The organism is Pseudomonas sp. NFX5 (genome assembly GCF_049132125.1).
In the GTDB taxonomy this organism is placed as follows: Bacteria; Pseudomonadota; Gammaproteobacteria; order Pseudomonadales; family Pseudomonadaceae; genus Aquipseudomonas; species Aquipseudomonas marginalis.
Map to the genome: position 1 here is coordinate 451,188 of NZ_JAFMZG010000044.1, position 57,671 is coordinate 508,858.

Annotated in this window: 46 protein-coding genes (2 of these 46 cut by a window edge); 18 read left to right on the forward strand and 28 right to left on the reverse strand. The window is 59.9% G+C overall.

The features are described from left to right. Positions 1 to 1,009 carry the 5' portion of an NAD(P)-dependent alcohol dehydrogenase gene (locus J1N02_RS30135; protein ID WP_027605801.1) on the reverse strand. Its footprint begins 65 nt before the window's first position, so 1,009 of the gene's 1,074 nt are visible here — the first part of the coding sequence; its start codon is at positions 1,007 to 1,009; its stop codon lies beyond the left edge, outside the window. A 220-nt stretch (positions 1,010 to 1,229) separates the two neighbouring features. On the opposite strand from J1N02_RS30135, the gene J1N02_RS30140 reads away from it, so the two are divergent. The 4 genes from J1N02_RS30140 to J1N02_RS30155 all read left to right on the forward strand — a co-directional run bounded on the left by J1N02_RS30140 (position 1,230) and on the right by J1N02_RS30155 (position 4,968). Further along, on the forward strand, positions 1,230 to 1,793 hold the full coding sequence (locus tag J1N02_RS30140; RefSeq protein WP_092358059.1) for a GNAT family N-acetyltransferase: 564 nt from the start codon (positions 1,230 to 1,232) through the stop codon (positions 1,791 to 1,793). 203 nt (positions 1,794 to 1,996) lie between these two features. After that, entirely contained in the window at positions 1,997 to 3,346 is a 1,350-nt protein-coding gene (locus tag J1N02_RS30145) for a sensor histidine kinase (RefSeq protein ID WP_421148293.1), read from the forward strand. Next, a complete protein-coding gene (locus J1N02_RS30150) occupies positions 3,331 to 3,717 on the forward strand; it encodes a response regulator (RefSeq protein ID WP_092358061.1) in 387 nt (128 codons plus the stop codon). The genes J1N02_RS30145 and J1N02_RS30150 overlap by 16 nt, the downstream gene beginning before the upstream one ends. 9 nt (positions 3,718 to 3,726) lie before the next feature. Beyond that, a complete protein-coding gene (locus J1N02_RS30155) occupies positions 3,727 to 4,968 on the forward strand; it encodes an EAL domain-containing response regulator (protein ID WP_027605797.1) in 1,242 nt (413 codons plus the stop codon). Positions 4,969 to 4,986: 18 nt separating this feature from the next. Here the strand turns inward: J1N02_RS30155 and J1N02_RS30160 are convergent, their stop codons facing one another. From J1N02_RS30160 to J1N02_RS30175, 4 genes are all read right to left on the reverse strand, one after another. Next, positions 4,987 to 6,288: a dermonecrotic toxin domain-containing protein gene (locus J1N02_RS30160; RefSeq protein WP_421148188.1), complete on the reverse strand. Its 1,302-nt coding sequence runs from the start codon at positions 6,286 to 6,288 to the stop codon at positions 4,987 to 4,989. Between the two features lie 195 nt (positions 6,289 to 6,483). Next, positions 6,484 to 6,618 carry a hypothetical protein gene (locus tag J1N02_RS30165; protein ID WP_256221203.1) on the reverse strand — a complete coding sequence of 45 codons (135 nt, stop codon included), beginning with the start codon at positions 6,616 to 6,618 and terminating at the stop codon, positions 6,484 to 6,486. An 11-nt stretch (positions 6,619 to 6,629) separates the two neighbouring features. After that, positions 6,630 to 6,842: a hypothetical protein gene (locus J1N02_RS30170; protein WP_027605796.1), complete on the reverse strand. Its 213-nt coding sequence runs from the start codon at positions 6,840 to 6,842 to the stop codon at positions 6,630 to 6,632. 72 nt (positions 6,843 to 6,914) lie between these two features. Beyond that, positions 6,915 to 7,460 carry a hypothetical protein gene (locus J1N02_RS30175; RefSeq protein WP_027605795.1) on the reverse strand — a complete coding sequence of 182 codons (546 nt, stop codon included), beginning with the start codon at positions 7,458 to 7,460 and terminating at the stop codon, positions 6,915 to 6,917. Between the two features lie 394 nt (positions 7,461 to 7,854). Between J1N02_RS30175 and J1N02_RS30180 the strand changes: the two genes are divergently transcribed. Together J1N02_RS30180 and J1N02_RS30185 are read left to right on the forward strand one after the other, a co-directional pair. Further along, positions 7,855 to 9,264 (forward strand): circularly permuted type 2 ATP-grasp protein, encoded by a 1,410-nt coding sequence (locus tag J1N02_RS30180; RefSeq protein WP_027605794.1) that lies wholly within the window; start codon positions 7,855 to 7,857, stop codon positions 9,262 to 9,264. Between the two features lie 2 nt (positions 9,265 to 9,266). After that, positions 9,267 to 10,217 carry an alpha-E domain-containing protein gene (locus J1N02_RS30185; RefSeq protein WP_027605793.1) on the forward strand — a complete coding sequence of 317 codons (951 nt, stop codon included), beginning with the start codon at positions 9,267 to 9,269 and terminating at the stop codon, positions 10,215 to 10,217. A 102-nt stretch (positions 10,218 to 10,319) separates the two neighbouring features. On the opposite strand, the gene J1N02_RS30190 is transcribed toward J1N02_RS30185, so the two are convergent. Both J1N02_RS30190 and J1N02_RS30195 read right to left on the reverse strand, forming a co-directional pair. Beyond that, positions 10,320 to 11,996: a hypothetical protein gene (locus J1N02_RS30190; RefSeq protein ID WP_421148189.1), complete on the reverse strand. Its 1,677-nt coding sequence runs from the start codon at positions 11,994 to 11,996 to the stop codon at positions 10,320 to 10,322. A gap of 252 nt (positions 11,997 to 12,248) precedes the next feature. After that, positions 12,249 to 13,058 (reverse strand): hypothetical protein, encoded by an 810-nt coding sequence (locus J1N02_RS30195; protein WP_421148190.1) that lies wholly within the window; start codon positions 13,056 to 13,058, stop codon positions 12,249 to 12,251. A 264-nt stretch (positions 13,059 to 13,322) separates the two neighbouring features. Here J1N02_RS30195 and J1N02_RS30200 point away from each other — a divergent pair, with 264 nt between their 5' ends. From J1N02_RS30200 to J1N02_RS30220, 5 genes are all read left to right on the forward strand, one after another. Then, positions 13,323 to 14,780: a hypothetical protein gene (locus tag J1N02_RS30200; RefSeq protein WP_027605791.1), complete on the forward strand. Its 1,458-nt coding sequence runs from the start codon at positions 13,323 to 13,325 to the stop codon at positions 14,778 to 14,780. Between the two features lie 138 nt (positions 14,781 to 14,918). Further along, positions 14,919 to 16,406: a hypothetical protein gene (locus tag J1N02_RS30205; protein ID WP_027605790.1), complete on the forward strand. Its 1,488-nt coding sequence runs from the start codon at positions 14,919 to 14,921 to the stop codon at positions 16,404 to 16,406. 49 nt (positions 16,407 to 16,455) lie between these two features. Beyond that, the gene (locus tag J1N02_RS30210; RefSeq protein ID WP_421148191.1) at positions 16,456 to 18,675 is read left to right on the forward strand and encodes a hypothetical protein; all 2,220 of its coding nucleotides are present in this window, start codon (positions 16,456 to 16,458) and stop codon (positions 18,673 to 18,675) included. A gap of 55 nt (positions 18,676 to 18,730) precedes the next feature. Continuing rightward, positions 18,731 to 20,533 carry a hypothetical protein gene (locus tag J1N02_RS30215; RefSeq protein WP_092358074.1) on the forward strand — a complete coding sequence of 601 codons (1,803 nt, stop codon included), beginning with the start codon at positions 18,731 to 18,733 and terminating at the stop codon, positions 20,531 to 20,533. Between the two features lie 59 nt (positions 20,534 to 20,592). Next, positions 20,593 to 22,386, forward strand: a complete 1,794-nt coding sequence (locus tag J1N02_RS30220; RefSeq protein ID WP_421148192.1) for a hypothetical protein — start codon at positions 20,593 to 20,595, stop codon at positions 22,384 to 22,386. On the opposite strand, the gene J1N02_RS30225 is transcribed toward J1N02_RS30220, so the two are convergent. The 3 genes from J1N02_RS30225 to J1N02_RS30235 all read right to left on the reverse strand — a co-directional run bounded on the left by J1N02_RS30225 (position 22,360) and on the right by J1N02_RS30235 (position 27,294). Beyond that, entirely contained in the window at positions 22,360 to 23,313 is a 954-nt protein-coding gene (locus J1N02_RS30225) for an alpha/beta fold hydrolase (protein ID WP_027605787.1), read from the reverse strand. The genes J1N02_RS30220 and J1N02_RS30225 overlap by 27 nt on opposite strands. 82 nt (positions 23,314 to 23,395) lie before the next feature. After that, a complete protein-coding gene (locus tag J1N02_RS30230) occupies positions 23,396 to 25,648 on the reverse strand; it encodes an ATP-dependent DNA helicase (RefSeq protein WP_421148193.1) in 2,253 nt (750 codons plus the stop codon). Continuing rightward, positions 25,645 to 27,294 carry a VRR-NUC domain-containing protein gene (locus J1N02_RS30235; protein WP_146476412.1) on the reverse strand — a complete coding sequence of 550 codons (1,650 nt, stop codon included), beginning with the start codon at positions 27,292 to 27,294 and terminating at the stop codon, positions 25,645 to 25,647. Before J1N02_RS30235 ends, J1N02_RS30230 begins: the two co-directional genes overlap by 4 nt. Positions 27,295 to 27,479: 185 nt before the next feature. Between J1N02_RS30235 and J1N02_RS30240 the strand changes: the two genes are divergently transcribed. Continuing rightward, positions 27,480 to 27,704 carry a YgdI/YgdR family lipoprotein gene (locus J1N02_RS30240; protein WP_027605784.1) on the forward strand — a complete coding sequence of 75 codons (225 nt, stop codon included), beginning with the start codon at positions 27,480 to 27,482 and terminating at the stop codon, positions 27,702 to 27,704. Between the two features lie 57 nt (positions 27,705 to 27,761). Here the strand turns inward: J1N02_RS30240 and J1N02_RS30245 are convergent, their stop codons facing one another. The 8 genes from J1N02_RS30245 to J1N02_RS30280 all read right to left on the reverse strand — a co-directional run bounded on the left by J1N02_RS30245 (position 27,762) and on the right by J1N02_RS30280 (position 38,428). Beyond that, complete coding sequence (locus J1N02_RS30245) at positions 27,762 to 29,186, reverse strand: lipase (protein WP_421148194.1); 1,425 nt, start codon at positions 29,184 to 29,186, stop codon at positions 27,762 to 27,764. A 40-nt stretch (positions 29,187 to 29,226) separates the two neighbouring features. Continuing rightward, positions 29,227 to 30,564 carry a TolC family outer membrane protein gene (locus tag J1N02_RS30250; protein ID WP_421148195.1) on the reverse strand — a complete coding sequence of 446 codons (1,338 nt, stop codon included), beginning with the start codon at positions 30,562 to 30,564 and terminating at the stop codon, positions 29,227 to 29,229. Between the two features lie 2 nt (positions 30,565 to 30,566). Continuing rightward, positions 30,567 to 31,880 carry an HlyD family type I secretion periplasmic adaptor subunit gene (locus J1N02_RS30255; protein WP_027605781.1) on the reverse strand — a complete coding sequence of 438 codons (1,314 nt, stop codon included), beginning with the start codon at positions 31,878 to 31,880 and terminating at the stop codon, positions 30,567 to 30,569. Then, positions 31,877 to 33,628, reverse strand: a complete 1,752-nt coding sequence (locus tag J1N02_RS30260; protein ID WP_421148196.1) for a type I secretion system permease/ATPase — start codon at positions 33,626 to 33,628, stop codon at positions 31,877 to 31,879. The genes J1N02_RS30255 and J1N02_RS30260 overlap by 4 nt, the downstream gene beginning before the upstream one ends. Before the next feature lie 103 nt (positions 33,629 to 33,731). Next, positions 33,732 to 34,100 carry an AprI/Inh family metalloprotease inhibitor gene (locus tag J1N02_RS30265; protein WP_027605779.1) on the reverse strand — a complete coding sequence of 123 codons (369 nt, stop codon included), beginning with the start codon at positions 34,098 to 34,100 and terminating at the stop codon, positions 33,732 to 33,734. A 49-nt stretch (positions 34,101 to 34,149) separates the two neighbouring features. Further along, positions 34,150 to 35,583, reverse strand: coding sequence for a serralysin family metalloprotease (locus J1N02_RS30270; RefSeq protein WP_027605778.1), 1,434 nt, complete (start codon positions 35,581 to 35,583; stop codon positions 34,150 to 34,152). Between the two features lie 367 nt (positions 35,584 to 35,950). Then, positions 35,951 to 37,054 carry a P1 family peptidase gene (locus J1N02_RS30275; RefSeq protein ID WP_092358080.1) on the reverse strand — a complete coding sequence of 368 codons (1,104 nt, stop codon included), beginning with the start codon at positions 37,052 to 37,054 and terminating at the stop codon, positions 35,951 to 35,953. Positions 37,055 to 37,063: 9 nt separating this feature from the next. Further along, on the reverse strand, positions 37,064 to 38,428 hold the full coding sequence (locus tag J1N02_RS30280; RefSeq protein ID WP_092358082.1) for an APC family permease: 1,365 nt from the start codon (positions 38,426 to 38,428) through the stop codon (positions 37,064 to 37,066). A gap of 199 nt (positions 38,429 to 38,627) precedes the next feature. Between J1N02_RS30280 and J1N02_RS30285 the strand changes: the two genes are divergently transcribed. Beyond that, on the forward strand, positions 38,628 to 39,413 hold the full coding sequence (locus tag J1N02_RS30285; RefSeq protein ID WP_027605775.1) for a helix-turn-helix transcriptional regulator: 786 nt from the start codon (positions 38,628 to 38,630) through the stop codon (positions 39,411 to 39,413). 294 nt (positions 39,414 to 39,707) lie between these two features. Here J1N02_RS30285 and J1N02_RS30290 read toward each other — a convergent pair whose 3' ends face one another. Genes J1N02_RS30290 through J1N02_RS30305 form a run of 4 tightly spaced genes read right to left on the reverse strand, consistent with a single transcriptional unit; the run spans position 39,708 to position 43,481 of the window. Further along, positions 39,708 to 40,787, reverse strand: coding sequence for a polyamine ABC transporter substrate-binding protein (locus J1N02_RS30290; RefSeq protein WP_027605774.1), 1,080 nt, complete (start codon positions 40,785 to 40,787; stop codon positions 39,708 to 39,710). Positions 40,788 to 40,847: 60 nt separating this feature from the next. Then, positions 40,848 to 41,189 carry a cupin domain-containing protein gene (locus tag J1N02_RS30295; RefSeq protein WP_092484117.1) on the reverse strand — a complete coding sequence of 114 codons (342 nt, stop codon included), beginning with the start codon at positions 41,187 to 41,189 and terminating at the stop codon, positions 40,848 to 40,850. 27 nt (positions 41,190 to 41,216) lie between these two features. Next, complete coding sequence (locus J1N02_RS30300) at positions 41,217 to 42,623, reverse strand: NAD(P)/FAD-dependent oxidoreductase (RefSeq protein WP_421148197.1); 1,407 nt, start codon at positions 42,621 to 42,623, stop codon at positions 41,217 to 41,219. A 48-nt stretch (positions 42,624 to 42,671) separates the two neighbouring features. Beyond that, positions 42,672 to 43,481: a helix-turn-helix transcriptional regulator gene (locus J1N02_RS30305; protein ID WP_027605771.1), complete on the reverse strand. Its 810-nt coding sequence runs from the start codon at positions 43,479 to 43,481 to the stop codon at positions 42,672 to 42,674. A gap of 257 nt (positions 43,482 to 43,738) precedes the next feature. Here J1N02_RS30305 and J1N02_RS30310 point away from each other — a divergent pair, with 257 nt between their 5' ends. Further along, entirely contained in the window at positions 43,739 to 44,011 is a 273-nt protein-coding gene (locus J1N02_RS30310) for a DUF1652 domain-containing protein (RefSeq protein WP_027605770.1), read from the forward strand. Positions 44,012 to 44,092: 81 nt separating this feature from the next. Here J1N02_RS30310 and J1N02_RS30315 read toward each other — a convergent pair whose 3' ends face one another. Continuing rightward, entirely contained in the window at positions 44,093 to 46,540 is a 2,448-nt protein-coding gene (locus J1N02_RS30315; RefSeq protein ID WP_421148198.1) for a UvrD-helicase domain-containing protein, read from the reverse strand. 219 nt (positions 46,541 to 46,759) lie between these two features. Here J1N02_RS30315 and J1N02_RS30320 point away from each other — a divergent pair, with 219 nt between their 5' ends. Beyond that, positions 46,760 to 47,455 carry a pirin family protein gene (locus J1N02_RS30320; protein ID WP_027605768.1) on the forward strand — a complete coding sequence of 232 codons (696 nt, stop codon included), beginning with the start codon at positions 46,760 to 46,762 and terminating at the stop codon, positions 47,453 to 47,455. Between the two features lie 50 nt (positions 47,456 to 47,505). Here the strand turns inward: J1N02_RS30320 and pgm are convergent, their stop codons facing one another. From pgm to J1N02_RS30340, 4 genes are all read right to left on the reverse strand, one after another. Continuing rightward, positions 47,506 to 49,149 carry a phosphoglucomutase (alpha-D-glucose-1,6-bisphosphate-dependent) gene (gene pgm, locus J1N02_RS30325; RefSeq protein ID WP_421148199.1) on the reverse strand — a complete coding sequence of 548 codons (1,644 nt, stop codon included), beginning with the start codon at positions 49,147 to 49,149 and terminating at the stop codon, positions 47,506 to 47,508. 97 nt (positions 49,150 to 49,246) lie between these two features. Continuing rightward, on the reverse strand, positions 49,247 to 50,653 hold the full coding sequence (locus tag J1N02_RS30330) for a PLP-dependent aminotransferase family protein (protein WP_421148294.1): 1,407 nt from the start codon (positions 50,651 to 50,653) through the stop codon (positions 49,247 to 49,249). Then, on the reverse strand, positions 50,650 to 52,068 hold the full coding sequence (locus J1N02_RS30335) for a hypothetical protein (protein ID WP_421148200.1): 1,419 nt from the start codon (positions 52,066 to 52,068) through the stop codon (positions 50,650 to 50,652). Before J1N02_RS30335 ends, J1N02_RS30330 begins: the two co-directional genes overlap by 4 nt. Before the next feature lie 704 nt (positions 52,069 to 52,772). After that, the gene (locus J1N02_RS30340) at positions 52,773 to 53,795 is read right to left on the reverse strand and encodes a zinc-dependent alcohol dehydrogenase family protein (RefSeq protein WP_027605764.1); all 1,023 of its coding nucleotides are present in this window, start codon (positions 53,793 to 53,795) and stop codon (positions 52,773 to 52,775) included. A 268-nt stretch (positions 53,796 to 54,063) separates the two neighbouring features. Here J1N02_RS30340 and J1N02_RS30345 point away from each other — a divergent pair, with 268 nt between their 5' ends. Beyond that, on the forward strand, positions 54,064 to 54,978 hold the full coding sequence (locus tag J1N02_RS30345) for a LysR substrate-binding domain-containing protein (protein WP_421148201.1): 915 nt from the start codon (positions 54,064 to 54,066) through the stop codon (positions 54,976 to 54,978). Positions 54,979 to 55,175: 197 nt separating this feature from the next. Here J1N02_RS30345 and J1N02_RS30350 read toward each other — a convergent pair whose 3' ends face one another. Further along, the gene (locus J1N02_RS30350; protein ID WP_098479587.1) at positions 55,176 to 55,433 is read right to left on the reverse strand and encodes a hypothetical protein; all 258 of its coding nucleotides are present in this window, start codon (positions 55,431 to 55,433) and stop codon (positions 55,176 to 55,178) included. A gap of 117 nt (positions 55,434 to 55,550) precedes the next feature. Here J1N02_RS30350 and J1N02_RS30355 point away from each other — a divergent pair, with 117 nt between their 5' ends. Then, complete coding sequence (locus J1N02_RS30355) at positions 55,551 to 56,423, forward strand: helix-turn-helix transcriptional regulator (RefSeq protein ID WP_027605750.1); 873 nt, start codon at positions 55,551 to 55,553, stop codon at positions 56,421 to 56,423. Positions 56,424 to 57,042: 619 nt separating this feature from the next. Beyond that, positions 57,043 to 57,671, forward strand: the 5' end (the start) of a protein-coding gene (locus J1N02_RS30360) for a hypothetical protein (protein ID WP_027605749.1). It continues 1,048 nt past the right edge of the window; the window shows 629 of its 1,677 coding nt (coding positions 1-629); its start codon is at positions 57,043 to 57,045; its stop codon lies beyond the right edge, outside the window.

Here is a 57,671-nt window from a genome sequence, read left to right on the forward strand (position 1 = left end):
CGATGTCGTCGAGCTTGAAGCGGTGGGTCACCAGCGGCGACAGGTCCACCCCGCCGCTGGCGACCACCGCCATCAAGCGACGCATGCGTTCCTTGCCGCCGGGGCACAGGGTCGAGACGATGCTGTAATCCCCCAGGCCTGCGCCAAACGCGTCATAGGGGATGCGCAGGTCGCTGGAGTACACCCCAAGGCTGGACAAGCGGCCACCGGGACGCAACACGCGCAAGGCCGATTCGAAGGTGCCTTGGGTGCCCAACGCCTCGATGGCCACATCCACGCCACGCCCGTCGGTCAGGGCCATGATCTGCTCGACCACGTTGCCTTGCTTGAAGTCGACAATATGGGTCGCGCCCAGGCCACGGGCGACGCCCATGCGTTCGCTGACGCCGTCGACCCCAATGATCATCGACGCACCTTTGAGCCGTGCCCCCGCCACCGCGCACAAGCCGATCGGCCCGAGGGCAAACACCGCCACCGTGTCGCCAATGTTGACCTCACCACGCTCGGCACCGGAAAAGCCGGTGGACATGATGTCCGGGCACATCAGCACCTGCTCGTCACTCAGGCCATCGGGGATCGGGCACAGGTTGGCCAGCGCATCGGGCACCAGCACGTATTCGGCCTGGCAGCCGTCGAGGGTGTTGCCGAATTTCCAGCCGCCGGCGGCACGGAAACCATGGCGGGTGTCGGGGCCGTCCTGGGCACCGCAGCCGCACAGGCACGCATAGCTCTGCCCGCTGGGCGTGATTGCGCCGGCGATCACCCGTTGCCCTTCGACGAAACCGCGCACCTGGGAGCCCAGCCGCTCGATGATGCCCACCGGCTCATGGCCCACCGTCAGCCCTTTGGCCACCGGGTACTCACCGCGCAGGATATGCACGTCGGTGCCGCAGATGGTCGTGGTGGTGATCCGCACCAGGGCGTCGAGCGGGCCGACCTCGGGGATCGGTTTATCCTCGAGGACGATGCGGTTTTTCTCAACGAAGACAGCGGCTCTCATGGTTGCCATGGTGTGACCTCCTGCTGGGCATGTGGGGTGGGACCAGACTGCGCCGCGACGGCGCGCCGAACGTTGATCATGGTCAACCCTTTGCCGATGCGCATGACCGAACGTCGCCTGCCCTGCCCGGCGGCCAGGCGTCTTGATGCAGATCAATGGCGCCCCAGCCCCCGGGGGCATGATCGAGCAAGGCACTGTTGCCCGATGCTGACCGCCAGGAGCCCACACCATGCCTACCCTCGAAGCACGTAACCAGCAGGCCGCCCCCGCCTACGCAGCACTGCCGAAACCGCACTGGATCGATCAGCTCGACGATGGCCGCCATGTACTGGTGCGCCCCCTCGGCGCCGACGACCGTGAACGGGAATACAACTTCATCAAGGGCCTGTCCCGTGAATCGCGGCACGCGCGCTTCCTGGGGGAAATCAACGAGCCCGGCAAGACCCTGATGGACCAATTGATGGATGTCGATAACCAGCAACGCATGGCCTTTATCGCCTTGGTGCACGACAACGGCCAACTGATCGAGATCGGCGTGGCCCGCTATGCCGCAGCCAACGCGGATGAATGCGAATGCGCGGTCACCGTGGCCGATGCCTGGCAACACCTGGGCCTGGGGCGCCTTTTGATGCTGCACCTGATGACGGCGGCACGCGCCAATGGCTTTAAACGCATGTACACGGTCGACGCGGCAACCAATGCGCCGTTGCGCGAGTTGAACCAGGCCTTGGGATTCCACAGCGTCATCAACCCGGATGACAGCACCCAGGTCATCAGCAGCGTGATGCTCTAAACCGCGCCGCACGGTAACAGGGCGGCCCGCCGCCCTGTGTCGGCGTACACCCGTTTGAGGGTATCCATACCGTAGTGCGGGCGGTATCTGCTATTGTCCGGGGATCTCATCTCCTCCTCATCGCGTCCACGCGATTTTCTGTGAGCATGCTCTGCGGCCCTGTCATCGACACGGCCGGGCCGATCTGCCTGGAAAACACCGCCATGGACAAACCCGTCACTGGACCACCGCTTGAAGCCCAATCGCGGGCCGAAAAAATCGTCGAATTCAAACGCCAGAAGACCCTGCTGAAGACCGGTGCCCTGCAAGACGCAATCTTCAACAGCGCCTACTTCTCCAGCATCGCCACCGATGAAAAGGGCGTGATCCAGATCTTCAATGTCGGCGCCGAACGCATGCTCGGGTATGCCGCCGAGGATGTCCTCAACCGCATCACCCCCGCCGATATCTCCGACCCCGCCGAACTGATCACCCGCGCCGCCGCCCTCAGCCTGGAGCTGGACACGCCGATCACGCCGGGTTTCGAAGCCCTGGTGTTCAAGGCCTCCCGTGGCATCGAGGATATTTACGAGCTGACCTATATCCGCAAGGACGGCAGCCGCCTGTCGGCCATGGTCTCGGTGACGGCGCTGCGTAACCGTCATGACACCATCATCGGTTACCTGTTGATCGGTACCGACAACACCGCACGCAAACACGAAGAAGCCGAGCGCAAAGGCTTTGAGCGCGCGCTGGAGGAAAAGAACCTGGAGCTGGAACATGCCAGCCATATGAAATCCGAATTCCTCGCCACCATGTCCCACGAATTGCGCACACCGCTGAATGCGGTGATCGGTTTTTCCGAGGCGTTGAAGGACGGGCTGGTGGGCGACATGAGTGAGACCCAGCGCGAATACATCGGCGACATCTTTACCAGCGGCCAGCACTTGTTGTCGCTGATCAACGACATTCTCGACCTGTCCAAGGTCGAAGCCGGGATGATGGACCTGGAGCTGGAGTCCGTGGAACTGGCGGGGTTGCTCGCCAACAGCCTGTTGATCGTGCGCGAAAAAGCCGCCCTGCAACGCATCCAGTTGAAGCTCGAAAGCCAGGGCGACTTCGGCACACTGGCCCTGGACCTGCGCAAGACCAAGCAGATCATCTACAACCTGCTGGCCAATGCGGTGAAGTTCAGCGAGCACGGCAGTTCCGTGACCCTGGCGGTGCGCCAGGTGGCCCGCGAACAGGTCGGGCGAGTGCCCGGCGATTGGCCGATGCACGGGTTTGCCCTGCAACCCAGCGCCCACCAGCAGTTCCTCGAATTGAGCGTCAGCGACACCGGCATCGGTATTGCCGAGGACGACATGGGCAAGCTGTTCAAGGCCTTCAGCCAGATCGACAGCAGCCTGGCGCGCAAATTCGAAGGCACCGGCCTGGGCTTGGCGATGGTCAAGCAACTGGTCGACCTGCACGGTGGCAGCGTTGCGGTGGCCAGCCGTGAAGGCCTGGGCGCTCGTTTTGTGGTGTGGCTGCCACTCCACCGGGGCACGGAGGCTGAATGGCCCATATCCTGATCGTCGAAGACAACGAGGCCAATATGCGCCTGGCCCGGCTGCTGCTGGTCAACGCCGGCCACACGGTGGTGTGGGCCGCCGACGCCGAGAGCGGCCTGACCCTGGCCCGCGAAGCCCAACCGGCGTTGATCCTGATGGACATCCAGCTGCCTGGCATGGATGGCCTGGCCGCTACCGCACTGCTCAAGCAGGACCCGCACACCGCCCATATCCCGGTGATTGCCCTCACCGCCATGGCCATGAAGGAAGACCGTGAAAAGACCCGGCTGGCCGGTTGCGATGCCTACATCAGCAAGCCGCTGCGCTACAAAGAGCTGTACCAGGTGATCGACACGCTGTTGCAACACACAACCCTCGCCCCCCTCAGATGAGTCCTCTCCATGGCCAGCCAACCCGCAACGCTGTTGATCGTTGATGACGAACCCCAGGTTCGCAAGCTGCTGGAAACCCTGTTGCAACACGAGGGCTACCGGACCCTGAGTGCAGGCAGCGGCGAGGAAGCCTTGCAACTGGTGGCCAAGCAACCACCAGACCTGATCCTGCTGGACATCATGATGCCAGGCATGGACGGCTACGAAGTGGCCAGCCAGCTCAAGGGCGACGCAGCCACGGCGAGCATTCCGATCATCATGCTGTCGGCCCTCAGCGAGTCGAGTGCGCGGGTCAGTGGCCTGGAAACCGGTGCTGAAGAGTTCATCAGCAAGCCGGTGGAACGGGTCGAGCTGTGGCTGCGGGTGCGCAACCTGCTGCGGCTCAAGAGCCACGGCGATCAACTCAAGCGCCATAGCCAGTTGCTTGAGCAGCAACTGCGCCAACATGCCGGTGACAGCACGCGCATGAACGTGCACGACCTGGCCCGCCAGGAACTGGAAAACGCCCTGCGCCAGGCCGTGGAGCACGATGAGTTCACCCTGCACTACCAGCCAAAAGTCGCGTTGGCCGACGGGCAGATCTGCGCCCTGGAGGCACTGCTGCGTTGGGAGCGCCCAGGCTACGGCGCGGTATCGCCGGCGGTGTTCGTGCCCGTCCTGGAAAGCCTGGGTTTGATCGTGGAGGTGGGAAGCTGGGTGATCCGCAGCGTATGCCAGCAGATTGCGACGTGGCAGCGCAGCGCGATTGGCGCCGTCGAGGTGTCGGTGAACGTCTCCGGCCATCAGTTGATCGAGGGCGACCTGATTGCCGATATCGCGCGCATTCTCACTGAGACCGGCGTCGAACCCCATTGGCTGGAAGTGGAACTGACCGAAGGCTCGCTGATGGAGAATACCCAGCACACCATCGCCAGCCTGCAACGCCTGCGCGCCATGGGCGTGAAGATCTCCATCGACGACTTCGGCACCGGTTATTCCAGCCTGGCCTACCTGCGACGCTTTCCCATCGACACGCTGAAGATCGATATTGCGTTTATCCGCGAGGTCACCAGTAACCCCCAGGACGCCGCGATCACCCGCACCATTATCGAGCTGGCCCACAGCCTGAGCCTGCGGGTGGTGGCCGAGGGCGTGGAAACCCAGGCGCAACTGGCGTTTTTGAAAGAGGCCGGTTGTGATCAGATCCAGGGCTATCTGTTCAGTCGGCCATTACCCGCGACAGCACTGGAGCGCTTGTTATTGGAGCGGTGAGATCCAGCGGGGGGCAGATTAATGGGCGTTCATTTGCACCGGCATGGCGACGGAGGGCTTGCCAGGCGTCTGCGCTGCAGGCAGGTTCTTTAATGCCGGGCTGTCGGGTTTCAACGCCAGGTTATCAGCAAGGTCCCGTGTCTCCTGAACACTGAGAGGCTCATTCCTGATCGCTTTGGCAAGTAACGATCCCAAGCTCCTCGCCTGTCCATAAACAGGAACGAACCGTTGCGCCAAATCGCCGACCCCTTTCAATGCCGAGTCCATGGTTTGCTTGTCAACGCCGAATACCTTGCCGATCTGGTTGCGGGTATTCAAATCAACCAGCAGCGCGCTGAAGGGATTGTCCAGGTACCGCTCTGTGGCATCGGCGGCGTTCTTATTCACCCCGAACGCCTGCAGGGCATCGGCGATGCCGGCGGAGGGATGTTCAAGGTGCCTCAACAGTTCTTCGTAGAGCCCCCGCGTATCGTTTGCACCGATATTGTCGAGCGCTTCGTTCCGAACCGTTTGCTTGAATGCACTTTCCGTCATCGGCACCAGCGGCCTGGGGCTGTTCAAGCCGTTTTTAACAAAATAGAAATTGCCCTTTTTATCTCCACCTTGAAGGTTTCCGTAGGCGTCATATTCAAAGAGTACTTTTGTACCATCCGGTCGCAGTCCTGAATAAAGCACCCGCCCTTCGGGGGATATCTGTTCTTCCTCAAGCCTTGTCAAACCGTTGACCGCAGCGGGCGGTGCGGACGGCCCCTTGTCCAGTCGGACAAATATATCGTCACCTTCGTTGGCATAAGGCCCGACGACGGCATTGATGTCATGGTTTCTGAATCGAATCAGTGTATCGGCGACATGGGCTTGTTTTTCGGGAGCGCTGTCCCGCGCAAAGTGCCGGGTAAATGCCTTGAGTAGCCTGGGGTCGTCAGCGCGTGTTTGCAACCAGGCGTTCATGTCTTCGACAGTATTGAAAGACTGGTATGAACTGCCGTCTTTCTCCGGAACATAAAGCACGATGTCAGGCCCATCAGGTACAAGCGGTACCCGTTGAATGAATATGATGTCCTTGGCTTGAACACCATCCACGGCGAAGGTCCTGACTTGCACGTTGGGCAGGCCTGCCTGGCCTGGCGACAGCAAGGCCTCGAGGAGGTTGTTGACGTCAGGCGGCATTTTGCCGCTGTTCAAGTCCTTCACCAGGCTCTCGTTGAATTTTTCCCTGGCATTTTTAATGACAAAGGTGTCCTCGGAATCCTCCCAAGAATTGGCACTTATCGGCGCAGTGTTTATGGGGCGGGCGGCGGCGGTAGCGGTGGAAAAAGTCATAATCGGCCAAGATCGGTAGGGAGTGAGGGAAATGTTCCCCAGCCGCGCAGCTGTCTTCCTGCGATGCTGTCTGAGGTGTGTGTGCTTGGCTGACGAGAGTGTTCCAGCTTCAGTCGTTACCGTTTGCTTCAACGGCCGAGACATTGTTCATACCCGCAGCTGCCTTGCCAGGGCTCGACAGCTACAGGGCCGGGATTAATCGGGCTTTTCGGTATTGCCCACATCCGCCGCGTCATCCAGATCATTGAGCGGTACTTCTGCATCATCCATCAGGGAACCCGGGTCTTCATTGCCCGGATCGTTGAGTTCTTCTTCCAGTTCTTTGGACATGATCGTCTCCTCTAACCGCCCTGGGTGTCGATATCGGCATCGGTTTCAGGCTTGGGCTCGCGCTCAGGCTTGAAGTCTGGACTGTAGTCGTTTTCCTTGGCCTTGGGGTCGGCGGCGGGTTTCGGGTCTTTCGGTACATCGGCCGCCGTGCCTGGGGCCGGTTCGCCGCCGTCGATTGCCGGGTCGTTACGGTTGCTGGTCTGGGGGTCTTTGTCTGTGCTCATGGCTCACCTCGTTTGAAAAACGCAAACTGCGTAAAGGTAAGGTCCCGTGCCGGCCGCTGAAGTTCCAACTGCTTAAGAGCCCGGGTTATCCACCTGGATATAAAACGCGTACGCCCCCAGCAACACCCAGAACACCATGAACAGCCACGGCGCACGCATGGAGAACAGCAGCGACTTGCGATAGCCCTTATGGGAGGACTCCATTTCGGAAAACAGCGGCGACTCATCGTAGGCCATGCCCATCACCGGCTCGCTGCGCAGCAGTTCGCTCTGCTTGTAGTGCCAGTGATCGATGATTTCGTACGCGGCGCGGATCCCCGGCCAGGCATTCAGGGAACTGAGTATGCCGAGCAGCGTCAGGAACACCGGCACCACCAGGGTGAACAACTTGCCCCACTCCGGGTTGAGGTTGCCCATGCCGGAGACAAAGGCAATCACCAGGAACGACTGCGCCGTCAGGTAGGCATCGGTGCGGTTGGCGAGGATGGTGGTTTCGTATTGGATTTCGCGACGGTAGAAGTCCAGGCGGTCCTTGGGCGAGCCGAAGATCTTGGCGTTGTGCTCGCTGTGGTCGGCCAGGTTCGCTTCCGGGGTGTCGGGTGAAATGATTCTGGGCACATCCGTGCTCCCTGCTGGGCTCAAACCCCTTAGAAGAATCGGGCCGTGGCGAAGTTCAAGTTTGTTGTTGCACCATCACGGTGCGCAAGCCGCTCCCTTATGGTGAGCAGCCTTGTCATGGCCGGCCTTTTTTTTGTGGCGAGCGAGCTTGTTGTGGTGAGCGGGCTCACCACAAAGGGAAATCAGCGCGGGATGCCCATTCCGGCACACGCATTGCTTTATCCATTCATCTGCCCGAATACAGGAACATTCGTTACCCCCCGACCCAGAGCCGACCCCATAAGAAAGTAAGGACCAGGCCCGGTGGCACCATCAGCCACGGGCTCATAAAAAATGCGTTTTTTAAAGCGGCAGTGCCACCCCATGCGTCCCTCGGCACTGACAAGGTACTGGAATGGCTCGATCTTTCTTCGATGAAATGAATGACGCAAACGGCGTGTGCCGTGCGCACTATCAGGACTTCTCCCGCTGGCTGGCCAACACGCCGCCGGAATTGCTGGCCCAGCGTCGCCGCGAAGCCGATTTGCTGTTCCATCGCGCGGGAATCACCTTCACCCTCTATGGCGACGAGCAGGACACCGAGCGCCTGATCCCCTTCGACATCATCCCCCGCAGCATCCCCGCCAGTGAGTGGAGCGTGATCGAGCGCGGCTGTATCCAGCGGGTCAATGCGCTGAACATGTTCCTCGCCGACATCTACCACGACCAGCGCATCATCAAGGCCGGGATCATTCCGGCCGACCAGGTGCTGGGCAACGAGGGTTACCAGAAGGCCATGGTCGGCCTGGACCTGCACCGCGATATTTATTCCCACATCTCGGGGGTGGACCTGGTACGCGACGGCGACGGTACCTACTATGTGCTCGAAGACAACCTGCGCACCCCCAGCGGCGTGAGCTATATGCTCGAAGACCGCAAGATGATGATGCGCCTGTTCCCCGAAGTGTTCGCCAAGCAGCGCATCGCGCCGGTGGACCACTACCCCAACCTGCTGCTCAAGACCCTGAAAAGCGCCAGCCGCCTGGACAACCCCAACGTGGTGGTGCTGACGCCCGGGCGCTTCAACAGCGCGTTCTTCGAACATGCGTTCCTGGCCCGGGAAATGGGCGTGGAGCTGGTGGAAGGCGCCGACCTGTTCGTGCACGACCTCAAGGTGTTCATGCGCACCACCGACGGGCCCAAGGCGGTGGACGTGATCTACCGGCGTATCGACGACGCGTTCCTCGACCCGCAGGCGTTCAATCCCGAATCGATGCTCGGCGTGCCAGGGCTGGTCGCGGCCTACTGCGCCGGCAATGTGGTGCTGGCCAATGCCATCGGCACCGGCGTGGCGGACGATAAATCGATCTATCCCTATGTGCCGGCGATGATCAAGTTTTACCTGGATGAGGAGCCGATCCTGCAAAACGTGCCGACCTTCCAGTGCCGCAAGCCCGATGAACTGTCCCACGTGCTGGCCAACCTGGCCGAACTGGTGGTCAAGGAAACCCAGGGCTCCGGCGGCTACGGCATGCTGGTCGGCCCAGCGGCCACGGCGGCCGAGATCGAAGATTTCCGCCAACGCATCAAGGCCCGCCCCCATGCGTATATCGCCCAACCGACCCTGAGCCTGTCCACCTGCCCGACCTTTGTCGAAAACGGCATCGCGCCCCGGCATATCGACCTGCGGCCCTTTGTGCTCTCGGGCAAGGAAACCCGCCTGGTGCCGGGAGGCCTGACGCGGGTGGCATTGCGTGAGGGCTCGTTGATCGTCAACTCGTCGCAAGGCGGTGGAACCAAGGACACCTGGGTGGTGGAGGGCTGAGTATGTTGAGTAGAACCGCCGCGGATCTGTATTGGATGTCCCGTTACCTGGAACGCGCCGAGAACCTGGCGCGCATGCTCGAAGTCAGTTATTCGCTGTCGCTGATGCCCCAGGCCGGGCGTAGCGATGGCCTGGACGAACTGGCGATGTCGTTGCTCAGCAGCGGCACCCTGGACAGTTACCTGGAGCGCCATCAAACCCTGGATGCCGAGCGCATGCTGCACTTCTTCGCCCTCGACGAAGAAAACCCCGCCAGCATCTACAATTGCCTGCGCGCCGCGCGGGGCAATGCCCATGCGGTACGCGGGCGCATCACCGCCGACATGTGGGAAAACCTCAACGCCACCTGGCTGGAAATGCGCAGCATCGCCGCCGGCGGCCTGGCACGCCATGGCATCAGCCACTTCTGTGACTGGGTCAAGCAGCGTTCGCACCTGTTCCGCGGCGCGACCTCGGGGACCATCATGCGCAACGACGCCTATCGGTTCATTCGCCTGGGCACTTTTGTCGAACGCGCGGACAATACCCTGCGCCTGCTGGACGCGCGCTACGAGATGTTCGGCGAAGAGTCGGAAGAAGTCAGCGACCTGTCGGCACGCGGGTATTACCAGTGGAGCGCCCTGCTCCGCGCGTTATCGTCGTTCGAGGCGTATACGGAGTTGTATCCGAATGCGCTGAATGCGCGGTCGGTGTCCGAGTTGCTGTTGCTACGCAGCGATGTGCCGCGTTCGTTGCATGCCTGTATCGAAGAGTTGAGTCATATCCTCGCCGACCTGCCCGGCAGTTACGGGCGCACGGCGCAGCGGTTGGCGGCGGAGTTCGAGGCGCGGCTGCGGTATACGGGGATTGATGAAATTCTGGAGGATGGGTTGCATAGCCGTCTCACGGAATTCATCGAAACGGTGCGGGGGGTGGCGCGGGCGATCCATAGTTCTTACCTGGAGGTTGTTTGAGTGCGCTTGCTGACTGTATGTCGTGCTTAGGATTCAGATAAGGTGAAGCAGATTGATTCAACGTAACCTGCTTCGCCTTTCAACTGTATTACCTCGTAGACGTTATACCTTTATTCCAACGGCAGACCCTCTGAAGCGACCGTCTACAGCGCTTTGGCTGCCATCGGAAAATTTCAAACAATAATAGCTGTTATCGCCAGGCGCTCTATCACTAGACCAGTGAGCATCACTGTCCAATGGCCATCTTGCCCCATAAGTATTATAAATTTCGCGTAACTGAGCCATGCTCGGCATACTTGCGCCTTCCCTTGCAAGCGCATTACGAACATCCTCAAGAAAATCTCGAGCAAGTGGAATAACCGCAATAGCGTTGGTCACGGTCAATGTATAGCTTGCAGTTTGTTGCTTTTGATCTCGGACCGTTATCGTCGTAACACCTCTTCCGCTCACCTGGACAACACCTGTGGTGGGATTCACAAACGCGGCGGCTGGATTGGAAGATGAATAATAGTAATCCGGCTGTCCTCCTGTTGCCTGCCGTTGCATGGTCGTTCCGGCAGGCCAGGATGGAAGCGCATGTGAGTACCCTCGAATCACATACACCTTACCAGCCAGCGTTGCTGGAGAAGTATCAAATACCAACGGGGGCGGAGCACTTTTGACGGTGTAGGTCACCTGCGGGAAGACAATGGCATTGGCCTCCGTCACGCCAGGAACTAAAGCTGCCTTGAAATGCAGTGTCAGTTGCGTGTTGTCCCCTAACTCTTTCAAGTAGGCCGCATAACTGATTGGACTTTCCCACCACCCTTGGTTGAACCAGGTCGTATTCACATAGGCCCCCCCACCGTTCCAATGTTTGAGGTTGTGCGCCGCCCCTCCGCTTTTGAAACCCTTGAACTCAATCCAGACCGGGGAATTGGTCGTAATGAACGGCCAGGTGCCGACCCGCAGTCTCCTGTTCCCCGTTCCGGTCGATAGATCCAGCACCTTCGTCGCTGGGTTGGCCTCATTGATTTGGATTACGGTTCCCGCCAGTTCGCTCGCAGGTATCGGGGTCACTGTTACCGTCAACACCGACGACGGCCGAACGACATTTCCACGGGTGAGCTCGTACTTGAGGGTAAACATCGTGTGGGTATTGCCGATATTCGCCGCAATCGCCGTCTTGGGAATATCAAACGTCACCACACCACTGGTCAAACCGTTCTTCGCCGCAATAACCGGTGACCCCGCACCGGCAGTCCCTTCCATCGTGACCTTGATGCTGTCAGTGGTGTACATCGGCAAAAAACTGACTTTCAGCGTTGCACCATTTTGCGCATTCATCGGCGCAAGGGTCACCGAAACACCTGAGCCTGTGGCTTGGATCAATTCGGGAACAGGCATCTCATTCGGCAGGTGCACCTGATATAGCTGGCGCAGGGATTCCTGAGGCAGTTCATTGCCCCGTGTCACGCTGTAGAACACGTCGATAAAACGCCCGTCAAAACGCTTGAGCTCAGTGCCCGGCACATCGAACGTCATATCATCGCCGGGGGTAACCTGGCCCACGAGCCGTCCTGCCGTGTAATCGACGGTGCCGCCGGCGTCGCTGGCCAGGATGGTCACTTGTACCCTGTCTGTGCTGACCCAACTCGCCTGCACAGGGAAGCGGATCGTAATCAACGGCAAGCCTGGGTCCAGATCCTCTCCCAGGGCTTGGTCTACGGTCGGTGCCGGCCATCTGACAATCTCGCCGATCACCGTGAGATAACGGTTATGCGAGCGTTTGTCAGGCAAGCCAGCGCCTTTCAACTCGTAGTACACCACCGCACTGCCTTGGGCGATCGCACTGACCAAAGCGTTGCCGATATTGAAAAAGTAACCCTTGGCGCCTGACAGTGGCCGATCCTCAAAGTAATGAACCGAACTGCCCTGGGCACTTACCCCGTTCCAGTACAGAAAAACATGACTGTAGACACGAGCATCGGCCCCGCCGACGGTCAGGCCGATTTGTGCGTCCCGAGTGCCGAGTATTTCCAGATCGATTTCTCAGTGGGTCTCGGGTACTTGCACCCAGGGTGCGTCCAGGCGGTCAGTTGCCAGGTACACCGAAACCAATACCGTGGTCGACCAGGGCGCCCAGGGATCGGGGTAGTTGCCGGTCGGTCCGCGAACCTGGAAGGCCACTGGCAGCAAGTCGCTGTCCCCGGCTTCCTTGATTGCATCCTCGTCGAGCATGCAGGTGATATCCCGCCCGACTTCGGCGGGCAGGATCAACCGCTCGATTCGCACCGAGCCCCAGACGAGGATAAGCAGGTCATAGGCGGCCATGTTCAGCCAATGCCGGACGACCACCTCAACGCCCTGCCTGGCCCGATCGGCACTGACCCCGCCCAGCCTCACATCGTCTGGAAGTTCAAAGACCAAGCCCTGATTTCCGGGGGCGGGATTGGGGTCTTGTCCGCCCGGATGTTGCAGGTTGACCCTCAAACGCAAAGGCTGGGTTCGGGATTCGTTTCCGCTGCTGCGAATAACCCGGACGTACACCGGATCTGCCCACGGCTCGCGAATACTGTCATAGGGCACGGTGAAGGGAATGCGCGTCAGGTTCTGGTCGCCCTCGCGGATCAGGTTGTACGCGACCGGATCACCGCCGCCCCAGAACAATTCGAAGAACGTTCCTTCAGGCGTACTGCTTGGTCTGTCGATATGCACGACCAGGGGTCTCAGGGTATGCGACACACCAATCCCCCCGTCGGCCTCCTCCAAATCTCCTGCAATCGGCGGTTGCATCAGCGGAATATCCACCGGGGGCAGCTCGGAGATCAGACTGGGAGGTTGAGCGCGATACTTGGCCATGCTGGTTTCCTCGGCATTCCCCTGCGCACTGGGCATGGGTTTGAGAGAAATCAGACATCCAGTAGCAGGGTGTTGGCAACTGTCAGAATTAACAGGTGGCGACCGATGGCGTGGCACCTTAGATACCCACGACCGTCTGTCAGCACCTGTGAATTCTGACAGTTGTCAGCGCGAAAACGTGGGTATTTGATATCGCCAGAGGCAGGTAAATCGTTAACAGCGTCAGCCCCCCCATTCAGGGACTTGTTCAGGAGAATAAAGAGCATGAGCACTGAAAGCGCCAAGACCTCCCCTGGGCAGCCCAAGCAGCTTCCTCGCCTGTCGATCCCGGGCATGACTCCCAATGTGGACGGTTACGACGGAGGGATTCCCGACTGGCTGATGGTCTCCGGGCTGACGGTCCGAGTGGATAACAGTTGGGTTGCCAGTCCTGGCGACATCATCAATATCGTCATGATGCCAAGTATGACGTCCTTGGCGATGAAGCCGGTCCGGGCGGGAGAGGAACAACACCACAGTTACTTTTTTTCCATTCCACGGGAAAAGCTGCCCGACGGAGAACTACGCCTGGGTTACGTGGTGAATTACAGAGGCAGCGACGACTACGAGGCATCCTATCCCCTGAGTATCTTGGTAAAAACCGAACTGCCGGCGGGCGAAGACCTGGATCAGCTTGAGCCGGGTCACTCGCAACTCAAATACACACTCTCGGCCCTGGAAGTCTATCCGCCCGAGGCAGCCAAAGGCGTCAGCGTAATCGTTCAGCCTTACCCGAATATGCATCCAAGCGATCGCATCCACTTCCAATGGGGCAGCCTGAACGTCGTGCAGAAAGTTGCAGGCGTCGGCCAGGCGACCCTTATTGTGATTAATCACGCCCAGATGATTAAAGCCGGTGACAGTGATGGCCTGCTGGTGGGGTTTTACATCGTCGACCTCGTCGGCAACGCCTCAACACCACGATCCAAGTACACCCGCGTAGTGGTGGCGCTCGACAATGCGCAACGGGAAGGCCCATTCATCCAGTCCGACGATCAGCCGGGCTATATCGATATCGAAAGACTCAATGGCGCCAACTTGAAGGTTGGCATGTACACCCCTGGGCACATCGGCAGGACGGGAGACTGGTATGTGATCACCTTCAAGGCCTACCCTCCGCTTGGAGGTGAGGTGGTGCACCGACGCATCGAAGTGATCACCAGGGCTGGCACCGCGACCTATCATGAAGTGCCCTACAGCAAAGTCCGTGCTGCGGCCGGAGGATGGGTGGCGATCAGTTATGAACTGATCCGGGCAGACGACTTGACCCCTTACGTTTCCAAGCAGACCTGCGCTGAAGTCGTGGGGTCGGTCATTCGATTGGAGGCGCCCTATTTCGAAAAATACCCTGAAGATACGGTGTTCATAGAAAACTCCCTCGTTGTGAATATCCCCTGGTACGCCTGGCGCAAACCGACAGATACCCTCACGTTGATCCTGCGTTACGTGAAGTCACTCAACGAAATCATCCTCTTCAGCGTGACGAAGCCGGTGGGATCGTTCTGGTCGGATGGGCAGCCGGTTCAGTGGGCGCTCACCGGTACGGATCTTCAACCGTTCGTGGGCTACGCCCCTGATCTGTATTTCGTGTACGAATCCGAGTCCGCCTCTGTTGTCAGGGCCCGCTCCGTGGATTTGAACGAATCGCTGCGCCGTCAAGTGCAAATCCTGCAAGGTTCCTGACCGGGCGTGTTGCGCGCCGTCCGCCCGTCGCCACCTGTTAATTATGACAGTAGCCAAATCCTTCTTTAACGGCGTTTGATAGGTCCAAGCGCAGGAGCATTTCCTGTCACGCGTGACAACTTTCTATTGGAGAAAGCCATGCCTACCAAGAACAGCAAGCCGGCCACGACCAAACCCAAGAAGGCCTCGCCGGTCAAACCCAAGTTTCTTGACACGCTGCGAGTCCCTGGGATGTCCCCTGCATTTGCGGGCTATGACGGTGGTATTCCGCTCTGGTTGCTGGCCAGAGGCCTGACCGTGTCGGTGGACAAGAATTGGCCCGCGAAACCCGGAGACAAGATTGAGGTGCTTTCTATAGTGGGGATGAAGGTACTTGCAGAGAAAACCCTGGAACCTGGGGAAGAAGCCCGCAGCAGCTTCTCCTTTGCCATTTCGGACAGCGACCTCCCCAATGGGGATCTGATACTGGGGTACAGGGTGTGGTACACCGGCGGCCCATCCAATGACCTCTCTTATCCGCTGACCCTGATGGTCAAGCGAACCCTCCCGGCCGGCGAGGATCAGGACCACATCACTCCCGGCCATTCCGCACTCAATTTCAAAATATCCGATACGGAGATCAGGGAAATTCAGGCCGAGCGAGGCGTGACCATAACCTTCGAGCCTTATCCGAATATGCATCCACTGGATCGCATTGAATGCCAGATTGGTAGTTATTTAGCCCCCTCTCAGCAGGTAACCGGTGTCGGCCAACAGACCGAGATAAAACTCAACCGCGATCAGATTATCCAGATCGGTAACGGCACCAATCGATTGGTGAGTTTCCAGGTTGTCGACGCCGTTCGCAACGTATCCACCCCCCGCTCGCGCAACATCCCGGTGCTCGTGGAAGTGGGCAGCGCCAACTATGCCGCGCCTATCTTCGCAACCCAGAACTATCCAGGCTTGATCGACCTTGAGTCACTTAACGGCGGGCCTTTGCATATGCAGTTGTTCACTTATCCGTGGGAGGGCCCTGTTGGCTACACGTATTTTGTGTCTTACCAGGGCTACCCAAAGCTGGGGGGCCGGGTACTGCACGATCAATACATCCCCATCGAAGCGGCCGGCCGGCCTCATGATTTTTTCGTACCTCATGACAAAGTGCGTGCCGTGGCCGGTGGCAAAGTGGAGATCAGCTTTATCCTGTTCCAAGGGCTCAATATCGTGGGTTACTCAAAAATCGCCTCTGCCACCGTGCAGGACGCGATCATCCGATTGCAGGCGCCTATTTTTTTGCGATACCCCTCCCATGTCGTCAACCCCATCCCCACCGGTGGTGCCGCCGTCGAAATTCCTTGGTACGCATGGCGCAGGCCCACTGACAACATCATGTTGCTTATGCGTTACGTGATACCGGGCAGCCATGACCTGATCCTCTACGACGACCTGTTTACCGTGGGGCAGGTGCCTGAAGGCGTGCCCATCAGACGTCTGATTCCCTATGAACATCTCTTGAGGTTCAACGGCACCACCCCTGAACTCTATTACGTGTATGAGCCCGAAAATATTCTGGCGCGCAGTACATCGCTAAACGAATCGTTACGCCAGGAAGTACGGATTGGTGCGCCGGGCCGTGGGAGATGAAGCCGCTGCGGTTTCTATCAGCCACACCGCCCCTCTTGGAGGCCTGACCATGTCCCGTAAAACCAGAACCCCGGCCCGCCGTCCCCGCAATGACCACGACCTGGGCCCAGTGCTGATCAGCGGTATCGAGCCCCCTCCTGTAGGGGATACCCAGTCTGACGGCGCACTGGGCGCACGCCATGTGGAACATAATCTGGAGGTGCTGCTCCTGGCGTTCCCGGGGGTAGTGCTGGACACGGAGATCTACCTGATTTGGAACAACCCTGAAGCCCCGGTGGATTACCTCATCATCCAACCGGACAACCTGGGGAACCGGTTTTTCAGCCTCACGGTGAATAAAGAGCAAATTCTGCCGGAGTGGGCCGAAGTCTATTGCCTGATCAAGCGCCCCAGCGGCAACCGCTCTAAAACCAAACCATTGAAGCTCAGGGTGAAACGCAGTCGCCCGGCGCACCCTGATCCGAACCCGGACGCCGACGGTAACCAGGGCCTGGTGTTTTTTCTGCCTGCCGACCTGGAGGCCGGCAGCCACGTGGATATGGCCCGGGCAAATCGCGGTGTAGTGCTCGAAATCCACCCCTGGGAAAATATGGCCGAGTGGGACACCTGCCGTATCGCCTGGGGCTCCACGCTCATCGAACACGTGGTGACGGCCAGTGAGGTGCGACGCCCATTTGAAATGTTAATTACCCCCGAGCAGATCAAAGAGAATCCTCACTACGTGAATATGCCGGTGGCCATGCAAATCAAGGATGTGGGCGGTAACTACCCCGCTGATCCCGATTCCAAATCGAACTGGTCGGAGACACAGCGAGTAGAAGTCAACCTCGGGCTCTTGCGGCCACGGCCACCGTTCCTTAAGCAAGCCGGAGAAACCGTTGAACTTGATGAGTTGGGTGATGCTGCACAGGTCGTCCAGATATTCATCGATAACGACTTTTTCGAGCGCAACGACAAAATTGCATTTGAATGGGAGGGCCGAGACACTTATAACTTGCCTTTTTTCCATGGTGAGGAGAGAGACGTCAACCTTGTCAACTTCATCGAAGACTTCGACGTGCCCAACGAAATTGTCAGCGCAATCGTCGGCGGCACTGCAATTATGTACTACAACCTCTATAAGGCCAGAGATGATGTATGGTTGCCGTCAAGAAAAGTACGGGTAACGGTTAAGGGCGAGTTCATCGCCTGGCCCGCACCGAGCATCGTAGAAGCGCCAGACGGAGAATTGAATCCAAACTCAAATGCCACGGTTAAATACCGTGCCCAATTTGGCTGGACCGCCACCACACGCATCCGAATAGTATGGGCCGCACACTCGGTTAACTTTGCTGAAGAGTTTGTGCTGGGACCTATTCCGGACGACCGGGAACTTTCATTTACCGTTCCGAATGCACAAGTCAGGCGCTTTAATACATTGCCTGTCGAGGTGTATTACGAACGCATCGACCAGTCACCCCATCGGCAATCCCAACGTCTTCAACTGCAAGTGGGCGAGCCTACAAGGACACTGCCAGCGGTAAGGGTTGACAGCGCTTCGGGTAACTATCTGGACCCGGATAATTTTGGCACCCATTTGATGGTTACGCTCCCGCTTACCGACAGTCTGGGCGACGATGTGATCAAGTTGGATTTGGATGGAGATGTCATCAGCACCTCCGTTCAGATGAAGTTAAATAATGACCAGGCAGGGGAAACACTGGAAATCCCTATCGAACGTAACTTCATCACTGGAAACCTCGATAGATCCATAAGGCTGAAATACAGTTTGGCCCGGGCCAATGTTCCCAGGCGATTTTCCCCGATTCTCGCGTTGCGCGTAATCGCAGGCTTCGACCACCTCACCACCTTCGACAACAGCAACTTAAACGGATGGGTGCCAGGCCCTGCGGTCAATGGAGGGCGTGATATTGAGTTTAGAAAATATGCCACCAACACCGTTTTCCATAACTTTACAAACACCCCCGGGGATAAAAGTGGGGTAATCCTCAGCCAAGGATTTGCCAACTTGCTACCAGGTCATCGATACGAATTCAGTATAAAAGCCAGAAGATTCCGCGGCCTATATGTAGTCCCTTCCCTCTCCCTGAGTACCACTCAAGGCGCTGTCACAGCGCCCACCCAGCTCACCGACTTAGTAAACTGGCGAACACTTTCGGGAAGTTTCCTCGCTAACAGTTCTTATGTCGTGCTTTACATCAATAGTCATGTAGTGACTACCAGTGGTAACGACTACGAAATTGACGATATTCGCTTCAGACGCCTCTAGCCCGAACTTTGCCTTTCGGTGTCTTACCCGTTGATTTATAGAAAGGAGCCACTCCATGTCCAACGTCGTCCCCCCTCCCCCTGCGCCCACCGCCGAACTAGGCGATCTTTACATCCCAAGGCTCCACCCGGCCGCGGCCGGTGATGTGGGGGTCGACGGCAACCTGGGCCTCAGGAATATCGAAACCCCGCAGGTTGTCTACGTGAAAACCAGTTCGCGCACATCACCCGGTGAATTGCTCGAACTGTTCAGCAACGACCCTATCCTTCCCGTCGCTCACACCTTTGTCATGCCCGGGGATACCCAGCGTGAATGGCTGCCAATTCTCCTGCCGGCAGCCAGTATCCGACCTCAATGGATAGACCCGTTGGTGTGCCGGATCAACGCCTCGGGCGCGTCTACCCTACCCCTGCGCTTACGGGTTGACCTTGCACGTCCGGGCGGCCACGACCCCGACCCTTCCAGGCCAGGACACCAGGGACTGGTCATCTATCTGCCTGACGATGTGCTGGTTAACGGCGTCAGTGAAGCCAGGGCCCGCGAAAATATCGAAATTACGCTGATGCCTTACGCCCACGCGGCTCCGGGAGACCAGGTCCTGCTGTGCTGGGGAGATCAACAGGTCACCTATTTACTCACCGAGTCAGATCTGAACCATGCGGTCAGCCTGATAGTGCCTTACACGAAAGTCATGGCCGCCCGCGACGGCAGAGAACTGAACGTGAGGCTTCAGGTGCGCGGGCATACCGGTAACTTCACTGACCCGGCTGAACGCTGGTCTGCCGTCAGCAAGGTATGGGTATATGCACAACGCGATATTTTGAGAGAGCCTTACAGCGCCGAGGTTGACCCGCAAACCGGGGTCATTGACCTGGAGAAGCTGGCAGGCAAATCCGTCACGGCTTCGGTGTTTGCTTCAGCGGATTACTTCGAGACGAGAGATACCCTGGAATTTGTCTTCAGGGCTACCGATGCTCAAGGAAACACTGTCACACATCGCGAGGAACGCCCAGTGGAGCGGATCAACGCGATCTATGACTTTCCGATCCCTCCTGCGTTCATGGGCGGTCTGGCCCAGGGGCATGCCAAGCTGTATTACACCCTGCGCAAATATGTCGGTTCAACGACGATGTATTCGCAAGCTGCCTACGTGAGTGTCAAAGGTGCAACGGTTCTGTGGCCAGCGCCCTATGTGATCGACACCATGCCCTTCGCTGAAATACGTCCGGTACCGAAAGATGGGCAAGCCTACGTGCCTTACCAGGCCAGCTGGAAACCGTGGGACCTGATCACACTGGTCTGGCTCTTGCCTGACCGAGACGGCAGCGTGGAATACCGCTTCACCCGCAGTGCAGGTGAGCGCCCGGAGCACGACATCATTGAGTTCGTACTGCCCGTGGCCCAAATCAAGCGATTCGAGGGGCGCCCTTCCGAAATGCACTACGAGGTCAATGGTACTGATGGGCGGCTGCTGGGTGAGTCGGCGCGCAAAAGCCTGCTGGTGGGAAAACCGTTGGAGCCCATGGCCGCTCCTGTAGTCGACAAGGTTGCCGGCCATTACCTTGATCCGGACCTGGTACCGGAGGGCGTCTGGGTCACCATCCCTGACCCGCCTGTCGGCCAGCATGTTCGACTGCACTGGTTTGGCCCGGTGAACCGCATTGTCATGCTGATGCATATTTCCACACCCGGTGAAGTTCGAATCAAAGTCCCGGCGAAGTATGTATCGGACAACCTCAATCGCATCGTAAAAGTCTATTGGGAGGTCAACCGTCACGGTGTTCCACAGCGCTATTCCGGTGTGGTGACGCTGCGTATTGCTCGCCGAGGCATTTTCGGATTCGAAGACATACCGTAAGGATGATCATCACGCGGCTGCCTGATCGATTTTCAACCCTTTCATGTGGAGGATTCACGATGTCTCGTGCTCCTGAAAGAAAGCTTGGAAGTACAGTCGACGATAGACAATCCGAGCTGTACATCTCGAACCTGGGCATGCCTATCAAGGAGGACACCGAACCTGACGGGTGCATTGGACTGCGGCATGTCGAGCATGATCTCAAGCCGTTACTTTTCCCCGAGCACAAGTTGGCGCTGCACACAGAGATATTCTTGTACTGGAACGGCCCGACGCCAGAGGACTACCTGATTATCGACGAGAGCAATGCGAATAACCCGATGCATACCTTGACCGTGTCCAAGGAAAACATTCTGCCGGAGTGGGCTACTGCCTACTGCACCATTGAGGAGCCCGGAAACGGCCTCGTCGACACCAACCGGCTCAGGCTTCGGATCAAGCTCAACCGTCCCGGCAAAGAAGACCCGGACGCTGACAAACCGGGCCATCAAGGACTGGTGTTCTTCCTCCCCGAAGATCTCGAGGCGGGCGCAGTGATAGACCCCGAACGGGCCAGGCTTGGGGTCGTTCTTGAGGTCCAGCCCTACGAATACATGGCCGAATTCGATACCTGCACAATTGCCTGGGGTTCGCAGCCTATCAGTCATGTGGTAACCCCCAGGGAGGTCGGCAGACGGTTCCAGGTAACGGTTAATGAGAGCGTCATCCGTGCCGCCGGCAGCAACCCTTTCCTGCCCATCGCCATGCAGGTCGTTGATGCCGTGGGCAACTATCCGGTCTTCGACCCCGAATCGGACGCAAATTGGTCACCACCAACCTGGGCAAATGTGGACCTCGGTACTCGGCCACTTGAAGCACCTTTTCTTGAGCAGCCAGGAGACGTTATCGACTTGAAACGGCTCGGGGACGCGGCGCAGAAGATCAAACTGTTCCTTGATCCAACGGTGTTCAAAAAAGGCGATCGAGTACGCCTGGATTGGGAGGGGCGAGACGCAGAGAACTTTCCTGTGCCCTACAGCGAGGAAAAGACCGTCGAGCGCACCAATAGCTTTATGGAGTTCTATGTCCCGAATGAAAGAGTCAAGGCCCTGGGCGGCGGCGTCTCAATGCTGTCTTGCAGCCTTCATTCGCTGAACACCGACGATGTGCGTGTTTCGATGAAGACGCGTGTGAGCGTACGCGGGGCCGCCAGTCCCTGGCAGGCGCCCCGTGTCCAGGAATCCGCGGCTGGCTATCTGGATCCGAGTGTTCCTGAGGCGACGGTGGTCATAGTCGCTCCCGACGGATGGGCGGCGTCGACCCGGATTCGTCTGGTGTGGGTGGGTGGCTCGGTGATCTACACCCAGGAATACACACTCGGGGCGATCCCCGCGGATCGCGTCCTGGTGTTCAAGGTCGACGGCGAGCATATCGAGCGTTTCAATGCCCTGCTCACCGAGCTGTATTACGAACGCGCGGACCGGCCATCAAGCCGTGAGTCGCTGCGCTTGCAATTACAGATAGGCAAGCCTGCCAGCGCGCTGCCCCAGGCACGGGTTGAAGACAGCCGTACCGAACAGCAAGTGCTGGTGATACTGCCTTTTACCGAAACCGAACCCGGAGACGCCGTGACATTACAGTGGATTGGTGACCAATCGAGAACCACGGTACCGAACACACTGGATTCAGAAACGGCTGGCCGGGAACTGCACATTCCGATCCCAGTGAATGACCTTGAGGAGGGGGAAATCGTACGGGTGTATTACAGCCTTATACGACGAGGCCAACCCGTCCGTTATTCGAAGCTGCTTGTGTGGGTAATGGGCTACGGTGCTGGATGCCAACCATCAGTTGAACGACCGAACCTGCCCTAAAAACTCGAGCACCAGCGCATTGACCCGTTGCGCCTGCTCGTTCTGGATCCAGTGACCGCAGTTGGCCAGGCTATGCAGTTCAAGGTCAGGCACCCACTCAGGCATGCGCTTGAGCGTGTGGGCCTCAAACACCCCGACCGGATCGCGGTCGCCAATCAGGAACAGGGTCGGCTGCAACACCTGGCGGCCGGCGAGGAATTCGGTGCGCTGCCAGTTGCGCTCGAAATTACGGTACCAGTTCAACGGGCCGCGAAAGCCGTGTTCAGCGAAGGTTTGCACGTACACGTCGAGGTCTTCCTGAGTACACCAGGGCGGCAATGCATCGGGCGTTGAAGTGCCCTCAAGCAACGTGGCGGTGGCCGGTTTCTGCTGTAGAAACACATCCTGGTCCTGCATGAACAGGCGCAAGGTGCGTTCGATATCGGCATCCAATTCCTGCTCGGCTACACCCGGTTCCTGGAAATACAGGATGTAATTGAAGCGGTCGGCATACAGCTCGCGCATGATCTCGATCACCGGCCGCCGAGCACGCCCGGCGAAAGGCACGGACATCGTGATCAACCGAGTGACGCGCTCCGGCTCGAGCAACGCCAGGTGCCAGGCCACCACGGCGCCCCAGTCATGGCCGACCATCACGACCTGTTCGTGCCCGAAATGGTCCATGGCCTGCTGGATATCGCCGCACAAGGTCATCACGTCGTAGTCGGCTATCTCGGCGGGTGCGCTGGATTGGCCGTAGCCGCGCATTTCAGGGGCAAATACCCGGTAACCTGCGGCGGCCAGCGCGGGTATCTGTTCACGCCAGGAGTGCCAGCACTCGGGAAACCCATGGAGCAGCCAGATGGGGCGGCCCTGTTCCGGCCCCGCGACATGCACCCATAGCTCAATACCGTTTACAGGGATCTTTTGCGCGGGCAGTTGGCTCATGGGCGGGGCCTTTCCTGGAGGTTTTTGCCTAGCCTGGGGGATCCGTCGTGCAAGAACCAGCATTATTGATGGCAGGAATAGCTCAATAAACCGTCCACCATCCCGGCAACAACTGGCGGACCCGCGCCTCCCCGAACCGATCATCCATCAACATCACCACACCCCGGTCGTGCTGGCTGCGGATCACCCTCCCCGCCGCCTGCACAACCTTTTGGATGCCGGGGTACAGGTAGGTGTAGTCGTACCCTGCGCCAAAAATCGCCGCCATGCGCAGTTTTATCTGCTCGTTGACCGGGTTGAGTTGCGGCAATCCCAGGGTGGCGATAAATGCGCCGATCAGGCGTGTGCCCGGCAAGTCGATGCCTTCACCGAACGCGCCGCCCAGCACGGCAAAGCCGACGCCTTGGCTGTGCTCGGTGAATTGATCGAGAAAGCCTTGGCGTTCGGCCTCGGCCATGCCCCGCGACTGTTGCCACAGCGGGATCTGCGGGTGTGTTTCGGCGAGCAGTTGCGCCACCTGTTGGAGGTAATCAAAGCTTGAAAAAAACGCCAGGTAGTTGCCCGGTTGCCGGGCGAACTGGCGGGCGATCAGCTCGACAATCGGCGCCAGGGAGGCTTGGCGATGCACGAAGCGGGTGGAGATGTCGTCGACGATGCGCACGTGCAGTTGTTCGGCCTTGAACGGCGATTCCACGTCGACCCAGGCGGTGTCCGCTGGCAATCCCAGCAGGTCGGCGTAATAGTGGCGAGGGCTCAAGGTGGCGGAAAACAACACGCTGCTGCGGGCCGCCGTCAAGCGCGGCCGGATGAATTCGGCAGGCACCACGTTGCGCAGGCACAGGGTCGAGCTGCTGCGTTTGCCGCCGAGCTGGCGCTTGCTGATGTCGAAGATAAAGTGCTCGTTGAACAGCTCGGCGACCTTGGTAAATTGCAGGGCTTCGAAGTAGAAGGCTTGCAGGTCACCGCTGAGGGCTTCGGGGTGGTCGTTGAAGTAATCGCCCAGGGCGCTGGTGCACAGGCTCAGGGCCTGAAGCAGTTTGTCCGGGCGCACGGTGTAGGCCTGGTACGGCGCGAGCTGGTCCTTGTGCAAGGCGTTCCATTCACGGTTGAGGCGCTGCAGGGGTTTCTTCAGCGGCTCGGGCGCGGTGTCGCGCAGGATCTTCAGGCTGTACTGGTCGAGGCTGGCGCTGTACATCGAACGGGCGCGTTCGACCAGATTGTGGGCTTCGTCCACCAGCACCGCAGCGCGCCATTGGTTGAGTTGGGCCAGGCCAAAGAGCATGGCGCCGAAGTCGAAATAGTAGTTGTAGTCGGCGACCACCAGGTCGGCCCAGCGCGCCATTTCCTGGCTCAGGTAATAAGGGCATACCCCGTGAGCGAGGGCGACATCGCGCAGGTTGCGCTGGTCGAGCAGGCGCACCTTGGACGCGGCGATGCGTGCGGCGGGCAGGCGGTCGTAGAAGCCTTTGGCCAACGAGCAGGCGTCGCCGTGGCAGGCTTTGTCCAGGTGTTCGCAGGCCTTGTCCCGCGCCACCAGTTCGAGAACGCGCAGGGGCAGGTCGCTGCTGGCATGCAGCACCGTGGCGGCATCGAGGGCGAGTTTGCGACCGGGGGTCTTGGCGGTAAGGAAAAACACCTTGTCCAGTTGCTGGGGCGCCAGGGCCTTGAACAGCGGGAAGATCGTGCCGATGGTCTTGCCGATGCCCGTGGGCGCCTGGGCCATCAGGCAACGGCCGGTGCTGACAGCCTTGTACACCGACTCGGCCAGAGTGCGTTGGCCGGGGCGAAAATCGGCATGGGGAAAACGCAAGGTCTGCGCCGCAGCGTCGCGCGCTTCGCGGTGCTGCATTTCCTGGCGGGCCCAGCCGAGAAACAGTGCACATTGCTGATTGAAGAACGCTTGCAGCTCGTCCGCCTGGAAACGTTGATCGAGCAGGGTCTCGCCTTCGCCGACGATATCGAAGTACACCAGCGCCAGGTTGATTTCCGTAAGGCCCAGCTTCTGGCACATCAACCAGCCGTACACCTTGGCCTGGGCCCAATGCAGTTGCCGGTGGTTGGCGGGCTGGGCAGCCAGGTCGCCGCGATAGGTCTTCACTTCTTCCAGGCGGTTGGCGTCCGGGTCATAGCCGTCCGCCCTGCCCCGCACCTTGAGCTGCTGGTAGTCACCTTCAAGGGCCACTTCGTTCTGGTAGTGCGCGCTGCGCCGCGACGCGACGGTGCGATGGCCCGCTATGCCTTCCTGGGCGCTGGGCGACGGGGTAAAGCGCAGGTCCAGGTCGCCCACCTTGGCGGTGAACTCGCACAGCGCCCGCACGGCTACGCTGTAGCTCAAGCGGGTTGCTCCGCCCAGCGTACGTAGCAGACGGTGACGGGCATCTGGTATTCGCCGCAGAACTCCAGCCAACGCAGCTGGTTGTCCTGCAGGCGGTCGCCAGGGCCCTTGACCTCGATCATGCGATAGGTCTTCTGCGCCGGCCAGAACTGGATCAGGTCCGGCATGCCGGCGCGGTTGGCGCGGATATCCAGCAGCAGCCGTTCGAACCAGTAGCGCAGGTGTTCGGCCGGCAGGCAGGCCAAGGCTTGTTCCAGCAGGTCTTCACTGAGCAGGTTCCAGAACACAAAGGGCGACTGGATCCCCCATTTATCGAGGTAGCGTTGGCGGATGGTGGTTGTGTAGCGCCCGTCCTGCAGTTGCGCAAAACACGCGTCAAACAGGGGGACGCGGCGCGCGTGGAAGTCTTCGCTGTGCAGGTCCGCAGGCCCACGCTGGAACGGGTGGAAAAACGCCCCCGGCAGCGGTGCGAAGATCGCCTCCCAGCACAGCAGGCCGAACAACGAATTGATCAGGCCGTTCTCGACGTAGTGCACCGGTGCATCAGGTGCGCTGAGGTGGGCCTGGACACAGTACTCCACCGACATCAACGGTTCCGGTAGCGCAAGTTCCAGGTCCAGGCGCGTGACTTCGCGGGATTTGAGCGTCGGCAGCCGGGGTTCGCCCAGCTTGCGGCGCAGGCGGGGCATCACGCGCAACAGGTGTTGCTGTTCGGCGGCACTTTCCGGTGCCTGTTGCGCGACGCTTGCCAGGGCCATGGCCTGGGCGTAATCCTCCTGGCGCTCCAGCACGCGAATCAGCCGCGCGCGGGCGCCGGGGTAGGCGCAGGTGCGGTAGATCTGCTGCGCCAGGTCCAACTCGGCACTGCGCTCGCAATACTGGCCGAGCTGGAACAACAGCTTGGCCCGGCGCTTTTCCAGCCAGGGGTTGTCGGTGTTCAGCGTGGCCACTTCAGCCAGCACCTGCGCCAGCGCCTCACCGCGTTCAAACGCCTGCTGGCATTGGTGCAGGAACAGAAAACCGTGCACGTCGGCGCGACTGCGCAACCCCCGCGATTCGGCGCAGAACTCGACTTTTTCATAGGTGTAGATGCCCAGGTCGGCGAGCACGAACTCGGACCAGTCCTGGTGCAGGTTGCCGAAAAACATCAGCCGCAGGCGGTCGCATAACTCCATCACGGTGAGGCTGTACAGCGTGTCGGCGAGGTCCGGGCACCAGTCGGCGAAACGGCGCGTGTCGGTGAACTGCGCCGCCAACCCTTCCAGCCAATCGACCTTCTTGCCCTTGGGCTGGCCGATCCAGGGGGCGAAGGTGCTGAGGATCTCGCCTTTTTGCAGCAAGGCGAATAATGCTTCAAATGCCAGAAGATGGTTGTCGTCCACCCATCCCAATTCCCGCAAAGGCGCGGCAGCGGCATGGGGGCAACCGATCTCCACGTAGTGCAGCTTGCCCGCGCGAAAATGCACGCCCTTGCGCATCACCATGCGCACCAACAGCGCCTGGGACGCTTGCGGCAACCTGTCGAATTGCTGAATGAAATGCTGTTCGTCAGGGTCGAGCAGATCGGCATAGCGTTGCCCCAGCCAATGCAGGACCTGGCGGAAGTTATGCAGGTAATAGAGCGGGTTTTCGAGGGGATTGGCCATGGTACGCATTGGTCGAATACTGGTTATGCATACAGAGTGCCGTCGTAAATGCGGTGTTGCAATCGGTAATAGATAAATGGCACACGCAACTTTTTGCATAAAAATGATCAGATGGGGAGTCGATGGCGTAACATTTGTCGCCCGCGTCCCTGGCGTGGGATTTTTCAGGGTTAAAGGTAAGGGTTATGAACATGAAGAATTTGGGGCTGCCACTGGTTGCACTCACTTTTCTGGTATTGGCCGGTTGCGCGACGCAAACCGTAGTGACGCTGCAAAATGGCACGCAGTATTTGACCAAGGACTCTCCAAAAACCAAGACGGCCGACGGGTTTTATGAGTTCACCGATATCGCCGGCAAGCGCATCCGCGTCAAAGCCGACGATGTGGCCACGGTGCGCAAGGAAGACTGATTTCCGGTGGCCCGCACTGAACAAATGTGGGAGAGGGCTTGGCCCCCTCCCACCGTTTTAACCGATCACAATCCCCTCCCCCGACAAGCCAACCACCCCCACCAACGTCACCGAATCCGCGCCAAAACTGATCACCGTATCCCCGCCCACGACCTTGGCGTGATCACGGTAATCCGCACTCCCGTCAACGTCCCTGAACACCAGCTTGTCCGTTGCTTGATAGCCGATAATCCGGTCCTGGCCAAACGGCCCGCTGAACAAAAAGGTGTTATGCCCGCTGCTGTCGCGGATCGTGTCATTGCCCTTGCCGCCCTCGATAAAGTCCGCGCCCTTGCCGCCCTGGATCAGGTCATTGCCGTCGCTGCCAATGATGTAGGTATCGCCCTTGTGCGGTTCGGCATTGCGGTTGAGGTCCTGCACCCAGGTGGTGGCGCGTGCCGGGTCGGACAGGTTGGCGACGATAATCGTCGAGTCGCGGCTCATCTGCCCATAGAACCCGGACTCGAGGATGCGCGTCATCCCGTCGCCATACCCCGTAGGCAAATGGGAGATCCAGGTCGGCAGGTTGGTGATGGAAAACGGCAGCACATTCCACAACGTCGAGGCGTAGTGGTCGTTGAAGCTGACGATATTGTCCGTGGTCGATTCATGGGGTTTGTCATGCACGCCCAACGATGACCAATTGAAGGATGAGCCGTCCAGCGCCCGGAATACCGGGTCGTTTTCGTAGCCGATATTCAGCACCTTGTCGCCGGCGCTCTGGGTCGGCGAGGCGTAGGCCAGGTAGTTGGCGTCCTGGTAGAAACCTGCCCATTTGCTGCTGCTCAAGTCGGCCATGCTGTTGACCGCCAGGCCGCCCAGGCTGTGGCCGCTGACCACCACGTCGTGGCCGCTGAGGCCGTGGGCACTGGCGTAGTCGGCGACGTTCTTGAGCAGGCCGCCAAAGGCTTCGCCGGCGTAGTTATTGGCGTAATCCTTGGGCCCCAAGGCCGCGAGCAGATCGCTGACCAGATCGCCAATGGAGTCGCTGACCAGCGTTTCCCGAGGGCCCGACGTACCGCGAAAACCGATACCGATTTCCAGCAGCTTGCCGGCGTCATCGTACTTGCCCAGCACCTCGACCTGGGCCGTGGTGTAGCCAGCCTTTTCGCCGAAGAACGTGCCGCGGGCGTCGACCTTGCCGGTATAGCCCAGGGTGCTGGCGCTGATGGGGGTCCAGCCGGCTTGTTGCACGGCCTCCAAGGCGGCTTTCTCCGAATCCGGGTTCCAGGGAATGCCGGGAATCACGCCCTGGGAATCCGTGCTGCCCAGCAGTGCACCCACCAGCGTGGCGGGCAAACCGAGCCCCAGGCCGTTGTGCTGGTAGCCCACGGCAAAGCCGTTATCCAGGTTGTGGTAGGTATACAGCGTGATCGCCATGGCATCGGCGAACAACGCTTTGGAGCCCTCGGTCCCGAGGTTTTTATAGTCGAACACACCCATGGTATTGCCTCTCTGTTGTTGGAATTGTCGAGAAAGTCAATTAATGCGGTGCCGGCCCGAACGCCTCATCCACCTTGGCCAGGTCGGTGTCGCGCAGGTTGCCGGCGTAGTAATGCAGTTTGGTCCAGGCCATCAGGTAGTCGTAACGCGCCTGGGCCAGGTCGCGCCGCGTGCTGTAGAGCTGTTGCTCGGCGTTCAGCGCATCGAGGTTGACCCGCTCGCCACCGAGGATGCTCTGCTGGGTCGACACCACCAGCGCTTCTGCGGAGGCCAGGGCCTTTTGATAGGCGCGCAGTTTGCTCACGCCCGACAGGCACGCGCTGAACTGCCGACGCAGTTCGATCAGGGTCTCGCGGGTCTTGCCTTCCAGTTCGTACTCGGCCTGTTCCATGGCGCGGCTGGCCTGGCGGGTGGACGCAGAGATGCCGCCACCGGCATACAACGGCAGGCTCACTTCGACGCCGATCGTGTTGGTGTCGTAGCGCTGGTTGTAGGTGTTGCCGCTGTCGGACTCCTGCTGGCGCGAACTGGCATACGCAGTGACCTTGGGCAGGTGCCCGGCGCGGTTACGCTCCACTTCATAACGGGCGACTTCCAGGGCCTGGCGCTGGGACGCCAGCGTGGGGTTGTTGCTGATCGCCAGTTCATGCCAGGTGTCGTAGTTCGCTGGGGTCAAGGTGAACGCGGCGAAGCCTTCGTTCAACGGGGCGAGGTCGTCGATGTTGACGCTTTGCACACCGATCAGCGCGCCCAGTTCTCTAAGCGAGGCATCCTGTTCGTCCAGCGCCTGGATCTCTTCGGCGGTGGCCAGTTCATAGCGCGACTCGGCTTCGAGGATATCGGTGCGGGTGCCCTCGCCCTGCTGGAACAGGTGCCGGTTCTGCTGGAACTGCTGCTCGAAGGCCTTCTTCTTGGCCCGTGCGATGTCGATCTGGTCCTGGGCAAACAGCGCCTGGGTGTAATAGCTCAGCACCCGCACCAGCAGCGCCTGGCTCTTGTCGCGAAAGCTTTCATCGGCGAACAGCGCCTGGGCCACGCCCTTGCGGTAGTTGGCGTAGGCCTCATAGTCGAACAGCGGCTGTTGCAGGCTGAAGGTCGAGCCGTAGCTGTTGTAGTTGCGGTCGTCGTGGTAATTGACGCCGCGCCCGTCGGGCAAGGTGGCCTGGGAGTTGTTGCGGCCCTTGTTGTAGTTATACGACAGCTTGGGCAGCAGGCCTGCGCGGCCGATGGTGCGGTTTTCCAGGCCGGCGTCGCGCTCCTTGATCGCGCCGAGAAACACCGGATCGTTACGCAGGGCCTGCTCGTACACATCGAACGGGCCCATGGCGGCCTGGGCATTGACGCAGGTGAACAGCAAGGCGATGAACACAGCTTTCATGTTCATTCCTCGGTCAACGCGGAGCCGGCGCGGTCGAGCAGCGGCTTGAACAGGTAATTGAGCAACGAACGCTCGCCGGTGCGCACAAACATCTCGGCGGGCATGCCCGGCTTGATCACCAGGCCGTGGAGGGTCTCCAGTGCCGCCTCGCTGACGGTGGTGCGCAGCACGTAATACGGCGCGCCGGTTTTTTCGTCGAGCATCTGGTCGGCGGAAATCAGACTGACCTCCCCCGGCACGCGTGGGGTGCGGCTCTGGTTGAAGGCGGTGAACAGGATATCCACCGGCAGGTGCGTGCCGACCTTGTCCACCAGGTGCACCGGCAAATGCCCTTCCACTTCCAGGCGCGTGCCCTGGGGCACGATTTCCAACAGGGTTTCACCGGCACGCACCACGGCGCCTTCGGTGTGCACGCTGAGGTTGACCGCAATGCCGTCGGCCGGTGCGTTGATCTCGCTGTGTTGCAGATCGAAGCCGGCCGAGGTGAGCTGCTGCTCGAGGGTCAGGCTGCGCAATTGCGCGTCGGCCAACTGGCTGCGCACGTCCTTCTGGTATTCCTCACTGTGCTGCTGCAATTTCAGGCGCGATTCAAGGATGCCCTGCTCCACCCGGCCGCTTTCGCCGGTGTTCTGCGCCAGGTCCTGTTGCACCTGGGACAGCTGGCGTTGGTACTCCATCAGCCGGTTGCGCGGGATATAGCCGTTGTCGGCCAGGGGTTGCAGGTTGCTCAGTTGGTCGCGCAGGGACTGGGCCTGGGCGGTCAGGTCGCTGCGGGCGCGGCGCATGCCGTTGAGCTGCGCGGTGGCGCCCTCGATATTCGCACGGATGCCCGCCTGTTCACGGGCAAAGGCTTCGCGACGGCTGCTGAACAATTGGCGCTGGCCTTCCAGGACCAACGCCAGTGCCGGGTCGGGGTTGCTGCTCAGCTCGGCGGGAAAGGTGATAGCGGATTGATTGTCGCGCTCGCTCTGCCACCGCGCGACGCTGGCCCAGGCCATGCGGTACTGGGCCTGCAGGGACTGCACGTCAGCCTGGTGCTGGGTCTGGTCGAGACGGAACAGCGGCTGGCCTTGCTTCACAAGCTCACCCTCCTTGACCAGGATCCGACTGACCACGCCGGGGCTGAAGGTTTGCACCGCCTTGCGTTTGCCCGACACCACCACCGTGCCCTGCACCGGGATGCCCTGGTCCAGGGGCGCCAGGCTGGCCCAGAGGAAAAAGCCACCGGCACCGACCACGGTCAGCAGCCAGCCCATGCGCGCAAAGAACCGGGCGTCGCGCTCTTTGAAACGTGGTTCAACAGTGATACGGCTCATGCGCCTGGATTCCTTCCGGCTTGATACTGACGGCTGAAACTCACACCGGGTTTTTCCTTCGGTGCTTCCTGCTGGCCCGATAACGCTCGCAGCACGTCCTGGCTCGGCCCGAATGCCTGCAAACGCCCTTCGTTGAGCACCAGCAATTTATCGGCCTGGGCCAAGGCCGAAGAACGATGGGTCACCAGTACCACACTGCTGCCCTGGACCTTCATCTGCACAATGGCGCTGGCCAGCGCGGCTTCGCCGACGGTGTCGAGGTTGGAGTTGGGCTCATCCAGGACGATCAAGCGCGGCCCGCCGTACAGCGCACGTGCCAGGGCTACGCGTTGTTTCTGGCCGCCGGACAGACCACCGCCGTTATCGCCGAGGACCGTGTCATAACCGTGGGGCAGGCGCAGGATCAATTCATGCACGCCGGCTTGCTGCGCAGCTTTCACTACCAACTCGGGGTCGGCCTCGCGAAAACGTGCGATGTTGTCGGCGATGCTGCCGCTGAACAGTTCGATGTCCTGGGGCAGGTAGCCGATGTGCGGGCCGAGGTCGTCGCGGTCCCAGCGGTGAATGTCCGCACCGTCCAGGCGCACGGTGCCGGCCAGGGTCGGCCACACGCCCACCAGCACGCGGGCCAGGGTGGATTTGCCGGAGCCGGAGGCACCAAGCACGCCGAGCACTTCGCCGGCGCCAAGGGTGAAGCTGACCTGATGCAAGGTGGGCATCCGCCGCCCGGGCGGCCCCGCGCTGACCTGTTCGAAGCTGACCTGGCCCTTGGGTGCGGGCAATTTCATCTGCTCCACTTCCGGCGGGAACTCGCGCAGCAGTTCGTCCAGCCGCTGATAGGCCAGCTTGGCCGAACTCCATTGTTTCCATACCGCAATCAACTGGTCGATGGGGCTGAGTACACGGCCCATCAGGATCGAGCCCGCGATCATCATCCCGGCGGTCATGTCGCCCTTGATCACCAGCAGCGCGCCCAGGCCCAGCACCAGGGATTGCAGGCACAGGCGCAGGGATTTGCTCAATGAGGTGATCACCGAGCCGGTATCACTGGCTCTGTTCTGCAAACCCAGGAACTGCGAATGCACAGCAAACCAGCGGTGGCGCAACGCGCCGAGCATGCCCATGGCCTGGATGGTTTCGGCGTTGTGCAAATGGCTGGTGGCCAGCTGCGTCGACTGCTGGGAGAAACCACTGGCCTCGCCCAAGGGTTTCTTGGTCAAGTATTCGTTGAGGCACGCAAGGCCGATCAACAGCACTGCGCCGGCCGTGGCCAACACCCCGAGCCAGACGTTGAAGAGGAAAATCACCAACAGGTAGATGGGAAACCACGGCGCATCGAAGAACGCAAACAGCGCCGGCCCGGTGATGAATTGGCGGATATGGGTCAAGTCACCCAGGGATTGCCCGGCATGCCCCTGGCCGCGTTGCAGGTTGCGTTCGAACGCGGCCTTGTATACGCGCAAGTTGAAACGCCGCTCCAACTGGCTGCCGATGCGGATCACGATAAAACTGCGGATGACCTCGAGCAGGCCAATGAAGGCAAAGAAGCCCACCACCATCAGGGTCAACATCACCAGGGTGGTTTCATTCTGCGAGGAGAGCACACGGTCATACACTTGCAGCATGTAGATCGACGGCACAAGCATCAACAGGTTAATCAACGCGGTAAAACAACCGACGCTGATCAAGATGCTCTTGTATTCACCCAGCGCCTTGAATAAAGGCGCAACCGCATGGGGCCTGGCCATAGGTTCTGATCTTCCTTGAATCAAATTACGCGCATAAGTTTGCCGTCCTCCGCGATAGAGGCCGCTCAACTAATGAAATCGAGTTATAGGTTTATAACAACAACTAAGGCACTCGTTTTAATTCAACCACGGTGCCGGACTTCGTCCGCGCCTGATACTCACCGTCTTTCTGACGATTCAAATGGGTGATCCCGCTGCCTTCGGCATTGAACAGCCAGATACCGTCGGGTGTGGGCGACCAGGTCAGGGGCTTGTCCCCCAGCCACTGCGCCACACAGGCCACATCGCCGCCCAAAGCATTGGCCTGCTCGAGCAGGTCCAGTGCACACACCTGATCCTGCTGGTGCAACTGCCAATGCCCGGCCAGTTGGGCGCTGGTGGGTAAAACAAGACTGCTCGCCATTGCGTGGGCTCCTGCCGACACGAACATCACCTGCAACACGCAGGCGATCACATTGTAAAAACGCTGCATCTGTACGCTCCAGCCTGGAGGCGCGGCGCTTGCGCGCCGCGCCCGTGCATCATGCCACGATGTCGCTGACCGCTGCCTGGCCGACGGTGGTGACGAGGAAATCCGCCACGCCGTGCCCGGAGAAGTCGACGGCCAGGGTGCCCAGGTTGGTGCCTGCCGCGTAGGTCAATACCGCATCGCCGGCATGCCCGGTGAAGGCATTGACGAAGGTCAGGCCGGCCCCTTTGGTGATGCCGCTGAGGTCGATCTTGTCGGAGCCCGAGGTGAAGTCAAAGATCTTGTCCGCCGCCCCTGGTTTGGAATCGGAACTGGCGCCGAACACAAACGTGTCGTTGCCCGCGCCGCCCCACAGTTGATCCGCGCCGCCGCCACCGTAGATGAGGTCGTTGCCGGCCCCACCCTTGATCACGTTGGCCGCGTTGTTGCCGATGATCAGGTCATTGCCCGCGCCGCCGAACGCGTTCTCGACCGTCACGCCCTTGGCGATGGAGACGTTGCCGACCAGGCCGCCAACATCGGAGAACGAGGCCTCATTGAGGTTGATCTTCTGGTTCTGGGTGAAGCCGGAGAAGTCCAGGGTGTCATTGCCGCCACCGTCCCAGACCGAGAACACCAGCTTGTCGGCGTTGGACGTGGCGCTGAGGAAATCACGCCCGGTGTTGGAGTTGAACCCGTAGGTGGTGTCGCCGGCGCGGGTGTTGTAGTTGGCACCGTAGAGCTTCTGGATCGCGGCGATGTCGTCGATCAGCGGGCCGGAGGCATAGGCTTCTACCCCGCCTTTACTGAAGTTCTGGTTGGTGTTGCTCTCGCTCCAGTAACTCATGAGGCTGTAGCCGCGCGTGTCCTGTCCATAGGTCGCGTCGTTGTAGGTCGGGGCGCCTTCGCCGGCGTTGTAGTCGCCAGGGTGAGCCAGGCCCAGGGTGTGCCCGATTTCGTGGGTCAGGGTCTGCCGGCCGTAGTTGTTCAGGTCCGGGGTCTTGTTCGGCGTGTAGCTGTTGTTGGTCAGGTACCACGAGGTGCCGTCGTAGCCTGCACCGGTGCCGGGCAGGTAGGCGAAGGCTGCCGCGCCGTCCTGGCCGCTGCTGTAGTTGCCGAATGTCATGTGGCCGTCACCGCCGCTGGCTTTCTCGGTGAAGGTGACGTTGGCCACGTCCGACCAGGATTGCATGGCCAGGGCGGCCTGTGCCTTCTGCTGGGCGTTGAACTGGCTGAAGCCCGAGATGCCATGTTTGTTCATGGTGCTCGAGGACGCCGAGGTCAGGAAGGTGTAGGTCAGGTCGATCTTGCCGTTGCCGTCAAAGTCCCGGTACGCGGCGCCGTCGCGCAGCAGCTGGGTGGCCGCCTGGTCAACGGTGTAGGAGGGTTTGCCATTGATCGTGAGGTTGCCGCCACGGTCATACAGATGGCTGAAGCTATCGATTTGCGAGTAAGCGGTGCTGGCTTGCGCCGCCGACACGATAGCCTTGTCTTTTGCTTTTGACATAAACGTACTTCCTTGTTTGCAAATGCATCAGTCTTGGGTCGATAGGAATCCCGTGGGCGAGATCGTCCTATCACTCGCCTCTTTTGAAGGCGTCACGAAACTGACACAACTTGAAATCTTTCGTCTACATCTTTTCCAGCATGAAAATCGGGCAACAAACATGCATTCCAAGTTAGGCGCCGTATCTGTTGGGCAACGTTGCTGTTGTCCGACAAAAGACAGCGGAGGATTATTTAAATATTAAATAGCGCTAAAGCCGCTCAAGTTGAACGGCGTACTTGATAATTGGATCCATTGTATTGTCACGGTGTCATTAGCGACATTAAACGGCCACTGTTTATATTTATATATCGGCGCCAGCCCTCCATTATCGGGACCCGCGCCAGCCCGTGTCGTGCAATGCCCGTAACAACGTTTCGCCTTTCAAGCCCGGCACCTGTATACCGTCGTCGGTCACCATGTCTTCGCCCGCCAGGATCGCGTTGATGATCGCCTCCTCCACCGCCTCCGCCGCAGCGCTGAACAGCGGGGAAATATGATCGTTATTCACCATCTGCAAGGTGCTGCTCAACGGCAGGCCTTTGCGCGCGTAGTCTGCTGGCGGCAGATCCTGGTTGCCGGTGGCGAAGGCCAGGAACAGGTCACCGCTGGAGTCCTCGGTGCCGCCGCCGGTGCGTGCGATGCCGATAGACGCGCGTTGTGCCAGGCGCTGGCATTGGTGCGGCAGCAGGGGCGCATCCGTGGCGATGATCACCACGATCGAGCCCATGCCCGGCGTGCCTCGTTCGGCGAAGGGTGACGGGATGTCCATCAAGCAGCGGCCCACCGGATAACCGTCGACCCGCAGTTCCTGGCGCTTGCCATGGTTGGCCTGGACCAGCACGCCGACGGTCCAGCCGCCCTGCTCTGCCGGCAAGCGCCGCGAAGCGCTGCCGATACCGCCCTTGAATTCATGGCAGATCATCCCCGTCCCACCGCCCACGGCGCCTTCTTGCACGGGGCCGCGTTCGGCGCTCTCCAGCGCCTGGCGCACATGCTCGGGGGTGACGTGCTGGCCCCAGATGTCGTTGAGCAGGCCGTCGTAGGTTTCCATCACCACCGGCATGCACCAGTACACCGCCGGGTCCGCCAGGCGCTCGCGCTCCAGGGCAATCAAGGTGTCGCGCACGATGCCGATGCTGTGGGTGTTGGTGATGGCCAGCGGCGTGGTCAACAGGCCCGCCTCGCTGATCCATTCCAGGCCGGTGGCGTCGCCATTGCCGTTCAGCACGTGATACCCGGCAAAGCATGGCTGCAACCGCGCTTCCCCGGCGCGGGGCTGGACCACGCTGACGCCAGTGCGCACCTGTTTACCGTCGACGCGGGTCTTGAGCGTACAGTGACCGACCCGAACCCCGGGAACGTCGGTGATGGCATTCAACTCACCGGGTGTGCCCAGCCCCAACGTGATGCCCAATTGACGTGCACGCATAACCACTCCTTACAATTTTTGAAAGGCCGGACTCGACCGGCCGCTGATGCAATACAGAATCACCGACAGGGCCAGCAAGCCGATGATGATCATGATGTCGCGTACTGACGCCGCGTAGATCAAGGTCACCAGCAAGTAACCCGCGCCCAGTGCAGCCAGCAAAGCCGGCAGCGGCCACAGCGGCATGCGATAGGGATGCTCGCGGTCGCGCAGCAGCACGCGGCTCATCAGCGCGCTCAACGCCACCACCAGGTACACCAATATGATCAGCAATACGCTGAACGAGGTGAGGTCGGCCAGGTTGGAGCTGAAGCTCAGCAACGCCGACGGGATCGCCAGGAACAGCGTGGCCAGCCAGGGTGAATCCCAGCGCGGATGAATGCGGGTGAACAGCTTGTTGATGGTAGGCGTCCACAATGCATCGCGCCCGCTGCTGAACACCACGCGGCCGATCTGGATAACGATGGCGACGATGGCGTTGAACACCGACAGGAAGATCCCCGCACTGACCAGGCGCGACAGGGTTTCATTGCCATGGCTGGTGAGCAGGTAGCCGATGGGGTCCGGGCTGCTGATCATCGCACTCAGCGACGGCGCGCCGATCAGCAGCGCCGTGATCGGCACCAGCTCGATCACCACCACCAGGCCCAGGGACCACAGCACCGCCTTGTGTACGCCCTTGCCCCCGCATTTCATGTCTTCGGCCAGCAACACGGCGGGGCCGTAACCGTTGTAGGAAAACAGGCCAATGCCTACCGCGCCGATCACCAGGGCCCAGGGCGCCAGGTGCAATACACCGTTTTCGACGATCTGGGGTTGAAACAGCACGCTGGCGGGCTGCACCGGGTTACCGAAGCCGATGCACACGATCACCAGCAACGCCGCGACTTCCAGCAGCAGGCAGGTCCCGGTGATCCAGGCGTTGAGCTTGATATTGAGGATGCCCAGGGCGTAGCTGCACACCACGATCACCAGGGCCACGGTTTGCGCGTCGAATGTCGTACCCAACGCGTTGTTGAGGTAGGTGGCGGCACCGGTGGCCAATACCGGCGGGATAAACAACAGCATCACCAGCACGGTCAGGAACGTCGCGTAGCCGGCCATGCCGCCGAACACGCGCTTGGCATACACATACTCGCCACCGGCGCTGTTATGGGCGCGGCCCAGTTCGGCGTAGCAAAACGCGAACATCAGCGCGAGCAGCCCTGCCATCACGAACGCCAGGAACACGCCGCTGCCGGCCTGCTGGATGGCAAAGGGCGCGATCACGAAGACGGAACTGGCGGGGGTCACAGCCGAAACGGTAATGGCCACCACATCGAAGACGCTCAGGGTGGGTTTCAGCACGCCGTCGGGCGTGGGGGAAGTGCTCATATCGTTATCCTCTGTCGTTGTTCTTGGTGTGAGGCAGAAACGAAAGGTCTGAAAGTGACGGGATATGTTTCCCGCTGAATGATGCCAAAGGTAACCGTGGGGTTTATGCCAGCCAATTCCCCTATTGGCGTACTCCCCTTGACGGCTCCCGGCAAAAGCCGAACCCTTGGCCGACCTTTTGCTGGCGGGAGCCTGCTACATGAGCCTGTTTCGTGAAGTCGGCATGCACGCCGGCCTGGGCCGCACCGTTGCGCACATCGGCACCGAGCGTTTCTGGAAACAGCTGGTGCTGTTGCTGCACCAGTGCGTGCCCTTCGATAACGCGCTGGCGATCTTCTACCCCGTGGATGGTGCGCCCCAGGCACTGGAAGAGTACGACGCCCAGCCGAGCAGCAAGCCGGCGTCGATGCTGGTGTACCTCAATGGCCTGTATTTGCTCGATCCGTTTTTCCAGGCCTGTCGCGAGGGGTATGCCAGCGGTGTGTATCGCCTTGAGGAAGTGGCGCCGGACCATTTTCGCCAGAGCGAGTATTTCCTCAGCTACTTCCACGACAACGTGCTGGAAGACGAGGTGCAGTTGATCCTGCAATTGCCGGGCGCGGGGACGTTGTCGCTGTCACTGGGCATGCAGCGGCGATTCAGCGTTGAGGAGACCGGGTTGCTGACGACGCTGGCCGCCTGGGTGCTGCCGTTGATGCAGCAGCATTGGCAACAAAGCACCCGGCGCGTGCCGGCCATGGACAGCCAGATCAGGGATGCACTGAGCCAATTCGGTTGCGGCGTGCTTTCGGACCGCGAACTGGAAATCGCCCGCCTGGTACTGCGCGGGTTCTCGTCCAAGGCCATGGCCGAACGCCTGCATATCTCGCCGGACACGGTGAAGGTGCACCGCCGGCATCTGTACGCGAAGCTGGACATTTCGTCACAGCCGGAATTGTTTTCATTGTTTATCCAGTCGTTGGGGCATGACCTGGAAAACCCGTGAAGCCCAGGGTGTACTCAAACCCAGTGTGGGAGGTCCCACACTCTCTTCGACCTGGCGCTGTCGCGCAGAAAACTGGGACCCCTGTGGTGAGCGGGCTTGTCCCGCGTCGAGCTGCGCAGCAGCCCCAAAACCAGGCGCAGAGGAATACCTGATACACCGCATTCGTCTTCATCAAGGGCGCTTCGCACCCCAGCGCGGAACAAGCCCGCTCACCACAAGAATGCGGTCGCCTGAAATTGTTTATGCAAGACTCCGATTAATGGGGGGCTCGCCCTCCCCCCACATCAGACTTCTTCAGCGACCCATACGAATGGTGTTCCACACCCGCGTGCGAATCCGGTCGATATTCAGCGGCATCGCTTCCAGCGCGAATAACTTGCCCATCATTTCGTCGCTGGGGTAGATCTTGGTGTCCGCCTTGATCTCAGGGTCTACCAGGCTATCCGCTGCACGGTTGCCGTTGGCGTAGTGCACGGAGTTGGTGATATCCGCCATCACCTGGGGCTCCAGCAGGTAGTTCATGAACGCGTAGCCGGCCTTTTCATCGGGGGCATCGGCGGGCATGGCGACCATGTCGAACCAGATTGCGGCGCCTTCCTTGGGAATCTCATAGCCGATCTTCACCCCATTCTTGGCCTCCTTGGCGCGGCTTTCGGCTTGCAGTACGTCGCCGGAGAAACCGACCGCCACGCAGATGTCGCCATTGGCCAGGTCGCCGGTGTATTTCGAGGAGTGGAAGTACGCCACATAGGGGCGCACTTTCATCAGCAGCGCCTCGGCCTTTTTGTAGTCCTCGGGGTTTTTACTGTGGGGCGGCAGCCCCAGGTAGTTGAGGGCGATGGGCAGCAATTCCGGGCCGTTGTCGAGGATCGCTACCCCGCACTTGCTGAGCTTTTCCATGTACTCGGGCTTGAAGATCAGGTCCCAGGAGTCGACCGGTGCGTTATCCCCCAGCACCGCCTTGACCTTGTCGATGTTGTAACCGATGCCGGTACTGCCCCACAGGTACGGGAAGCCATGGGCATTACCCGGATCGTTGTTTTCCAGGGCCTTGAGCAGGACGGGGTTGAGGTTTTTCCAGTTGGGCAACTGACTCTTGTCGAGCTTCTTCAGGGCGCCGCCCTGGATCTGCCGTGCCATGAAGTGGTTGGACGGAAACACCACGTCGTAGCCGGAGTTACCCGTCATCAGCTTGCCGTCGAGGGTTTCGTTGCTGTCATACACGTCGTAGCTGAAACCGATGCCGGTTTGTTTCTGGAAATTCTTCGTGGTGTCCGGCGCGATATAGCTGGACCAGTTATAGATCTTCACCGTCTCGGCGGCCTGGCTGATAGCGGCCACCAACATCATGGGCAACAGGGCAATGGCTTTCATGGTTCGATTTCCTGGCGATTTTAGGGCTGTTTTTATGGCAGGCGATCAAGGATCAAAGCGTTACAAAATCAGTACGTAGGTTTTGCGCACGGTTGCCTGGATGTCCCAGATACCGGTGCTGTTGGCCGGCAACATCAGTGCGTCACCGGCTTGTATGTGAACGATTTCACCGTTGTCAGGGGTGAAGGTGCAGCGCCCCTGGATAAAGTGGCAGAACTCCTGGGATTTGATCTGCCGACGCCAGCGGCCCGGGGTGCATTCCCAGATACCGGTCTCGACGCCGTCGCTGCGTTCAACGCTCAAGGTCGAGGCCACGGCGATCGGCTCGCCCAGGGGCACGGCCACCGGTGATGAGTCCGGCAGGTGGGCATGCAGCGTGTCTTTGAATTGAGTGATGCTCATGGGGTTTTCTCGTGTAGGTGAAACGGCTCAATGCATGAAACCTTCCATGAACCCGGCTATGCCGATCGCCAGCTTGCGGCGCCAAGGTGCAGTGTTGGGGTTGGCCAGCACCTGGTCTTCATGGACAAAACTGCGAATGATCGCGTTGTAGCCAAGCCAGCGGCATGGCTCCGGCTCCCAGGCCTTGAGCGCGTGCAGGCCACGCTCACGGATCACCCAGGGTTGGTGGATAAGCGGTGTGTCGCGACCGAGGATCAGGTCGGCCAGGGTGCGGCCAGCCAGGTTGGTGGCGCCGACGCCCTCCCCGCCGTAACCACCGGCCAGGGCGATGCCGGTCTTGTGATCGCAGAGCATGTGCGGGCGGAAACGGCGCGACATGCCGAGGTTGCCGCCCCAGGAATGGGTAATCCGCACCTTTTTCAGCTGTGGGAAGAGTTCGCCGAACAGGTAGCGCCGCAGTGCCACTTCGCTGTCAGTCAAATCAAAGTTGTGGCGCAATTTGCCGGCGAACTGGTAACCGCCACGGGCGCCGAACACCAGGCGGTTATCCGCCGTACGCTGGCCATAGGTGACCTGGCGGCTACTTTCGCCAAAGGCCTGTCCATGGCTCAGGCCGATTTCATCCCAGGTACCGGCGGGCAGCGGTTCGGTGGCAACGATCAGGCTTTGCACCGGCAACTGGTATCGGCCGAGGGGCGGCAAGGTATTCGCATAACCTTCGACAGCCGGCACCACCCAGGCAGCCCGCACACGGGCCTTGGCGGTGCGCACAGTGCCGGACTGCCAATGGGCAACCGGACTGTTTTCATAAATCGTCACGCCCATGTTCTCCACCACCCGCGCAAGGCCGCGCACCAGCTTGGCCGGGTTGATCGTGGCGACATGGGGGGCATGGATACCGCCATAGGGCTTGGCGATGCGGATCTGCTCAGCCAACTGTCGAGGGCTCAGCCAGCGGTAGTCGGCTTCGGTCAGGCCTTGGGCGTAGAGTTTGTCCAGATAAGCGCGCAGGCTGCCTTCCTGTTCGGGATAGCGCGCGGCGCAGTACAGCGCGCCGCCCTTGCGGTAATCGCAGTCGATGCCTTCACGGGCCAGCACCTGGGCCACTTCGTCGGGAATGCCATGCAGCAGGTCGAATGAGGCGCGGCGCTGTTCAGGCGCAAGGCCGGCCAGCAGGCGGTCTTCGCCCAGCAGATTGCCCATCAGCCAGCCGCCGTTACGACCCGAGGCGCCGAAGCCGGCGGTTTGCGCCTCGATAATCGCGATCTTCAGCTCAGGCGCCTGGCGTTTGAGGTAGTAGGCCGTCCACAGGCCGGTGTAGCCGGCGCCGATAATGGCGACATTGACGTCCAGGTCATGCTCAAGGGACGGCCGCGCTATCAGCGGGTCATCCAACTGGTCCATCCATAAACTGATGTTGCGCCATGCCGGCATGCCAAGCTCCCCAACCACGTTTCGATGGGGGGATCCTAGAACTGCGGGTTATTCGCTGTCTTGCGCGCGTGCACGCAGGGAAATTTGTTTGACGTAGGCCTTGGGCGACTGGCCGGTGTGCTGGCGGAAGGCGCTGTAGAACGCCGACAACGAATTGAAACCGGCGGCGAAGGCCAGGTCGTCGATCTTGATCGGCGGTTGTGCTGTATCCAGTGCGGCCAGCAGGTGCTGGAGCCGAGCCTGGTTGACGTAGCGGTAGAAACTTTGCCCCAGCACCTGGTTGAGCAGGTAGGAAATCTGATTGCGGCTGTAGCCGCATTCCTTGGCGACGCGCTGCAGGTCCAGTTCCGGGTCCAGATACGGCTGCCTGCGCTCGAAGTACTGCTGCAAGTCATTGGCCATATGCCCCAATTGCTGGGGTGACAGGCCCAGGCGGCTGACGCTGGGGCGCTGGGCCTGAGAGGGTTGTTCATGCACCAATGACGCGTACTCATTGACGCGCCAGATCAACCCATCGCGGACGGTGATGGCTTCGCTGGTACGGAATGACACCAGCCCCTGACCGCCGCGCAAGGTGATGCGGTACTGGATGAATGCCGTGTCGCCATCGGCGCGGATGCGGTCGGTGTGTTCAATGGCCTCGTCGGCTTCCCGGGGCATGCTGGCTTGCAGGTACTCACGCAGTTCGGCGTAACCGACCACACGGTTCTGGAAAAAGTCGTGGTACTGGATGTCCGGGTGGTAGTAGGACATCACGCCGTCAAGGTCGCGATGACGCCAGCACAGGTGGTGGCGCAGCACCAGCTCACGCGTGGCATGGGTGTTATGGCAATCATCGTCTGGCGCGATGTCGGGCATGGAAGGCTCTGAGGCGGGTAAACCTCGGAGATTGCCGAATTTTGTCAGTGCCGACAATGGCCAATTGGAACTTCGCATTAGTGGCATTGTGCCCAATCGTGAGTAAGAGATGACCCACATCAAGTGAATGGCTGACAACCGCCGAACGGGGCAGAAAAAGTCACCTTGTACTTGCGAACGAATGCTATTTTTAGCTTCTACGACGCCACGACCAGTGACGGTCCTGGCCCCCTGCCGCGAGCTAAAGGAAGCGCTCAATGAACAAGGTGGGCAACATGAACAAAGTGACATTCCCCAACGCCTGCCAGTTGATGCGCTGGCATTTTCATCCGATGGGCTTCGAGGGCAGCATGGATGCGCCCGGCAGTATGGTCGCCCGCCTGTTCGACCGGGCCAGCGGCGAGACGCTGATTGCCATCGCCGGCATCCCCTGCGCCACTGTGATGAATGCTGCCGATGTGGAGCGGATTATCGAGGCGGTGGAGGATGAGTTGGAGTCGTTTGTGCCGCCGTTGTCGCTGAGGGCCTGATTCCGGCCCAGCCAACAGAAAGAAGCTCAACTGTGGGAGGGAGCAAGCCCCCTCCCACATTGGAATCGCATTTATCCCCTGCTAATGGCGCTGATCGTCGAAAAACGCTTTCTTGCCGTCGACCCGCTCCGAGGCCTTGGGCACATTCACCGCCTGGCCTTCGGGTTTTTCCACATACCAGTAGCAATGGCTCACGGCCCGGGTAATCCCGACGTAGGCCAGGCGCAGCACTTCGTCCTTTTGCGCAGTGTCATAGGGTTCGCTGTCCCCGTCCTTATCCAGGCCCGCCATGCGGTAGACCTGGTTCTTGTAGGGCGAGCTGGTCACATGCTGGCAATCCCCGAGCAGGAACACCGTATCCGCCTGCAGGCCCTTGGCGCTGTGGTACGTCAGCTGCTTCAACCTGCGCGTCGCTGCAGGCAAGCTGGAATCAACATTAACAATCGACTGAATATGCTCTTGAATCAGTAGCTTATCGCTACTTTTTCGATACAGCATTAATATCGAATCGCCCCTTTGATAATGCTCCAGCAGTTGCCGCCCCAACGCCGCATCGTCCCGCTCCAGTACCGTGACCGGCACCAAGGCTTTTGGCGTGCCGCTGGCCTTGGCCTTTTTTCCCGGGATTGCCGGCGCAGCGCGCACGATATGTTCGGCGGCGTCGATGATGTGCTGATGGCTGCGGTAGTTCTCGCCGAGCATGACGCGGGTAGTGCTCGGCGCCGGGAATTGCTGGTTGAATTCCATGAAGTACTTGGGCGAACTGCCGCGCCAGCCGTAGATCGACTGCCAGTCATCACCCACGCACAGCAAGGACGAACGTTGCGCGCCACGGCCCACATGCATCGCCGGCCCACGACTGCGGATTTCCCGCAGGCTGGCGCGTATCCACGAGACGATCTGGGGCGATACGTCCTGGAATTCGTCGATCATCAGGTGCGACATCGGCCGCAGCAGCGGATCGCTGAGGAGCTTGAGGTTTTCCGGGGTGTTCTCGCCGAACAGCGAGAACATGCGGTTATAGGTCATGATCGGCGGCGACTGATCCAGCAGGTGATCTTCCAGGGCTTTCCAGAAGATGCTCAGGGCCTCGAAGAAGAAGCGGTCCGGGTCGTCCTTGGCGAAGCTCATCTGGCCGACGGCAGTCGGCACGTCCAACCCCAGGTTCTCGATAAAGCCGGCGGCCATCACGAAACTGTCCAGCAGCGGCGCCGACACCAGCTCGCCCTTGACCTTGTAATCAAAACCGGGACCCGCGCTGGCATCCCCGGCGAGGCTGCTTAACAGACGCTTTGATGCGTCATAGCTATCAAGCCATATCAATGGCTTACGACAGAAAGCTTGAAACAAGGTGCGCTTTACCGCCCACTCTGCACGGACCGACAGCTTCGAATTCGGCCGGCTGATCTGGGCATTTTCCCTGGGATCAAAGCCCAGCATTACCCACGCATCCAGCGCCGGGATATAGCCGTGGCAATGGAACTGCGCGCCATTGATTTCGAAGCGCTGGCGACTGGGCTCAATCCCCTTGATCGGCCAGGCGCCGGCACGAAACCACAGGTCCTCGATCACATCGCAGAGTTCTTCATCGCGCTTGGCCGCCAGTTCGGTCACGGCTATGCGCTTTTGTACATCCGGATGATCGCGCTCCAGTTCGCGCAGTTGCAGGCCCTGGCGTGCCAGTGGCGCAATCAGTTCACGAAACCGTGCATGTCGCCCCTGCAACTGGTGGTAGCACGCATTCATCTGCTGGCGCTGGGCGTCGCTGATGCGCAGGTCGAACGGGTTGCTGTCAGCGTCTTCGAAACCGGCACTGAGGTTTTCAAACGCCTGCAGGCGTTCAAAACCCGGCAGGCTGCGGACCATCGGCAGGATGCGCGAGTGAAAGGTCCGTACCACCGCCTGGGCTTCTTTCATATCAATGGGTTGGCCCCACAGGGTGAGAATGTCCATGAGCTTGTTGATGAAGTCTTTGCGCGACTCGCGGGTGAAGGTCACCACGGTCATCGAGCTCAATTCGAAGCCCAGGTAATGGGTGAGCAGCAAAATACGCAGCACCAGCGAGGTGGATTTACCCGCGCCGGCACCGGCGATCACCGAGGTTGACGGCGTATCGCTGAAGATCATCTTCCATTGCGCCGCGCTCGGCTGGGCATGGGCCGGCAGCAACCGGGCCACATCAGCCTTGATGCGTTTCTTCACGTCGGCGGTCAAGGGTAGCCGCCAATCGTCGAACAGGCTGTCATCGACGCCGGGCGCGCTGTGCTCATCGGGACGGAAGTCGCGGATCAACAGGACTTGTCGGCCTTCCTCGATGCCATCGGCCTTGCCCTCGCGATAGCCATACTCCACGCCGGCCTCGTGACCACTGCGAAAACCATCGGCCTGCCCGTGCAACCAGGAAAACCGATGCTGTGCGCGCAAACGCGTCAGGCCATGGCCAAACAGGCGTGCGGCGAGGCGTTTGAGTAGGGGCATTTCCGCCAGTGGGCGCAGTTCGGGGGGCAGATCAGGCTTGTGTTGCGGCACGCGGACTCCTGCGATGAGCTGGGTTTTGACAAGGGCACCATGGTCGCCGGAATCGGCGCTCAGTTCCAGCCAATTGCTTTACCGTCATGCAGTTAGGCGATGAAGTGAAAGTCAAAACGCCAGCAATCAATCTAATTCACCGATAGGAATCAGGCATTTTTTACGCTTTTTATCGATCATGGGCTCACGGATCATGGGCGCCATCAACAGGAGACGATCATGCTTGAACTTCGACCTTTCAACACCCTGGGCGGCGCCCACCACGGCTGGCTTGACGCCCATCACCACTTTTCATTTGCCGAATACCACGACCCAAAGCGCATGCACTGGGGCAACCTGCGGGTCTGGAACGACGACATCATTGCCCCCGGCACCGGCTTCCCGCAGCACGCCCATCGCGACATGGAAATCATTACCTATGTCCGTGAAGGCGCGATCAGCCACGCCGACAACCTGGGCAACAAGGGCCGCACCGAGGCCGGTGACGTGCAGGTAATGAGCGCAGGCACGGGGATCGCCCACAGCGAGTACAACCTGGAAGCGACGCCGACCAAGATCTTCCAGATCTGGATCATCCCGAACGAGGCCGGCCTGCCACCCTCCTGGGGCGCCAAGCCGTTTCCGAAAGGTGATCGCGAAGGGTTTGTGACCCTGGCCAGTGGCAAGGCCGGTGACAGCGAGAGCCTGCGCATCCGCGCGGATGCCCGCCTGGTAGCGGCGAACCTGAAAGCCGGGGAAAGCGCGGAATACCGCTTGGACAGCGGCCGTCGAGCTTACCTGGTGCCGGCGACCGGCGTGATTGAGGTCAACGGCTTGCGTGCGCACGCTCGAGACGGTGTAGCGGTTGAGAATGAGCAGGTGTTGCGGGTGACGGCGGTTGAAGACAGCGAGATCGTGTTGGTCGACCTGGCCTGATCAACCCTGTGGGAGGAAGGCAATCCTCCTCCCACAGGGGTTTTGCGTTTTTACTGGGAGATGGCGCCGTCTACCAGTACCTGCGCCTCTTGCACCAGCTGCTTGAGGTGATCTTCACCAATAAAGCTCTCAGCGTAGATCTTGTAGATGTCCTCGGTGCCCGATGGTCGTGCGGCAAACCAGCCGTTTTCGGTCATCACTTTCAGGCCGCCAATCGCCTGGTCGTTGCCCGGCGCGTGGCTGAGGATCTGCTGGATGCTTTCCCCGGCCAGTTGCGTGGAGGTCACCTGCTCTGGCGACAGCTTGCCCAGCAAGGCTTTTTGCGCCGGGGTGGCCTTGGCGTCGACACGAATGGCGAACGGCTCGCCCAAGGCATCGGTGAGGCCACGGTAGATCTGGCTCGGGTCCTGGCCTTTGCGCGAGGTCATTTCCGCCGCCAGCAAGGCCGGGATCAGGCCGTCCTTGTCGGTGCTCCACACCGTGCCATCCTTGCGCAGGAACGACGCCCCGGCGCTTTCTTCGCCGCCAAAGCCCAATGAACCCTCGAACAGGCCATCGGCAAACCACTTGAAGCCTACCGGCACTTCATACAGGCGACGACCGATGCGTGCGGCCACGCGATCGATCAGACCGCTGCTGACCACGGTCTTGCCCACGGCCGCATCGGCGCGCCAGTCGGGACGGTTCTGGAACAGGTAGTCGATGGACACCGCCAGGTAGTTGTTCGGCGCCAACAGGCCGCCGGATGGGGTCACGATGCCATGGCGGTCATGGTCCGGGTCGCAGGCGAACGCTACGTCAAAACGCTCCTTGAGACCGATCAGGCCTTGCATGGCGTAGCTGGAGGACGGGTCCATGCGGATCTGGCCGTCCCAGTCGACGCTCATGAAGCGGAACGTGGCGTCGACTTCAGTGTTCACCACCTCCAGGTTCAGTCGATAGTGCTCGGCAATCGCCGACCAGTAGCGCACCCCTGCTCCGCCCAGCGGGTCCACGCCCAGGCGAAGGCCGGCACTGCGGATGGCGTCCATGTCGATCACGTTGATCAGGTCGGCCACGTAGCTGTTGAGGTAGTGATGGCGATGGGTGGTGTCGGCCTTGAGCGCCTGCGCATGGGTGATGCGCTTGACCCCGGCCAGTTTATTGGCCAGCAGCTCGTTGGCCTTGGCTTCGATCCACTTGGTGACGTGGGTATCGGCCGGGCCGCCATTGGGCGGGTTGTACTTGTAGCCACCACTTTGCGGCGGGTTGTGGGACGGCGTGATAACGATGCCGTCGGCCAGGCCGCTGGTACGGCCACGGTTGTAGCAGATGATGGCGTGGGAAATTGCCGGGGTTGGCGTGTATTCATCGCCTTCGGCCAGCATCACGTGCACGCCATTGGCGGCCAGCACTTCGAGTGCGCTGGCACCGGCCGGGGTCGACAGCGCGTGGGTGTCCAGGCCGACGAACAGCGGGCCGTCGATGCCCTGGGCTTCGCGATACAGGCAGATGGCCTGGCTGATGGCAAGCACGTGCCATTCGTTGAAGCTCAGTTCGAACGAGCTGCCACGGTGCCCGGAGGTACCAAAGGCTACGCGCTGAGTGGAGATCGCTGCATCAGGCTGGCCGGTGTAATAGGCCGTGACCAGTCGCGGGATATCCACCAGCAACTGGGCCGGCGCCGGTTTGCCCGCAAAAGGACTGATTGTCATGCATAAACCTCGGATAGAAGGATTCGGAAAAAATGGCAGTTTACTGAGAGTTGGACTGCTGCGCGACGGTATCGATCCTACATCGTTAAGAGAAATTTCACCCAGTCTGCGCCTGGCGCAACGCGTCGCTCAATGCTTCCAGGGCAATGTCCAGATTGGGTTGCCCGTGAAACGTGTGACTCACGCGCAGGTGCTGCTGGTGCAAGCCACTGACACTGAACAGCTCCCCGGGGGCAATCACCACTTGCCGTGCCAGCAGGCGCTGAAATGCCTGGCGCATGTCCACGGCACGGGTGGAGGCCAGCCAGAACGCGGCACCGGCGGCCGGCATCCGATAAGTCACCTGGTCGCCCAAGTGCTGTTCCAGGCGCTGGCTCATGTGCGCCGCCTGCTCGCTCAAGCGTTGGCGCAGCGTGCGCAGGTGCTGGTCAATCCGCCTGCTTTGGTACAAACGGGCAATCGCGCGCTGACGGATCGACGATAAACGGAATGAGCGCAGCAGGAACTGACGCTGCAACTCATTGCTCATGCGCCGGCACAGCAGGTAGCCGTAGGGGGCTTCCGAGCCGAGCGCTTTCTCGAACGAAGAAAACACGATCAGCCGCTCAGGGTTCACCCGTTCACGCAATGCGGTGTGGGGGGCTTCAAAACCCAGCTCGCCAAAGGTGTCGTTTTCAAGCAACCAGCAACCGGACTGCTCCAGCAGGTGTGCCACGTCGAGACGCTCGTCGATTGACATGGCCACCCCGCTGGGCAGGCTGACGGAAGACGAGAGCAACACCAGATGCACCGGCTCATCACGCAACAGCTTCCCCAGCACAGTTCGATCCAGACGACCCTCCGGCGTCCAGGGCAACTCGATGATGCGCACCCCGGCGTCCTGCAACAGGCGCAGGATCAGCCAGTCGCAGGGCGACTCGACAATCACGGTGGTGCCCCGCAGGCCCAGCACTTCGATCAGGATATCCAGCACGCCGCGCAGGTCGGCGCCGATGTACACGTCGTCGGCATGCCAGCAGCGCATGGGCGACGAGGTATAGCGCGCGGCCAGGGCTGCGCGTAATTCCCATACACCGCAGGGCTGGGACCAGGGCTGCAAATGCGACGGGTACTGGCGCACCAGTTCCCGCTCGAGCCGCAGCAGTGTTTCATCCAGGGAGCCCAGCAATGCCGGCTCGTCACCACTGAGTACCAGCATGCCGGGGCGCCGGGCCGCCGCGTAGAGGCGATCAAGCAGATCCCCGCCGGCCCAGGCCAGCGGGTTTGCCGACATCGGCCAGGCGTAATAGCCGGATTTGGCCACCGAATACACCCTGCCCTCCTTCTCCAGCAGCGCATAGGCGTACTGGATCGTTGAAATGGACACGTTCAGGCGTCCGGCCAACTGCCGTAACGACGGCAGTTTTACCCGGGTGTCGGTACTGACCTCGTTGATCAGGCTGATCATGTAGCGATAGACCGCCTGATACGCGAAATCCGCCTGACGCTCGCCGCGCAGGGTCATCGCCCGAACAATGGCACGGCCTGCGCGGCGCCCTGGGCCGCAGCGGCGCGACACATGCCGTTTTCTCTGGCCAGCGGCCGTTTGCGGTACAGGTGCTGCAACAAGGGCATCGGCAAACCGCTGGTGTCCGTTACCCACTGCTGCAGCATTTCGGCGGAACCGTTGCCCTGGAGGACTTTGTGCAACTCAGGCAACGCCACCAGCATGCCCGGGTGACATTGGCGCAAATAACCTTCCAGTCGCTCTCCGTGATGAACAAAGGGTGAAAACAGCAGGCAGGTCAGCTGGGTCTCATCCAAGCCGAAGAACTCCTGGGCGTAGGTACTCCAGAGCATGCGCCCTTCGCGGGTCCCGGCCTGAATGAGCAAGTCGTCGGGCATGCGCAAATGGCGCATGTACGCGGCGGCCTGCTGCACAAAGCCTTCGACGCCGTCCTCATAATCCAGCGCACGCAGGGATTCGGCCTGCAACCCACGTAGGTGAGCCATCAGCAACGGATTGGAATAGGCCGGATGGCTGAAGTGAAAGCCCAGTGGATCGGGAGCGTAGGCCATGAACTCGGCCAGCAGGGAGGTCGACGCGATGTCGACATCCTCCAGCAGGTCGGCGATGCCGATGTAGGCCAAGTGACGATGCCCCGCCGTGCTGGGGTTATCGCTGGCCACGTAATGCTCACCGAACACATCCTGGTAATAAGCGGTGCTCCACTCGTCCATGTGGGCGAACAACGCGTTGAGCGACAGCGGATGGCCCTTGGGAACTCGGACGCCTGCGCCCTGGGCGGTTTTCTTGAGCCAGGCAAGAAACTGACTTTGCCTGCGCGGGGAGTCACCACTGACCAGCGCGTGGACGCCGCCATTGCACGTGGTGACACGCTGGTAAAAATCACCGACGGCCAGGTAAGTGTCGTTGCACAGGGTGGCGCGGCAGTCCCCGGCACTCACATGGCCCATCATCAACATATTGCGCTGGCTGATCTTTCGCCCGATCGCTGAGGCCGGACGCTGGTGATTGAAGGGTTGTACCTCCTGGTTTTCCACCATCAACAACTCGACACGCGGGTCGTCGTGGAGAAACAGCCGGCCGTAGCCGCGATTCAGGGTATCGAGCTGCCCCTCGGTCATGCCCGCGTGCCGTAACGTCGCGACCCTCAGTTGAAAGGTACGTGGCGCACGACCGGCAATGGTCAGTTGAGCAGCTCGCAGCAGCGCCAGGGTATAGCTGCTGACTTCACCGCCACCATGGGCCACCAGTACCTTGAAGTCCCCCACCTGTTCCATCCCGCCTGCCGCGACAATGATTCGCTGGACCAGTAACTGGAGAGCGGTACGTCCCGCGCGACTGAAGTGCCCGATCAGACGTTGCAGAACTTGCTGGTAAACATGATTCATAGCCTGTTCGTGAATAGTGCTCATAGTTCTACTACCCGAGTTGAAATATCAGTTTCAAGCAACTGCTGACAGTGTTTGCTTGACCTATTTTGCGTGTAGGAAAATCGCGCCTCGCATTGTGCGCCGATGATTAAACACTAGCACCACGCAACAAAACGACAGGGATTGCCGGGAAGCATCTTTTACCCGCACACTCGCATAACCTAATGAAAGTACTGGTAAAAATTTCTAAAAGGTTAGCCTTAGGAGTCTTCCGACAAGGTCCTACGCGTTTTTAACCAGCCTTTTAAAGAAGTGTCCGACAATAGGCTCAAACAACTTTTCCATTTGCATGGCCGGTACGCTTTATGAAAGTACCTGTCTTGCTGAGTACACCTGTGGGCCGCGTCGATAGTTCGAGCAACTATCAGCAGCCGAGTCATGGATTCAATCATTGCTCAGTCCTTGAGATGAAAGTGAAGGCGCAATTATCAGTGTTGGAATAATGATTAATAGATACAGAAGCGGGCCGAAAACCAGTTCAGATGAACAACCGATGTCGCGTAAAAGGCGCACATGCAACGACGCCGCACTGGGATTCAGGGCGGCGTCAGGGAGAGAGGGCCGGATTTGTGGGCTAAAGTGCCAGGTCGGCAGCTTCTGGGGCGGGCGGGTTAAGCCCTGTCAAATGGCGCATTTGCCCCATTCACTCAGGCGTCGGAGCGCTCATTTACGAATACTCCTACAGCTCAAACAGCCGCAACCTGCAACGCAACCCGCTCGCGGCACGGGCATTCATCCATGTAACGGTGGGCTTCGACAAACTGATTGAACGGAAACACCGTGGTTTTCAGGGGCACGAGCACACGATCGGCGGTCAGTTGGTTGATGTCACGCAACGCACGCTGCAACGCCACCTGATCCTGGATGATGCCCAGCTCCGGCTTGCCGGTGAAGTTGCCGATACAGTGCACGAAGAACTGAATGTTCTTCTGGAACGCCGCGCACGCCGGGAACGGTGTCTGGTTACCACCCTGCAAGCCATACAGCACCAGGCTGCCACGGGGCGCCAGCACATCACCGAGCAGCGACATCTGCGGGCCCCCCAAGCCATCGAACACCACATCGACACCGCGGTTGTCGGTGAACTTGTTGATTTGCATCAGCAGGTCCTGTTCCTCGGTGACAATGACTTTTTCTGCGCCAAGAGAAAGCAGGTACTCGCGCTCAGCGCTGTCCTTGGTGGCGGCAATCACCCGCACACCCAGGGCCTTGCCCAGTTGCACAAACGAAGGGCCGGCGCAATGGCTGGCGTCGGTCACCAGGGCAAACTGCCCGGGCTTGACCCGTGCCAGGTCCACATACGCAAAGTAGGCAATCAGCAGCGGCGTGTAGTGCACGCTGGCTTCGATGGGGCTCAGGACGTCCGGATAGCGGGTCAGGGCCGAACGGGGCAGGACGATCTGTTCGCCATACACCGGGTAATCATTGGGGCTCTCGGCCGGAAAACTGGCCACTTTATCGCCCACTGCCAAGTCATCCACGCCCTCGCCCAAGGCAACGACCACCCCGGCCATCTCATGGCCAAGGCCGGATGGAAGACGTGCGTGGGAAGACGCCAGGTTCTGGCGCCACAAAATGTCATACCAGCTGATGCCAATCGCCTCGACACGGACCTGCACTTCGCCCGGTGCGGGCTGCGCGGCTGCATGCTCTTCGCACTTGAGCACCTCGGCCGGACCAAACTTGTGAAAACGGATCGTGCGGGACATCGCAAACCTCGTCAAAGTAACCTCTATTGCCATGAACTCTATCTGGGCTTTCCGGCTAAGGCCACCGGTCGCCGTTAATAGTCGACATGTCTGTCATTGATTCCGCATCTGAGGAATAGACCTCAAGTATCGTAGGAAAACTCAATTAGCCGGTGCAGAGTACCAGCCTTTCCCCGTAAGATTCATACCGGTCACGCGTCTGAATGGACCTTCAGGGCTCTTATATCGCCGTTCTCGTCAAATAAAGCTGACTCTTCCAGGACACAAGATGAACCGTAACGACCTGCGTCGTGTCGACCTTAACCTCTTGATCGTATTCGAAACCTTGATGCATGAGCGCAGTGTGACCCGCGCCGCCGAGAAATTGTTCCTCGGCCAACCAGCCATCAGCGCCGCGTTGTCGCGCCTGCGTGGGCTGTTCGACGACCCCCTGTTCGTGCGCACCGGCCGCAGCATGGAACCCTCGGCCCGGGCCGTGGAAATCTTCGCCCTGCTCTCCCCGGCCCTGGACTCGATTTCCACCGCCGTCAGCCGCGCCGCCGAGTTCGACCCGGCCACCAGCACCGCGGTGTTCCGCATCGGCCTGTCCGACGACGTCGAATTCGCCCTGCTGCCCCAACTGCTAAAACGCCTGCGCGCGGAAGCGCCCGGCATCGTATTGGTAGTGCGCCGCGTCAACTACATCCTGATGCCCGGCCTGCTCGCCTCCGGCGAAATTTCCATCGGCGTCAGCTACACCGCCGACCTGCCGGCCAACGCCAAGCGCAAAGTACTGCGCCGCAGCCTGCCGAAGCTGCTGCGCGCCGACAGCGTCCCGGGCTCCCTGAGCCTGGACGACTTCTGCGCTCGTCCCCACGCCCTGGTGTCGTTCGCCGGCGACTTGAGCGGGTTCATCGATGAAGAACTGGAGAAACTCGACCGCAAGCGCCATGTGGTGCTGGCGGTGCCGCAGTTCAACGGGCTGGGGACATTGCTGGCAGGCACGGACATTGTCGCCATTGTGCCGGACTATGCCGCCGAGGCACTGACCGCCGCAGGGGGGTTGCGCGCGGAAGAACCGCCGTTGCCGGTGCGTTCGTTCGAGCTGCATATGGTTTGGCGTGGGTCGCAGGACAATGATCCGGGGGAGCGGTGGTTGCGGTCGCGGATACAGATGTTTTTTGGCGATCCTGAGAGCCTTTAGGCGACGTCGGGCAGGCTATTTATCTGATCATTTTTGCCTTTCGACAAACCATGGAGCTCCATTCACTACCAGTGGATGGCTACATTGGGGGCACATCTGAGGGCATACTTTGGATGGTTTGAAAAGGATGCCCCCAGCCTGAGGTCGAACAGTTCCCTTCTAGAAATGTCACCCTTTGTTGTTCCCACACACCGCGGTCATTTGCCCTCCGGCTCTACCGCATGCAGTAGAGCCACCTTCCTCAGCAACTGATCTACGTGCTCCCTCTCCGCTCGAAGCGCCGAACGTAGCTCCTTGTTCTCTGTCTCATGAATCCGCGCCCAACGCAGGCTCGCACGGCAATTGACGACCACCGTCCACACCTTCTGCAGTTTCAAGTAGTGGGCCAACAGCAGCACAGCAATCGCCACCATCATCACCAGCGCCGCTGTCGAAATCACATCCGTCTTAGTCATGCTCAATCCTTTCGCTAGGTCATTTGTTCCAAAGACAGCCAAAGGATATGTAGTGATTTTTTACACGTATAGATTGTAGACTTGTACAGGTAAACAAATCACGCACATGGACGGCCCATGAAACGCACTCAGCAGATCAATCAGGTTCGCTGGGACCTGGCACTTCGCTATCGCTTGATCGAGACCGTGGCCTGGTGGGAGGGCCGCCTGACCACGGGCCATCTGATGCAGAGCTTCGGCATCAGTCGCCAGCAAGCATCCAAGGACATCAACACCTACATCACCGAGCATGCGCCTAAGAATCTTACATATGACAAACAACTGAAGGGCTATGTGCCGAGCAAGCACTTCAAGCCGCTGTTCATCGACGACAGTGCCAATGCCTATCTGCAACTGTTGAACCAGACCCACTCGCGGGCACCGCATGTGGAGGGGCTGGCACTCGCCTATGCACACACCAAGGTGCTGGAGGTGCCGAACCGCACAATACGCCCAGAGGTACTGAGGCCACTGCTCAAGGCATGCCGCAATGGCGAGGTGATTGCCATTGAATACGTGTCGTTAGCCAACCCAGTTCCGGAGACGCGACTGATCTCGCCGCATACCTTGATCTACACAGGCATGCGCTGGCATGTACGGGCCTACTGCGAGAAGAACCGCAAGTATCGGGATTTCGTGTTGAGCAGATTCCGTGGGGAGCCGGAGTTCGAGCGAACGAGCGAGAACCTGATCGGCGATGACGAGGAATGGAACACCCTCATCGATGTGATAATCGAGCCGGATTCGCGGCTGAAACCTGACCAGAAGGCGATCATCGAAGTCGACTTCGGTATGGACGATGGCGAACTGGTCATCCCGACACGGTGTGCGCTCGTGGGTTATGTACTGCAGCGCTACCAGATCGATCCGAAAAAGCTTGAGCCCAAGGCCCCGGCGCAACAGATCGTGGTGAAGAACCTGGAGGCGTTGACCCCTTGGCTCTATGTATAAGCCCTGTTACAGGAGAGATGGCGTTGAATCGTGGCCAGTGTGCAGACATATGTAAAGTTTGCGACGCACCCAAGGTGCTTGGGATGTGCGTGCACTTCAACGCCCATTGATTCACTTGCAAAAGCTTCACTTGCAGTGGCCCAGGGGCCAAGCGTCCATCCCTCCGAGCCCCGGATTCGAACGTCCTCCTCTCGAACTGCAAGCCCCTTTCCAACTATGCCAGGTGTTCATCCATGAATTCGCCCCCCGAACCTGCATGGATTTTTTACCTGTGCATGTAAACACTCTAGATACGCCCTGAAATCCTACATATCTTGCCCCTATCTGACACGGTTGACCTCATCGACTCAGGTCGCTGCGCCAGACCCAAAAAGTCAAATTACCCGAAAGGAACGCACCATGAAAAATCTCCTGGCAACCATTGGGCTCGTGGTGGTGATCAAGAAGGGCTACGAGTTGCACCGCGAATATTCGGAGTTAAAACGCGCCCTTTCGGCACGCGAAAAGGCTCAGTCATGAACTGCTTGTGTGTAGCCGCTATCGCCTAAAGTCAAAATGGCATTGCGCCACCATCCGAGTTAGCATGTCGCGACTCGCTTAACCTAGAAAAGGACCTTCCATGAGTGTTAGCGCCTATCTTCGCGAAAACCTCCGCTCTATCTCTTCCAAGAATGTTTCCGTTGCTCCGGGGATCGATGAAAAAAAGCTGAACAACGCACTTAAGGCCTTCGCATACAACGGGCTGCCAGGAAACGTCGTGGCATTGTTCGACAACACCCTGTTCGGTACTGGCAAGGACGGTCTGCTGTTCACTGGCGAGCAAGTGATCTACCGCTCCGGATTCGCCGACCCGATCCACTTCCCCTACGAAGATATCCGCAGCGCCAAGTACACCCAGGTGCACACCGGAAGCATGGACAAGCTCGAGCACACCCTGATCTTCGAGCGTAAGGATAATAGCCAACTGGTCATCAAGGACCTGAGTGATTGCGACTACGCAGCACTCGCATCCGTGCTGCAGGGCGTTATCGAAAACTTCACCGAGTTCCAGGACGAAAAACAGCTCATCCCTCTCGAGGAGATGGAAGAAGCAGTCAAAGTGGCTTACCTCAAAGTCATCGTGAACATGGCCTACGACAACGACTCGGTCATCGATGAAAAAGAGTTCGCGGAGATCTTGCTGTTGATGACGCGGCTGGACCTGGAACCCGAGTCGCGCTTCACTGTGCGCGCCTACATGACCGGTTT

Bases quoted from the DNA above. Each gene is read 5' to 3' on its own strand.
- J1N02_RS30250 (WP_421148195.1), bottom strand. From the start codon at position 30,564: ATGAAAGCTGTGTTCATCGCCTTGCTGTTCACCTGCGTCAATGCCCAG.
- J1N02_RS30270 (WP_027605778.1), bottom strand. From the start codon at position 35,583: ATGTCAAAAGCAAAAGACAAGGCTATCGTGTCGGCGGCGCAAGCCAGC.
- J1N02_RS30180 (WP_027605794.1), top strand. From the start codon at position 7,855: ATGGCTCGATCTTTCTTCGATGAAATGAATGACGCAAACGGCGTGTGC.
- J1N02_RS30160 (WP_421148188.1), bottom strand. From the start codon at position 6,288: ATGACTTTTTCCACCGCTACCGCCGCCGCCCGCCCCATAAACACTGCG.
- J1N02_RS30320 (WP_027605768.1), top strand. From the start codon at position 46,760: ATGCTTGAACTTCGACCTTTCAACACCCTGGGCGGCGCCCACCACGGC.
- J1N02_RS30335 (WP_421148200.1), bottom strand. From the start codon at position 52,068: ATGAGCACTATTCACGAACAGGCTATGAATCATGTTTACCAGCAAGTT.
- J1N02_RS30200 (WP_027605791.1), top strand. From the start codon at position 13,323: ATGAGCACTGAAAGCGCCAAGACCTCCCCTGGGCAGCCCAAGCAGCTT.
- J1N02_RS30290 (WP_027605774.1), bottom strand. From the start codon at position 40,787: ATGAAAGCCATTGCCCTGTTGCCCATGATGTTGGTGGCCGCTATCAGC.
- J1N02_RS30260 (WP_421148196.1), bottom strand. From the start codon at position 33,628: ATGGCCAGGCCCCATGCGGTTGCGCCTTTATTCAAGGCGCTGGGTGAA.
- J1N02_RS30215 (WP_092358074.1), top strand. From the start codon at position 18,731: ATGTCCAACGTCGTCCCCCCTCCCCCTGCGCCCACCGCCGAACTAGGC.
- J1N02_RS30205 (WP_027605790.1), top strand. From the start codon at position 14,919: ATGCCTACCAAGAACAGCAAGCCGGCCACGACCAAACCCAAGAAGGCC.
- J1N02_RS30255 (WP_027605781.1), bottom strand. From the start codon at position 31,880: ATGAGCCGTATCACTGTTGAACCACGTTTCAAAGAGCGCGACGCCCGG.
- J1N02_RS30150 (WP_092358061.1), top strand. From the start codon at position 3,331: ATGGCCCATATCCTGATCGTCGAAGACAACGAGGCCAATATGCGCCTG.
- J1N02_RS30295 (WP_092484117.1), bottom strand. From the start codon at position 41,189: ATGAGCATCACTCAATTCAAAGACACGCTGCATGCCCACCTGCCGGAC.
- J1N02_RS30275 (WP_092358080.1), bottom strand. From the start codon at position 37,054: ATGCGTGCACGTCAATTGGGCATCACGTTGGGGCTGGGCACACCCGGT.
- J1N02_RS30305 (WP_027605771.1), bottom strand. From the start codon at position 43,481: ATGCCCGACATCGCGCCAGACGATGATTGCCATAACACCCATGCCACG.
- J1N02_RS30310 (WP_027605770.1), top strand. From the start codon at position 43,739: ATGAACAAGGTGGGCAACATGAACAAAGTGACATTCCCCAACGCCTGC.
- J1N02_RS30245 (WP_421148194.1), bottom strand. From the start codon at position 29,186: ATGGGTGTGTTCGACTATAAAAACCTCGGGACCGAGGGCTCCAAAGCG.
- J1N02_RS30195 (WP_421148190.1), bottom strand. From the start codon at position 13,058: ATGGCCAAGTATCGCGCTCAACCTCCCAGTCTGATCTCCGAGCTGCCC.
- J1N02_RS30285 (WP_027605775.1), top strand. From the start codon at position 38,628: ATGAGCCTGTTTCGTGAAGTCGGCATGCACGCCGGCCTGGGCCGCACC.
- J1N02_RS30345 (WP_421148201.1), top strand. From the start codon at position 54,064: ATGAACCGTAACGACCTGCGTCGTGTCGACCTTAACCTCTTGATCGTA.
- J1N02_RS30265 (WP_027605779.1), bottom strand. From the start codon at position 34,100: ATGCAGCGTTTTTACAATGTGATCGCCTGCGTGTTGCAGGTGATGTTC.
- J1N02_RS30185 (WP_027605793.1), top strand. From the start codon at position 9,267: ATGTTGAGTAGAACCGCCGCGGATCTGTATTGGATGTCCCGTTACCTG.
- pgm (WP_421148199.1), bottom strand. From the start codon at position 49,149: ATGACAATCAGTCCTTTTGCGGGCAAACCGGCGCCGGCCCAGTTGCTG.
- J1N02_RS30220 (WP_421148192.1), top strand. From the start codon at position 20,593: ATGTCTCGTGCTCCTGAAAGAAAGCTTGGAAGTACAGTCGACGATAGA.
- J1N02_RS30350 (WP_098479587.1), bottom strand. From the start codon at position 55,433: ATGACTAAGACGGATGTGATTTCGACAGCGGCGCTGGTGATGATGGTG.
- J1N02_RS30210 (WP_421148191.1), top strand. From the start codon at position 16,456: ATGTCCCGTAAAACCAGAACCCCGGCCCGCCGTCCCCGCAATGACCAC.
- J1N02_RS30240 (WP_027605784.1), top strand. From the start codon at position 27,480: ATGAACATGAAGAATTTGGGGCTGCCACTGGTTGCACTCACTTTTCTG.
- J1N02_RS30330 (WP_421148294.1), bottom strand. From the start codon at position 50,653: ATGACCCTGCGCGGCGAGCGTCAGGCGGATTTCGCGTATCAGGCGGTC.
- J1N02_RS30170 (WP_027605796.1), bottom strand. From the start codon at position 6,842: ATGAGCACAGACAAAGACCCCCAGACCAGCAACCGTAACGACCCGGCA.
- J1N02_RS30155 (WP_027605797.1), top strand. From the start codon at position 3,727: ATGGCCAGCCAACCCGCAACGCTGTTGATCGTTGATGACGAACCCCAG.
- J1N02_RS30300 (WP_421148197.1), bottom strand. From the start codon at position 42,623: ATGCCGGCATGGCGCAACATCAGTTTATGGATGGACCAGTTGGATGAC.
- J1N02_RS30225 (WP_027605787.1), bottom strand. From the start codon at position 23,313: ATGAGCCAACTGCCCGCGCAAAAGATCCCTGTAAACGGTATTGAGCTA.
- J1N02_RS30280 (WP_092358082.1), bottom strand. From the start codon at position 38,428: ATGAGCACTTCCCCCACGCCCGACGGCGTGCTGAAACCCACCCTGAGC.
- J1N02_RS30140 (WP_092358059.1), top strand. From the start codon at position 1,230: ATGCCTACCCTCGAAGCACGTAACCAGCAGGCCGCCCCCGCCTACGCA.
- J1N02_RS30355 (WP_027605750.1), top strand. From the start codon at position 55,551: ATGAAACGCACTCAGCAGATCAATCAGGTTCGCTGGGACCTGGCACTT.
- J1N02_RS30165 (WP_256221203.1), bottom strand. From the start codon at position 6,618: ATGTCCAAAGAACTGGAAGAAGAACTCAACGATCCGGGCAATGAAGAC.
- J1N02_RS30340 (WP_027605764.1), bottom strand. From the start codon at position 53,795: ATGTCCCGCACGATCCGTTTTCACAAGTTTGGTCCGGCCGAGGTGCTC.
- J1N02_RS30235 (WP_146476412.1), bottom strand. From the start codon at position 27,294: ATGGCCAATCCCCTCGAAAACCCGCTCTATTACCTGCATAACTTCCGC.
- J1N02_RS30145 (WP_421148293.1), top strand. From the start codon at position 1,997: ATGGACAAACCCGTCACTGGACCACCGCTTGAAGCCCAATCGCGGGCC.